The sequence below is a fragment of the Aureispira sp. CCB-QB1 genome, from assembly GCF_000724545.1.
Taxonomy (GTDB): domain Bacteria; phylum Bacteroidota; class Bacteroidia; order Chitinophagales; family Saprospiraceae; genus Aureispira.
In genome coordinates this window covers 1-45,925 of record NZ_JHBV01000142.1, presented here as the reverse complement: position 1 = coordinate 45,925, position 45,925 = coordinate 1, and the positions used below count along the sequence as shown (strand labels likewise).

The window sequence follows — 45,925 nt, the reverse complement described above, 5'->3', positions numbered from 1 at the left end:
TTGTATAGATATTGAACACATCTTACAAATATAGTCTTCATTGTCTTTTTTTCTAACTTATCATACAATCTACATCACTACCGACAAGTAGCCTCTAAAAATAGGAATAAAATTTAATAGGATAAACATCCTATTGATTCCAAACAAAAAAAAAATTGAGTGACAAATTATAGTATTTAAAAGTATTTTTTGTAAAAAACTCAAAATAAAATTTAGGCTGTTTTTCTGATTTTAGTTAGCAAATTATTAGTAGTCAGTAGGTTGTGGTGGTGTGTTGCTAAAAGAACGCTCAAAATAAAATAGAGTATGAAGAGATTATTTATACTTACCATCTTATCTATTATATCTTTCTTGCCTACCACTCAAGCACAAGAAGACTCTTATGCGCAAGATGCTGTTCAACTGGCTGCTCGATTAGTAGCCAACCAATCTACAGGGGAAATATCTGAGCATTTAGTTTATTCTATTGAGGACGCTTTGGTTGCTATTGCGCAAAGTCCTTATGTTGCGGCAACCGCGGTTGCGCATCAATATCGTATTCACACGAGCCCAACAGCTAATGTTTCGAATATTCGAATTATTTTGGGCAGAGAAGCAGAATGGAGTGAAGCTATTTCTGAAAACCCTATTCAAAAAATCTTTCCTAACTATGAATTTTCACTAAGTGTGGTTGAAACTACGGATGCTTACGTGGTTTTAGACCTTTCTAGTGTGAGAGCAATTAATATGAAATTTATTGCTAGTCAAATTTCTTATTTGGATCATGTTTGGATGGTTGAACTCCCTAGTGCAGATTTGAATAAAGACGATATCCGACTAAAAGAAATAGAGGGTGGCTATGTGATTACTTACATTTATCACACGGGAAGTTGTGAGGGAGCCTGTGGCGATACGCATTATTGGGATTTTGAAGTCGAACACAATGGAACTGTGACTTTTTTAGGAGAACACGGAGCAGATTTGTCTATTAATTCTTTAGAAACAGAGGAAAACTTTTATTCATTACTAAAAGAATTAAGACCTTAGAAGGTTGCTTATTTAGGTGGTTCATCTTTGTGGCTGTTTTGTTGCAATTAAAATCACAAGCAAGCTCAGAAACGTTTTTATTTCAAACTCAAAAGAATGAATGGATATATCCACACTTAAATTACTTCAATTTTTAACTCATTACGGATTACATTTTATAGCTCCTAGTATTCTTGCTTATATTTTTTTTAGAGACAAATGGCGAAAAGCATGGTTGTTAATGGCGTTGACAATTGTAGTTGATGCAGACCATTTGTTGGCTAATCCTATCTTTGATCCCAATCGATGTAGCATAGGTTTCCATCCCTTGCATACTTGGCCAGCGATGTTATTGTATTGTTTTCTGTGTTTTTTTCCAAAAACGAGAATAATAGGTTTGGGATTATTATTTCATATGTTGACCGATTATCAAGATTGTATGTGGAGTACTTATATTCAATCCTTGGATAGAACAATGCACTAATGAACGGTTGTTAATTAGGTAGTTAAGCTATGAAAAAGAAAAAAAACGGTCGTCTAACTTTTTAAAGTTTGGCAAGAATTGGCAACTTCTTGGCACAAATGAGCTGTCATCCTGATACAAAATTCTACATCTTTACCCTCGGAAATCAAAATGATTTCTAATAGTAAAAGGGGACCCAAAGGTCTAATTATTAGGATACACGAAGGGGGTTTGTGTATCCTATTTTTTTATTAAAAAAACTCCCTCTAAAAAATAGAGCGAGTTAGTATTTAGTATTATTGACTATCCTTTAAGAACGGCCAAAGGAGTTAATTGAACCATAATTTCAGCCAAATCTTTTTGATTCTCCATGACGATATCAATATCCTTATAAGCCCCCGTTGCCTCATCCAAATCCGAGGTATGTCGAATGGCATGAATGACGCCTTTTTGGTTTAATAATTCAATTTCATGTGCTAAATTTAGTTCACGTTGCGCCTGTTTTCTTCCTAGTTTTCGCCCTGCTCCATGCGAACAAGACATAAAAGATTCAGGGTTGCCAAGACCTTTGACAATATAAGAGCTAGTCCCTTGTGATCCTGGAATCATTCCTAATTCGTCTTTGAAGGCACGTGTAGCTCCTTTTCGATGAACCAAAACATTTTCTCCGTAATGCTTTTCCCAAGCAGCAAAGTTGTGTGATTTATTAATAATTTCATCACAATCAAATGTCCCTATAACTTCTGTAAGTGCTTCAACCATTCGTGTCATCATCAATTTTCGATTCGCCAAAGCATAAGCAATACAGTAATTCATTTCAGCGATATAATCCTTTGCTTCTTGTGTCTCAATAGGCAAAAATGCTAGCTCCATTTTTTTGGTGACCACAGAGTGGTAACGCTCATTCATTTGAATTGCTAAATTGTTGTAATGTTGTGCAACGGTATGCCCTAAAGCACGGCTACCAGAGTGGATCATTATCCAAATATAACCATCAGAACCTTGTTGGATTTCAATGAAATGATTGCCACCACCTAGTGTGCCAATTTGCTTAGTCCCTTTGGGGTATGCACGAGAGACAATTTGCAAATCTTCATATCCTTGTGGCATTAATGTTTCATCTTGAGGTTCAGCATGCCAGTTGAAACCTAGAGGAATCAATGTGCGGGCAATAGTTAATGTCTTTTTTAAGCTTTCTTTAGAAACGTGCGTTAAACTTGTACGCATGGCACACATTCCACAGCCAATATCAACCCCCACAGCATTAGGTATGACAACTCCTTTGGTTGCCAAAATAGAGCCGATAGGCATGCCATAACCTTGATGACTATCTGGCATAATAGGAATGTGTTTAAATGTGAATGGTAGGTTTGCCAAATTTTTAGCTTGTTCCAATGCGCCATCTTCTAAATCTGTCAACCATAATTTAATAGGCTTTTTCTCTGTTGAAATTACTTTTTTCATAAGTTTTGTATCGTTGTGCTGCTGATTTTATGAAACTAGTCAAAATATCAAACCAGCGGGTTATTTAATGATGATAGTACAAAACTAAAATAGTAGTGCGCAGCCTTGTTGCGTAGTTCTGGAAAAAGAATTTTTTAATAAAAAAAAGCAATCAATAACTAGATTGATTGCCATTCTAAAAACTATTAAACTTAGAAATAATGCGACTACTTAGAACTTACACCCTATTGTTGCTCCAAATAGTAATATATTAACATCATAATTATAGGTCGATTGAGTGCCATCGCTTGAATAGATTGAACCTGGAAACATATGTATGTATTGAATATCAAGACCTATGGAAAAACGTTTTAGTCTGAATTTAACGGATGGATTTACAGAGAGACCAAACTGTACCAAAGCAGCCGAATTAGAATTAAGGTTATTGCCTAGGCGCTGGGCAAAACTAGTGGTTAGTCCTGCATTCAAGTTTAACTCAAGACCATTTTTTTCGGATAACTGTATAAAGTTAGTAGAACCAATGTTGAGTGGATTCATTTTATAAGTAATCGGGAAAAAAGAGCTTTGATTGTTTGTTCCAAGGGGAATAAGTGAACCTATTCTAGCCCAAATAATTTGAATGCCAGATTGGATTTTCTTATTATTTTTAAAATACCATTTATTGCCTAGTCTAAATGAGTTTTCAGTAACAATATCTGTAGAACTAACAATATAAGCATTGGGCTCTGGTAGATTGGTATGGTAATTATAAGCACTGATAGCTGCTCCAGCACTAATAATACCATCTACAAAGAAACCATTCCCAAAAACATTGCTTTTGGGCTCCAAAAATTGGTCAGATAGGCTAGAAGGATTAAAATCAGCAGAAAACATATCTTTGGGCGCATATTTCATGAATTCCAAAGAACTATTGGCTGATTGAGCGTAGATAAAATTGGAGATACTTAAATAAAAAAGTATGGAATAGATAGATTTCATAGCTAAAATGTAAGGAAAGAATGGATTGTTATAAATAAAAACAGGCAAAATGGATTACTACTAGTTCGCATTTTTGTTGAAAAATCTAATACAAGATATTTTTAATTTATTTACCTGTGTGGTGTTTCTATCTATTCAACCGCTTGGCAAAAGAACCTCCCTACCTTTTGATAAAAAAATGGTAATTAAAGTTATTATTTTAATCTGGTGCTCTACCAACTGAGCTACTCAATGAGAAAGGATTTGAACCTTTGACCTCCAGATCCGTGATTTTTAGAAGGAAATAACTTTTAGTCCATTATTTTTTGCACAACACCTTGGCTGTGTTTCTATAAAAAAATAAGCTTGTATTATAAGTAATCCAAAAAATTATATACTGTTCTACCAGTTGAACTACTTTGTTTGCCCGAAGGAAAACAAAGGGTGGACTCGAACCACCACCTGTAGCGTGGAAGGCAAAGAAGGAAATTTTCTCTAGTCCTACACACAAGCTATCTATTCTTAGTAACGTTCAAAAAATAAGTTTTCAAAAATCTTGCTGTAAATCGAAAGACTATTTTTATCGTTACTTAACACATTACTCTGTTGATTTTTTGCTTTTTCATAAAAAAATCAACAGAGTATTATTAACAAAAACGGCAAAGAAACACACTGTCAGTTTGGAAGTGGTAGAAGGAAGTGTGTTATAGTCCGTTATAATTTTTAAAAGAGGGAAGGGATGTTATTGTATAACCAAAACGAGTTAGGAGTCGAACCTAAAGAAGGAAATAACATCTAAGCCTCTTGTTAGTATAATAATTGTATTGGTGTAACTTTAGTTCCTACTGTGCTATTATTTTGAAGCACTAAGGATTTTTTTATTATTAGTGGAAACTAAAATAGCTATGTTGATTAAAAGTCAAGGTGTTAGAAGGAAGCTATTTTTAAGCCACTAGTTTAAATTGATTCTATCTCGTAGAAAATTGATAAACCTATTTGTTAGAAAAACAATTTCTATGTAGTAGAAGGAAGCTTTATCATATGCCATAGATAATGCTTGAGCATGGGCTTCCTAACCCAAACCTAGTTCGAGTTAGAAAGCGAGCTGCTCATGGGAGCAGTTTGACGAACTCAACCAAAGTAAAATAAATTACTTAAATCAATTCTGTTAAAATCTGTTCTACATCCGTTGCGTTATACGTACAGTCTTTTACACCAAACGTAATGCTAGCATTTTCCTTGTAGGTTGTCAATTGCGCATTTCGAGCAGCAGCATGTGCCTGTGCTAACGTGCCAATAACTGGTCGTGTTTTGGTAAAGTTTGCCAATTGTGCACACAAAAGAGCCACATCATTGACAGACCCTTCTACATTATTATGAAATTGAACGCTAGAAACATACAAATCTGTTGAAATGATTTCTTGAGCTGCAATATCGACCATTAAGGGTACGGCATATCCTCCGACACCATTCAAGTCAAATTTGTTGGCAACTGTTTTTATATCAAAAGTTTTTATATCAGAAGTTGCCTTGTCTCTCAACATCCAACCTGCGTGGCAATCCATATCTCGGAAGTGTTCTCCTGAATATTTGTGCACTTGAACCGCTAAGTAACGTACCTTCTTTTTTAATTTAGACATCGTAATGTCTATAAATTCTGCAGCCCCGTATGGTGCTGACTGAACATCACCAGAATGTACAATACCATTGCTAAAAAGTTGGGTATAAGACACATGCCCTAAATAGTTGAAGTATTCATCAAATTGGATACAAGACAAATCTAAATCGGTTCGCACAGCGGTTTGTTTCCAATAAATAAACAAGCGCAATACTTTAGAAAAATCTGTTTTAATACGACTTCCTTTACCAACGGTTAAGATGCCATCTGAACTTTTTCGTTGTTGCAACGGAATCGTATAATTCATTAATTCAGGATCAATCCAGACAGTTTCTTCGTTCCAAGGTTCTTTGTCAGTCAAGGCAGTTTTAATTGCTTTTTGAATGCAAAGCATAACTTTATCAATCTGAAGCTCCGAAAGGGCAGCAAAAGCATTGTTAGTTAGAACCTTCATCTTTCCTTTTTTGTTAACAACCGTGCGATAGGCAGCCTCATTAATTTCTGAAAAATAGGCTTGCATTACCAATAAGTTTTTCAAAGCTACCTTGGCGATATTTTTTTCAAAAGAAGCCAAAATTTTATCCAACTCTTTAGGAAAACGTCGAAGTACCTCGTGCAATTTTCGGGCATAGACACCTGGTTTGTTTTCCAAATGTTTTAACAATGCATCTACTTCTGCCAAGGCTAATAATTGCTCTGTTTTAGAATGGTAGGTTTCAATTTTTCCATTGCGCAAAGCATCAAAGACCTCAGCCGTACGTGGGTATTGCTTGCTGTATTCAAAAGGGTGCAAATAGCGTCCAATTTCTAGCCAAAGTCCTTTGTATTTATTCAAGTCCTCTGCTAAGCCAGATGATTTTTCTAAAATAGCCAAAACAACTTTTCGAGCTTTTCTTGGTAATTTAGGAAACTTGATTTTTTGATTTAGACTAACATCAGAACCAGTAAGAGCTGCGAATAAACGCAAGACATCTGTTGCTGTTTTTGCCAATTGAGCGACCGCTTGGTACTCCTCTTTTTTCCAAAAATATTGCATCAGCAAAGCTTTCGTTTCTTTAAAAACGATTAAATCACTATCTAAGTCATTGGCACCAAAAAAATCTAGCAATTCGTATAGATCCTCGTGCAAAGCTTCTTTGATCGAAGATTTAGAATAAACCAAACGAGCCAAGTAAGCCTTCAGTTCATCCGCCAAATCTTCATCGTGTACAATACGCAAATTAATCCATTCGACATGGGCATCACCATTCTTAGAAATATTTTCAGCAGCCGCTAAATCAAACAACTCTTTAGATTGCATTTGAGAGATAGGGTCTGCGCCAAACTCTTTGAGATTAAATAGCCATTTAGGTACTTTAATACCATTTTCTAATGCCACAGTATCGGGAAAGAGGTCAAGGATATTTCCAATATAGCCAATGATTCGTTTACTAAAATACACAGCATCGTTGGGAACTTGCTCTGGAAATTTTTTAAACAAAGGGACATACGTCACATCGCCACCTCGTTTTTTGGTCAAGGTGCTCATCAAGTGTTTGTAATCCATTAAAAAAGTACTAGAAACTTCTTGTAGTATCTCTGGGTTGGTAATACGATAACCTAATTGAGCCAACTCTGCCAAAAAGGTAAGTTGATGCGCTTGGCTAAGACCATTTCCCTTTGCAATTCCTAAAATATTCAATCTATTTAATGCGATTGTTTTCATGGTAACTAGTGTTTAATGGTATTAAAATAGAGGCTGTGGAAGGAATCAAACCTTCTTATCTTGGGTTGCAACCAAGCACCTAAATCAGTCGGACACACAGCCGTTTTATAGTCAAATGTATGTTTATCGTAACATCACTCTATTGAAAAATCAACCAAGTATTATAGTAATGCTGCTATGTCTAAATACCCATAGTATCGAGCTTCTTCTCTAGCAGTTGCATAGTTATCTATGCAAGTTCTTAACGTTGTATTGGCTCCGTTTTTTAACAGTAATCGAACTGCTTGTATATCTTTTCTAGCTACTGCCATATGCAAGGGAGACCAACCATTCACAGCCAGTTGATGTTCTTTTGTTCCAATGTCAATAGGAGCGTTGTAGTCAATTAATAATTGCATGATAGTGTATTTGCTCGGCAAATATCTGTCGATGCAAGAATGTAAAACAGAGTACCCTTCTTCGTCTACAAAATTCAAATCAACTTCTTGAGAAAGCATCCAAACAATCGATTGGAAAGAACCACAATCAATAGCATTGGTAATCCATCTTCGACCAATGAATGCATCGCAACCATTTGGAAAGTCATGGATTTTTTTGGCTAACTTGATCCAATCAATTGTTGAACCTTGCCTCAATGCATGGATGACCAAATTATAAGATGTCAGGTTAGAAGCCATTGTTAGGTAATATTTTATTGTTGCACCCTGCTCCGTTTTGAGCAGGGGCGAATGATCTATCTAGTTCTATTTATTCTCTTAGTGTTTGTTGATAAAACAAAGATGAAATACTTGTGCGCAATCTTTTTGCGTAGTTAATAATTTTGTCTATTTTTATTTTTCATTACTCCGTTGAAAAATCGTATCAGTTTGATTATCAGTAAGATGTATTTCTATTGACTTTTGTAGTAAAAGGCTGATAATCAAACTGATACAAGATGCTTTTTTATGTTTTTTATAGAAAAACTAAAAAATCAACGGAGTATTAATTTTTAGTAGTAAAAAATATATTCTTTGTTTTTTTTGTTGTAAATTATTGTTAGTTAGTGCTTTGTGTTTTTTTTGTTTTTTGTGTGGAGTATGTTTTTTTAGCACTATTTTATTAAAATATTCCCAATGCCAGTTAACAGAAATGCGCTTATTCGTTATAAAACAATTGATAAATGCCTCCAAAATCGCTATAGAAAGTGGACATTGGATGATTTGATAGAGGCTTGCTCGGATGCTTTGTACGAATACGAAGGAATTGACAAAGGGGTTAGTAAGAGAACTGTTCAAGGAGATATTCAAATAATGCGCAGCGACAAACTAGGGTATAATGCTCCTATTATTGTTGTTGATAAGCGTTATTACACCTATGAAGAACCCACTTATAGTATCACCAACATTCCGTTAACAGATCAAGATTTAAGTATGCTGACAGATGCCGTGGCATTTATGAAGCAATTCAAAGGGTTCTCTCATTTTAAAGAGTTGGATGGTATGGTTCAGAAGCTAGAAGACCACATCTATTCTCAAAAAACAGCGACCAAACCTGTTATTGATTTTGAAAAAAATGACAACCTAAAAGGTTTGGAGTATTTGGATACCTTGTATCAAGCTATTATCAAAAAACAAGTGCTCAAAATAACGTATCAATCGTTTAAAGCTAGAAAAGCAAATCGGTTTGAGTTCCATCCTTATTTGCTAAAAGAGTTTAGAAATCGTTGGTTTTTGATCGGTGTTAGAGAAGGAACAGTAGGAATTATGAATTTGGCTTTGGATAGAATAGAGGGGATTGAACCAAGTGAATTGTGGTTTAAGGAGGAAGAAGGGTTTGATGCAGAAATTTATTTTAAAAATGCAATTGGGGTTTCTGTTAGCCCGACGGCCAAAGTAGAGGAAGTGCTTTTGTATGTTAATTATCAGCATGCTCCTTATGTGTTGACAAAGCCCTTGCATCATTCTCAAGAATTGATAGAAAAAGACCACTATGGAATTACGATTGCATTACAAGTGCAGCATAATTTTGAACTAGAAAAAGCTATTCTAGGTTTTGGAGAAGGTGTAAAAGTTTTAGCTCCCGAAAAGTTGCGACGAAAAATAAAAGAGCGCATCAATGCCAATATTGATCTGTATAATACAGAAATTACAGAGCGTGGTTTGCGAGCAGCAGGGCAAAAATTAAAACACAAAGGATACGCTGTTTTAAATCATTTGTATAGCCAACGAGAAATTAAGCAATTGGGGAGTTTACTGCATAAAAAAATAGGAGAAGATTTAAAAAATGGAAGCGGCGTTTTTCGGCAATTGCTTCTAGAGCACCCCACTTTAATTAAGGTGATTATGAATCGAAATCTAACTCGGTTAATCAAGCACATAGACCCCAATGCTTTCTTGGTAAAAGCCACTTTCTTTAGCAAAGCACCTAACCAATTACCGCATCAAGCGTGGCATCAAATGAACAATTTAAGTATTGATACTTTGTCAAAGTCCATTGATGTCTCAAAGACCATTTCTGATGATTGGGTTGGTCGTGTGTTTTGTGTGCGGATTCATTTGGATGATGTTAAGGAAGACAATGCACAGCAACTGGTTTTGGCAGGTTCTCATAAGAAACGGTTCACAAAAGAAGAGATTGATTTGTTGAGCAACAACAGCAACCCTTATACCTTAGATTTGTATAGTGGAACAGCCTTGGTAACAAGTGCTTTGTTGTTGACGCGTTTTTCAATAGCTTCGGCTCCCAAACGACGTCGAGTCTTACATTTAGAATTTAGCTCAAAGCACTTGCCCAAAGAGTTGCAATGGACGGAACAAATGAAGTTTTGATAGCCTTCTTTGTTAGCTTCTTTCTCTGCGAACTTTTATTGTTTTGTTTTGTCTACGCAATTCTGAAATTTGTGCTTGGATACGTTTTATTTGAACATCTAATTCTCGAATTTCTAATTTTGTAGCAATACGACCTCTTTCTTTTTGAGTTCGAAGAAGATTACTTCTTTGTATCTTTATAGCAGTCAATTCATTATTGAGTTCCAAATAACGATTTACTTTTTCCTCACTCAGATAAGGCACTTCAGCTTTTAAAGCTGCTTCAGATTTTTTTATAACGGTTTTTTTTGCCAATCTTTTTTTCTCGGTAAGCATATAGATAAGGAATATTATCAAAAATACTAAGAAACATCCCAAGGCAATCAACATACTAAATAAAGCAATAGCTTTTTCTATTCCTGTGAGCACTAAAGCTAGAATTAAAAAGAAAGTCAATGTACTAGAAGTAGCAATTAGATTAAACAATAAACCAACTTTAATCCAATCTCGATTGGGATTTTTTTTCGTTTTGTTTGGCTTTTTGAATCGTTTTTTGACTTGTTGCTTTTTTTTCTTTTTGGCTTTTCTTTTTTCGACAGGGGGAGCTGTTGTAGCGTTGTTTATTTCTACATACTCAACAGAAGCTAAAAGGGTAGGTTGAGCAGGTATTATGCTTGTATAGAATGATAGGGTGAAAATTAGAATTAAATATCTCATGTTGATGGATAAAAATTTTGTGGGAAATTGGTTCTTGTTTGCTATTTTATTTAAAATGTTTGCAAGTTCAAATATAAAAGTTCCTTATAAATGAAACAATGTAAAAAAAAAGATTTGTGATAAAAAAAAGATAAGTTAGTGAATCGTGTTTGTTTTTTGTGTGTTTATATGTGTTTGTAAAATAGCTAAATGTATTGGTTTGCTGCCATTTTAACCATAAAAAAAGGCTACCTAAAAAGGCAGCCTTTTAAAACAAAAGTATCTCGTTAGTTCCTATTTTTGTTGGATGAATTCTACCTTTATGTTTAACTCCACTTCTTCTCCAACAGTCCAGCCACCATGCTCTGTTTTGGCATTCCAAGCAACTCCATATTGGATTCTATTAACGGTCGCTTTGGCAGAAAAACCAGCTCTTGTGTTGCCATAAGCATCTTTGATAACACCCCCATGTTTCACCTCAAAAGTAACGTCTTTGGTGACACCACGCATGGTTAATTTTCCTTTTAGTTCATATTTCCCATTTCCTTTTTTCTTAAAAGAAGTACTTTCAAACGTTATTTTAGGATGCTTTTCAGCATAGAAAAAATCTTCTGCATTCAGATGTTGATCTCTTGATGTATTGCCTGTATTAATACTACTTACATTGGCTGAAAAACTAATTTGGGCATCCAAAAAATCTTCTTTAGAGCTTTTTAAGGTACCGTCAAATTTTGTGAATTCTCCATCTACTTCTGAAATAGTTAAATGACTAACAGAAAAACCTAATTTGGAATGGCTAGGATCGACTTTCCAAGTAGTTTGTGCTTGGATAGAAAAGCTTAGAACAAGGAAAAGAACTAGATTGATTGCATTTTTCATGATTGTTTATTTTACGTGTTTTTAATCTTTAGTAGCTCGTTGCTTTTGATTTTTTACAAAAAAATCCTAAAGCTTGTTGATGAGCTGTTGTATTTAATACCACAAAGAAACACGATCTCAAATTTCTATGCATTCACCTATGTTAACAAACGTAAATTTACTTAAAAATTCGCTCTAAAGGAATACCTACTTTTTTAGTAGCGATTGAAATGGTTGTCACTTTACCCACTCATTCACCCCAATAGTTAAGGCTTCTGTTATCGTTATGGTATTGTTTTCTTGCATTGCCTTCAACGCCCATGTGACCACTTCTACTTCAAGTTGGTATTCCATCGCAATTTGAAGTGCTTGTTGTACGGCAGCCATTTGTGTTTCCAAATTTTCTTCCATCATGGTTTATTCTTTTAATAAGTTTTTACGAATTCTACTCAAAGACTGTGGCTTAATTCCCAAATAAGAGGCAATATAATACTGAGGCACTTGTTGAATAAGGTTTGGGTGTGTTTGAATTAGTTTTAGATACCGTTCCTCGGCAGTATCTCTATTAATTTGCGCCACTCGTTGTAACAAATGAACATAAGCATTCTGTACCAATAAGCGAAAGAAACGTTCGATATGAGGGAATTGATTACAAGCTTTGTCGTGATTTTCTTTGCTGATTAACAATACATTTGTTTCAAATAACGCCTGAACAGTATGCAAAGCGCCTTGTTGAGAAAAAAAGCTATAAGGATCGGTTATCCAGTGTTCTTTTAAGGCAATTTGTAGGACGTGTTTTTCTCCTTTATCATCGATACTATAAGAATACAAACCACCAGAAAGCACAAAAGCTAAATACTTGGCAGTATCTCCTTCTTGAACAAAAAAATCATTCTTGGCTAAAGTTTTGGGTTGCAATAGCTGTTCAAATTGTTCTACTTCTTGTTGAGAAATAGCAACACTTCTTCTGATATTTTGATAAAGTAAATCAATCATAACAAAACGTCCTTAGATATTGTCTAGTAAAATAAGGTGCGAAAAGATCGATAAGATAACTTGTTTTTAGGATATTTTCAATTCCATCTTTTGATAAATTACTAATGGAGTACTTAGTTTTACTTTTATAGACAGTGCTTAGAAATTAACTTGAATAATGTCCAATAGTCTGACTAAAAAAGTATTACTTTTGCAAAAAAACATTGCACCTTGAAGACAAAAGTACTACTCATAACACCACCTTTTACACAGTTAAATACGCCCTATCCAGCAACGGCCTATTTAAAAGGATTCTTAAACACCCAAAACATTGTTTCCAATCAAGCCGATTTGGGAATAGAGACTATATTACAGCTATTTACGCCTCAAGGTCTAACCACAATTTTTGAAATTATAGAAGAAAACTTTGAGTGGGCAGATTTATCGGCCAATGGTCAACGTATTGTCCACTTACAAGAAAGTTATATAGAGACTATTGCCCCAACTGTTGCGTTTTTGCAACATCAAAACCCTACCTTAGCACATCATATTTGTAGCCGAACCTTCTTGCCAGAAGCCAGTCGCTTTCAAAGTTTAAATGACTTAGAATGGGCATTTGGAACAATGGGGATACAAGATAAAGCACGTCATTTTGCGACCTTATACTTAGAAGATATAGGAGATTTAATCAAAGAGTGCATTGATCCTTACTTTGGATTTAGCCGCTATGCAGAGCGTTTGGGACGAACGGCAACTCATTTTGACCCGTTGCACGAAGCACTGCAAGAGGAAAATAGCCTTATTTCAGATATTTTAATTCAATTGCTAGAGCATAAGATAGAAGATTACAACCCTTCTGTCGTTTGTTTGTCGGTACCTTTTCCTGGAAATCTTTTTGCAGCACTAAAATGTGGTCAGTATTTAAAAGCGAATCACCCTAATATTACCGTAGTTTTAGGAGGAGGATATGCCAACACCGAATTGCGTTCTTTGTCAGATGAGCGTTTGTTTGACTACTTGGATTATGTGTCTTTAGATGATGGAGAGGCTCCCTTGTTGTTTTTATTAGAACACTTGGATGGTCAGCGTCCTGCTAGTGAACTTAAACGTGTTTTTGCTAGGGTAGGAGGTGTTGTTTCTTATTATAATAATGCCATAGAGAAAGATGTTGCTCAGCGAGAAGTTGGCACTCCAGATTATAGTGACTTGCTGTTGGATGAGTATTTATCGGTTATAGAAATTGTCAATCCAATGCATCGTTTGTGGAGTGATGGTCGTTGGAATAAATTGACATTGGCTCATGGTTGTTATTGGGGGAAGTGCTCCTTTTGCGATATTTCTTTAGATTACATTCAACGTTACGAGCCTGTTAATGCGACTATCCTTTGTGATCGAATTGAAACTATTATAGAGCAAACAGGGCAAAATGGCTTTCATTTTGTAGACGAAGCGGCTCCTCCTGCCTTGATGCGAGACTTAGCTCTAGAAATTATTAGAAGAAAGTTGACGGTTGTTTGGTGGACGAACATTCGTTTTGAGAAGAGTTTTACCTACGATTTGTGCCAGTTGTTAAAAGCATCGGGATGTATTGCTGTATCAGGAGGGTTAGAAGTCGCCTCTGATCGCTTATTGGCATTGATGGAAAAAGGGGTAACAGTTGCACAAGTAGCTCGTGTTTGTGATGCTTTTACACAGGCAGGGATTATGGTACACGCCTACTTGATGTATGGATTTCCGACCCAAACAGAGCAAGAAACAATCGATGCTTTGGAAATGGTTCGCCAATTGTTTGAGCAAGGTGTGGTACAATCTGGTTTTTGGCACCGATTTGCAATGACCGCACACAGTCCAGTTGGATTGGTACCCGATAAATATATGGTGACACGGATGGGACCAGATTTTGGAGGCTTTGCGGATAATGATTTGTATCATGAAGACTTGACAGGAGCAGAGCACGAATTGTTTTCGCAAGGATTAAAAACGGCTTTGTTTAATTATATGCACGGCAATGCCTTTGATGTTGATTTAGCTGATTGGTTTGATTTTGAAACTCCCGCTACAAGTATTGTGTCAGACTATATTTACAAGGCATTAGATCAACCCTTAAAAATGCCTCGTTCAAATGCTATGATATTTTGGTTAGGCGGGCGTCCTATTTTTTCTTTCTTTGAAGAGGAAACAGAAGACGGAGTGGAGGAACTGGCAGCATTGCATTTTCATAACAAACAGAACGATTGGGTGATGGAGCTATCCGTAGAAATGGCAGAGTGGTTGTCTGAAATGTTGGTAGCACTAGAAATCGATAACACGTCTACTTGGACATTTAAACAGATAAAAGAAAATTTTGAAGCAACAGGAATGGGAACAATGCAGGAGCTAATAAATTCAGATATTTGGGAGCAGTTGAGTTTAAACGGATTGTTAATTTGTTAGGTATATTATTAATAATACTCCGTTGTTTTTTTTTGGCTTACAGTATGAGTGCTTCGCAGTTGATTATCAGACTTTTTTAGTATGAAGGTTGATGAGTTAGTTACTTCTAATTGGTAGCTATTTCTGAGCGATTACTTAGTTTTTGCCGAAAAAAAAGAATTAAAAAACATACACTTAAAAACAAAATTATGAAAATTCAAGATTTACAGCCCAAGGCACTTTGGAAAAATTTTGCAAACTTAAATGCGGTTCCTCGTCCTTCTAAAAAAGAGGAACGTGTCATTGCTTTTGCAAAAAAGTTTGGGGAAGATTTGGGATTACCAACGCATGTTGATGAAGTAGGGAATGTTATTATCAAGAAACCAGCTACGGAGGGAATGGAAAATCGAACGACTGTTGTCCTTCAAAGCCATTTAGATATGGTACATCAAAAAAATGCCGATACGGATTTTGATTTTGATAAAGAGGGAATTAAGATGTTGATAGATGGTGATTGGGTAAAAGCAGACGGAACAACATTAGGTGCTGATAATGGTATTGGAGTGGCTGCAATTATGGCTTTGCTAGAATCGACAGACATTGCACACCCACCACTAGAAGCATTGTTTACAATTGATGAAGAAACAGGGATGACAGGAGCAATGGGCTTAGTTGGAGGTTTGTTGGATGCTAAAATTATGTTGAATTTAGATACAGAAGACGACGATGAGTTGACAATTGGCTGTGCTGGTGGAGTGGATGTAACAGCTAAAGGGACATATGAAGTAGAAAAAACACCTGAAAATTATAAAGGCTATAAGCTAGCAATTAAGGGCTTGTCAGGAGGACATTCGGGGATGGATATACACAGAGGTTTAGGAAATGCGAACAAATTGATGAATCGTTTGTTGTATAATTTAAATAAGGTTGCGAACATAAGAATTGCTTCTATAGACGGAGGTAGTTTGCGCAATGCTATCCCTCGAGAATCTTTTGCTGCCATTGCTGTTGAAACTACTGATAGTCAGCATTTGTCTACTTTTGTAGAAAAATGGCAAGCAATTCTTGAAAATGAATATAAGGCAACAGATCCTGACCTAAAACTTATCTTAGAACCTTGTGATGTTCCTAGTGTTGTATGTTCTAAAACATTTCAGAAACAATTTTTAGCAGCCGTTTATGCCTGCCCTTGTGGAATTTATAGAATGAGTCCAGAAATTTCAGATCTAGTACAAACTTCTAATAATCTTGCTCGTGTATTGCTAAAAGACGGTGCGTATCAAGTACTTTGCTTGACGAGAGGTTCGGTAGATACGGAGAAACAAGACGAAGCAGATGCAATTGTGAACACGTTTGAATTAATTGGTGCAGTGGTAACATTAAGTGGAGCTTATCCAGGATGGGCACCCAATCCCAATGCAGATATTATCAAAATTATGAGCAATTTGTATCAAGAAATGTATCAAGAAACACCACATGTATACGCTTGTCATGCTGGTTTGGAATGTGGTATTTTGGGAACGAATTATCCTGATATGGAAATGATTTCATTTGGCCCTAATATTCGTGGGGCGCATTCACCAGATGAAAAAGTACAAATTAGCTCTGTACAAAAGTTTTGGGATTATTTGTTGGCAACCTTAAAAAGAATACCTGAAGCCTCTTAAGAATTACTATTATTTGCTGCAATTTGGAAATAATTGTAATGGTTTATTTTTAAAAATTCAGATTGCAACTCAATAATAAAATTAATGCTACATTCTAATACAAATTTATTAATAAACTATTTAAAAACAGATGCACCTGCCTATGCAATAGTATCTAGTTATGTATACACCATACGCAGATTAGGAACACAAGAAGATGTTTCCACTTTAATGGAATATTACCATCAAAACCCAACAACGAATCATGTGGGGTATATTCTAACCTTATTATATGATTTTGGGACATTGTCTGATGCAAAAGAACTGTGGAAACACTCCTTCAAAAATGGGGTGCTAAAATCAGGTCATCCAGAGGAAGTGTTACATATTTTAGGATACCTTGGCTTGGAAGAAAGTCGAGATGTTTTGCTTCGCTACGCTTTAAATTCAAATGACCATAGTTTGAACCAAAATGCGGTTCTCGGTCTTATTCATTTAGATTGTAGCAACCACCAAAGCGAGTTAAACAAAGAAATAGAAGGTTGTTATGGCAAAAGTCTTTTTTCTGAATTTTCTCCTTCGTTAGTTTGTAAGGTGAGCGACCAGTACGACATCTTATCTCATTTTTATAAACTGGGAAGTAGCATCGTTTCTACAGATTGTAATGGTGGTATTGTATTGGCTTTTTCTTTGTGTGGAGATACAGGAAAAGATTTCTTTTGGAGGGTGCTATGGGATGAAAACTGGGAATGCTTGGGAGGTGGAACAGGGACAGATTATTGGACGTATATTGCCATGCAAAATTTGGGGATTAGCTTCTTAGATTTGTATAATATTATTCGAGAAACGAAAACTAAAGGTGCTTTGGAATATCGTTTAAAAGTCTTCAAGAGTTTGATACGATATCGCATCATAGATGCCCCTCATCCAATACAGTTTATAAAAACGAGTCGAGTTTCTTTTTTAGATCTGTATAAGATTTTGTATGGCTGGGTTGATAAGTATATTTCTGATAATATTATGGATTTGGCGAGAAAAGTAAACTTAGACAGCGATTTTTATCAGCTAAAAATTTTGTTAGAATTTAAAGTACGAGAAGAGATGTTTTACTCTTAAAGATATGCTGGAAGACACTGTTAGAAAAAAAGCATTGCTATAAAAAATGCAGAATGCTCTATCGTTTGGATAGAGCATTCTGTGTTTTAGGAAGTTAGTATGTCAAGCGTGCTTCTAATATTTTGGCTTGCTGAATCCAATCTTTGACTTGCGGTAAGGAAGGAACAGCTCGAGTTAATTTTTTTGTTTCGTTCGTCTTTTCTAAAGCCTCGCAAAGGTTTTCTGGACGGCGCATTTTTAGTTCTTTAACCGTATCAACACCTGTTACTTTTAGCAATTCAGCAAATTGTTTACCAACCCCATTGATACGGTATAAGTCCGCCATGCCAATCCAGTCTAGAATACGTTTTTTGTCAATGCCCGTGCTTTGTTCTAGGTCTTGTCTTCCAGAAGGAGTACTTCCTTTATCTAGCAATTCGTCAATTGTAGTAATGCCTACAGCATTTAGTTTTTCGGCATATTTAGGTCCGATGCCTTCGATGTCAATAATGTGTTTATTCATAGTTGCATTTTATTTTAATACTCCATTGCTTTTTTAGTATTTAGACTTAAGATAGAAAAAGGCATATCCTTTTGATAATTAAGTTGATATGGATTTGCAGTGGAGTGGTGTTATTTCTTATTAGAGTTTTTATCTTTCTTAGCAAAAATTCCTCTTTGAAAAAAGCCTTTCTTGTCCTTTTCCGCTTTAGCATCCTCTGATAACGCTACCTTTTGGAACGTTACGGTTTGATCTAATTTGTGTTGAAAAGCATCAATATAAGCATTTTTAAAGGCATTTATAATGGTCAACCAAATATTTGCTTTGACATTACCTAAATTTCCTTTAATGGGAACACGAGTAGCAAATTGTTCCTTTTTTTGATTCTCAAAAATTTCTTTGGTTCCCTCAGAAAAGAACTCTTTGATCCACTGTCCAAAGTCTCGATTTTCTTCCTTCCAATCAAAAATTCGCAAATCTTCTAATAAGGGTTTGAAATAGCCTTCAAAATGACCATCTTTCATAGCCATCTCACTATATAGGCTAAGGACACCTTCCTCTACATTCATATCAGCATAGTGCTCAATGAGTGGGTTGAATTCGACAAGCTTAGCATGCTCAAATTTTAGGTTATAATCAAAATCAGGAATTTCTTTCAAAAACATAGTTTTGGCTGTTAATTCCAACTGACCACCATATCCTGGAGTATGGGCACTGGCATTGAGTGAAGTAGGCAAGGGAACAGAATAATCAGTTACATTTTGTATGTTCAGAATTTCTAGATTAATTTGATCTAAATTTAAGTCATTGGCTTTTTCCAACTCTGCAAAAAGATTGACCAGTTTTACCGTACCATTATCAATGGCAAATCGGTTAATTCGAATAGGAATTAAGTCGGTAACAATCTTAATCCAGTCTTGTTCTTTACCCGTTTGAGATTTATCTTCATCTTTGCTAAATGCAAAGTTTATCGTTGGGTCGGTTGCAACAATCTCTCCCACAATAGCACCTTTGAACAAGGCATTCCATTGTACCGACAAATCAATTGTTTTGACGTAAACAAAAGGCTCTTCTATCTCTGTTCCTATTTTGACAATATCCAAGTCGTCAATCATATAAGCACCTCGCCACAATGCCAAATCGACATCTTCGATGTGACCCCGATAATCTTTCATTTGATTGAGAACTCTATTGTTGAGGTACCATTTGATAACGTGTGGTAAGGCGATGCGAATGGCAATTAATACAAGGACAATTCCAATGACCCATTTGGCTACTCTCTTTCTTTTTGTATGTTTTTTTTCTGTGCTAGGCATGTTTTTTTATTTGAAATGTAATTTTCTAGTTTAGATAGGTTGCTCGAACGAAATAAAATAAATCTACAGAGTGGTGTGTTTTATAGGGAGAGTATAAACGTAGATTTGGGGATGAACGTCAGAACTTATTTCTATCACAGTACTTCGTAGGTTTTGTGTTTTGCGAAATAAGATTAAAAATCCATGAAGCATTGTTAGGACTATCTACAACTAAAAAAATCTATAATTTGGGAAATAATTTTATAAACATACAACAACTAAAAGCAGCTTTTTGATGCGAAAAAGGACATTTTTTAGGAAAAAGCATTAAGGTAATCTATATTTTTAATTGAAAATATATGAGATCTTTAGGTTTGAGCTGTGCTACTTTATCCAAATCTTCACTGCAAATAGTAGCGATGCGATAATAGCCACCAGTTGTTGGAGCGTCGTTCATTAATAGAATAGGTTGACCAGCACTAGAAACTTGAATAGTACCAGGGATAATTCCTGAAGAAATTAACTCTTCATCCAAGTTGCAATCAGGAAGTATGGTTTCCAAACGATACCCCATTCGATTGGAATGATTGGACACTCTATGTTGGAGGCTAAAAAAGGCAGCAATGCTTGTTCTTGAAAAAGTCTCAAATTCAGGACCTCTCAAAACTCTAAGCGGCACTAAATTAGTATAGGAAGGTCGCTGTTCTTTAGTGATGTGTCGCTTAGAAATAAATGTTCTTGGCTGAATGGAAATAATCTGTTGAGCTTGAATGTTGCTTTGAGGGAGGAGCGGCGTTGTGCCTGATAGAATAGAACTACTACTCGATAGCCACTTGGCAACTTGCCAATCGCCACCAATTGCCAAATAAGCTCGACAACCTGTTTGTAACGCACCAAAAGATAGGATAGAAGATGGTTTTAGATTGATGGTTTGATACATAGGAGCTTTTTTCTTGTTGATAACAGGCGAAATATCAGCCCCTGTAATAGCAATTTGAGCCGCCCCTTTAAATTCTATAACAGGACCCAACATCGTTATCTCAAGGACAGGGGCAGTGGCTTTATTGCCAACTAACCAATTTGCTTTTCGGGCGGCAGCTTTATCCATTGCGCCTCCAACAGGGATACCCAAGTGTTGGTAGCCCCAACGTCCCGAATCCTGTATTGTGGTTTGCAAGCCTGCTTTGTGAAAAAGTATTTGTACGAGTGATGACATAAGGTATTGTTATGAGGTGTGGAATTGCCAACGTTGAGGATTGTTTTTAATGGCTTCAAATTCAGATTTGTCAATGGCTTTGAATTGAACTTGGTTGCCTACTTCAAATAAAAAAGGCTGTTCAAGTTGGATGTCAAAAACAGAAATGGGGGTTTGACCGATAATTTGCCAACCACCAGGAGAAGCAGAAGGATAAATACCTGTCTGATAACCAGCTAATCCTACAGCTCCTTTAGGAACTTTTAATCGAGGGTGTGATTTTCTGGGGCAAAAGAGTTGTTCTGGAACCCGTCCCAAATAGGCAAATCCAGGTAAAAAACCTAATAAATAAACTTGGTAGATTGTTTGAGTGTGCCATTGAATCAACGCTTTTTTAGAAAGTTGGGTTTGTTGCAAAACGAACTCCATGTCTAGTGCAAAAGGTGCTTCGTAGCAAACTGGAATGGATAAGGTAGAGGTGGGGTGATCAATAGAAGTACTTTCTTTAAAAAGGAAGTGGATAAGGTCGGTTAATTTTTTCTTAGGAATCAGTGTGGGAGCATAACAAACGGTTAGAGAATGATAGGCTGGTATACAACTTCTAATTCCAGTATGTTTTTGGCTTGTCAAGGCTTTGTGAAGTTGAGAGACTTGTTGGTGTATGGCAGGATCTATAATGGCCTCAAATTCTATTAAAATAGCTTGATCCCCATAATCTTTAATGGTCATCATAAAAAACTGTTTTTTAAAGCTTTTAGAATTTCTAAGGCAGCAGGATTGTCGCCATGAATGCAAACGCTCTGTACTTGAAGATGGAGTAGTCCATCGTTTGTCACAACGTTTCCTTGGGTGAGCATTTGTTGAACTTGACTCACGGCTTCTTGTGGGTGGGTAATAACAGCGCCACTGGCAGATCGAGGCATTAATTGCCCATTAGAACAATATCGCCGATCAGCAAAACCTTCTGCAATAAATGCAATTCCTCGCTCCGTTGCCCAATCTTTTAAGGGGCTATTGGCTAAGCCCATTAGTGCTAAGTTGGGATCTAATGCTTGAATTGCTTCTAGAACAGGAAGGGCTTCAGAGAGCTTATGTGCCATGGTGTTGTAAAGGGCTCCATGTGGTTTGACATAGCTTAGACGACCGCCAAGGCTTTCAACCATTCCTTTTAGTGCCGCAACTTGATACAAGATGCTTGCATAAAGTGATGCTTTAGACATTGCGATAGTACGCCTACCAAAGCCTACCAAATCGGGGTAGGAGGGATGAGCGCCTATACGTAATTTATAACGAATGGCAGCTTCAATAGTTTGTTGCAATGTCAACGGGTCACCACCGTGAAAACCACAAGCAATATTACAAGACGATAAATAGGGAAATAAAGCGTTATCTTGACCAATTTTGAAATGCCCATAACTTTCTCCCATATCGCAGTTGATGTCCATGTTTACTTGTTTTTTTGAAGAACTATTTGGCTTGTTAATTTTTATAATTGTGAATACTCAAAACCAAATTTTTGCAGCATAAATGCCTTTCATTCCTAGTAATAATGTTATGATAATAATAAGTCCTCCCATCCAATTATGTTTGGCAGAATTTACTTGCAAGCCCATAATTTTTACATCATTCATAATCCAAAGCAAAAACGTTGCAATAATTGGCAATAAAAGCCCATTAGCAATCTGTGCAAAAGTAATGACTTGGATGGGTTGGAAGCCCCAGCAAGAAAACAGGAGACCTGTTGTTAAGACAAGCATCCAAACAATTCTAAATTTAAAGCTTTGCAAATCTTTTTTCCAGCCTAGTATTTCGGATGTGGCAAAGGCAGCTGCCAAGGGGGCTGTAATTGCAGAGGACAAACCTGCGGTAAAGAATCCAAGAGTTAGAAACCATGTGGACCAATTGCCCAACAGAGGTGCCAAGCCACTAGCTAAATCATTGGTATTTTGGATGTTCTTTCCTTGTGTAGTAGCCGCAGCAGTAGTTAAAATAGCCATTGTAATCAAACCGCCCAAAAGAATGGAAAAAAATAAATCCCAACGAGCATGGGGGAGTTGACTAGGATGGTTCCAACGTTCTTGAACAGATGCAGCGTGCAAGAATAAATTATAAGGAACGACTGTTGTACCAATCAATCCAACGACCATTAGCAAGCTGTTGTCAGGCAATTTAGGAAGGAACAAGCCACTAATGATGGCCATTAAATTAGGACGAACAGCAATAGCAGCAATTAAAAAAACAAGCCCCATCCAGCTAACCAATAAGATTAGAAAACGTTCAATAAGAACATATTTCCCTAGAAACAAAATGCCAAAGGTAAGCCCACCTATAACTAAAATCAAAGGGTTGAAAGGCAGCCCAACTGCAAAATGATCAATCCCTAAAACAGCTCCTGTTATATTGCCTGCTTCGTAGGCTGCATTACCGATCAAAATAGCACTAAGCACTAAAAAGATAGCAAAGTATCGAAGGATTGGATGTTGTATTTTGTGCCGAATTGCTTCTCCTAGCCCCATACCTCCGATGAGCCCTAGCCGTGCCGTCATTTCCTGCAAAATATAGGTGGCAATAATTGAAAATAGAATCGCCCAAAGCAAGGTATACCCATAACTGCTGCCTGCAATCGTTGCAGTTGTAACAGTTCCAGGTCCTATAAAAGCCGCCGCGACTAAGGCACCTGGTCCGATTTCTTTGAGTTTGGCTAACATACGATGATAATTATGGGGGAGTGTATTTTTACTTCGTGGATTTGGCTAAAAATTAGAAAAAACTAGCCTCTATTCTATCTTAAAGGCATCATTTCGTTCTAAACGGAGTGGATCACCCAATAAATCTTTTTGATGATCAAAGACAATTTGATTGCCATCTAATTGCCCTGTTCCTAATTCAGAAGTAAAGGTTTGGGTTGTTAAATCAACATCTAAAACGAGAGACGTAATCATTGCATTGTCTGTGGTTGTTGCATCTGCTGTAAAATCTGCTGGGGGAGGAAGCATGCCTTCAAATTCAAATAAAGTGGCTTCTAGACGATCTTGAACAAAAAGAAGTTTTACCAACCAAGCATTATCGTGCCTACTCTTAGTATACACACCTACATAGTCCTCTAAAGGAGAGTTGGTTTTAGTTGCTAAAGAATTTGTTTCTGTTGTATTGGGCGCTGCTGTTTTTGAAGTAGATTCATCTACTTCAAGGTTGTTGGCTGTATTTTTTTCTGATGTGGAAGCCGTTTCGTTGCTACAAGCTGCCAAGAGAAAGAAAAGAGATAGTATGGATAAAATATGTTTCATACAAGCTGAGTTATACCATGGTTTTATTGCAATAAGTTGCTTTTTCAAAATCACGAATGTTGATAGAAAGAATTGGAATAGTGGGAAATAAAGGCTTAAGAGCTAGAATAATTTGTTTAGAAAGATGCGCCTTTTGTTGCTTGTTTCGACCTTCCATGATATTTCCAAAGACATGGATGAAATCTTTTTGTTGATTGCCAACGGTGTAATATTGAAACGGATTGATTCTAACTTTAATATCTTCAGGGGCAAACAATCCTGTTGCATTGGCAGCCTCATAAACTATTTGCATAATTTTTTCAGGAGGCTGTTGTTGGATAATATTCGAAGAACAATCTAATACGAAATGCGGCATAAGTTAAATGTTGATTGTGAACGATTAAAGAATTACTAACTTACAAAATATGTGCAGAAAATCATCCTTCTGTTAAGACAATTTTTTCTTATCTATTTTTCCCAAACTAGTAACAGGAATTTGTTCTAAAAATACAATTTCTTTGGGTGTTTGGGGACCAGAAATTTTTCCTTTTAACCAAATTCGAAGCTCTGAAGCACTTAATATACTTTTGGTTTGCAAGCTTACAAAGGCTTTTAACCGCTGTCCATACTCTGCATCAGGAATACCAATAACTGCAGCTTGCCAAACAGCAGGATGTTGTAGTAAAATATGTTCTAATTCGATAGGATAGACGTTTACTCCACCAGAAATGACCAAATCATCGACACGCCCACACAAGAAACAATATCCAGAGGAATTGATATAAGCTAAATCGCCTGTTTCAATCCATTGAGTTGTTTTATTGGACATGGTCCAATTACTTTTGACACAAAGCATCCCAACGGTTCCAAAGGGTAGTTCTTGTTGCTTGTTATCTTGTATTTTAATGCTGACCCCTTTAATTTTTTTGCCAATGCTAGTTGGAAATTTTACCAAATCGTTACTAGTAGCCATTACACAAAATCCAGCCTCGGAAGTGCCATATAAATTAGCCAATTGATTAGGAACTAAGGAAGAGGCTTTTTGAACAAGTGTTGGATTCAAAACAGCTCCCCCCGATAAAATGACTTTGTTGTATTCAAATAAGTTGGGATCTTCTTGTAATTCTTGTAATAACCGCTGAAGGATGATAGGAACCAAAACAAGTACTTCTACTTGATGCATTCGCATTTTCTGCCCCGCTGAGATTGCTTTAAAATGTTGGCTCAATATAATTTTAACTCCTAAAATAATAGAAATTAATAATGCAGCAACCCCAAAGCCATGGTAAAGGGGTGTTAAGATATAAACAGAGCGATAGTTGCCCAAGTTAAGTTGATTGAGGAGTGCAAAAAAAGGATTTAAAAAATTAAAAACAGAGGGCTTTCTTACAGCAGTTTTGAAATTCCCTGTTGTGCCACCTGTTAAAATAATTAATTTTCCCGCACTGCTTTTTTTTAAGTGATAACGATTGGGGAATTCTTGTTTTGCCAATTGGCGAATGCTGTAACCTGTTGTAGAAGAATGAGTGGGAATACAAGTTGCTTTAAAATTGGATGTTAGAATCAGTTTTTCTCCATTACGATCATGAATGATGGCATTAAAAGCGTGTTTTTTTATCAAAAAATCAAATTGATCCGTATTCATAGCAACATTGAGTAAGTAAACATCTATTCCCAACATAGAAAGAGCAAAAAGGCTTTGCACAAAAGGAATGTGATTTTTGCAAAGCAAGGCAACTTTTTGACCAGCTAAAAATTGGTATTCTTTCTGTAATTGAGCGGCTAGTTGCTGGGTTTCTTGGTATAATGTTTTGTAGGAAATTTGTTCGGTTCCTTCGACAATCGCTATTCTATCAGGATAAGTACGGGCTGCAAATTCTAACAAGACCATCAAGTTTGTTTTTGAATGGAGGATAGAAGCGAACAACCGATAGAATCCTATTGGAGTAGTTAAGTTTGCTTGGTATAGCTTTTTAAATGTTTGGAACATCCTTAGCTGAAATTAAAATAAACCAATCTGAGAATTAGTATCAACAAGAATGATAAAGATAATAAAATTTGGCAATACACTCAGAATGAATCTTTTTTCAAAAAATAGGGAACACTCCATTCCCAAAGCCCTCTAAATAAAAAAGACCCTAGTCGAGCAAAAAAGCCCCACCAAGGCATCCAAGTTCGTTTATTTTGATACAAGTGCTTAACAATGATTAAAGCAACCTGTTGTGGAGACATAGCAGGAGCTTTTTGGTAGGCTTCTGTTGGCGCAATCATACGGGTTCTAACCAATGGCAAATAGAGACTACTAGAGGAAATGCCAGTAGCTTTTATTTCAAGAGCAACAGAACGAAACCATTGATCAAAAGCTGTTTTGGAGGCTTGGTAAGCCGCCCAATGTGGAGCAGGCAACAAAAGAACGTTGAGCGCCGAAACATTAATTATTTTCCCTTGCCGTTTTTGTAACAAAGGAAGTAAACCTAAGAGCAAACGAACAGGAGCAAAGTAGTTAATGCCCATCGTACGTTCAAAATCATGAAATCGTTCTAGAGATTGTCGAATTGGTCGTCGAATGGAGTGTCCTGCATTACTAATAATAAAATCCAAGCCATTGGGGAGTGTATGGATGGTTTCTATTAATCGCTCTACAGCTGCTGTCTGTGTTAAATCAGTAGGATAAATACTAATAGTAGCTTTGTGTTGACTCAAACTTTCTTTTAAAGCCATCAATTTAGAAGCTGTGCGGGCTACTAAAACAAGATGTACATCGTAGGTGGCTAAGAATTGAGTTGTTGCTTCCCCAATACCAAAACTAGCTCCAGTAATCAGTATGGTTCTGTGTTGAACAGCTTGCTTTAGCTTGGATCGATTTATCCAATTAGGGGGAAAGAGCAAGTATTCTAAGAAGTGATAAGACACAGGCATTTTATAGGTTTTCAGGAAGGTACTTGACCTCTAAATTCTTATAATCTCTAGAAAAATACTCTCTTAGAATAGCCGTGTAGTAATTGTATGGTTTATGTTGATAAAAGTTAGGTTCTGTTTTGTAATAATTGCCATCTTCAGCAGGTTTTAATTTTGCGAGTTGTTCTTCTGTCAAAGTATTGGAATCCAATTGTATTTTGGGATAGGGAAACTGCTGTAATTCTCTAATATTGCCTACTTGATAATAATTAATATCTCGGATATAGTCGGGCATGTCAACCGATCCATAAGAAGTAGAAACCATTTTCTCAATCAATCGGTTGGAAGAATTCACATAGTCTTTTAAGCTTTTTTCAAATTTTCTAATCACCATTTCCAAACCAATTTTTCGAATATCAAAAGACTCTTGACCAAAAATCCATGCTTTTAGGCGTTCTTTAGACAAGATTTTTCCTTGTTCTTGATAATGCATGGGCATAGATGGCACCAAGTCAGCAGGATTGATAATGGTGTAACTCATATTATTTTCGCAATAGCGAGCATAGTATTCTTCCGCAAAATTTTTATTACCACACATAGGGTTGGCAAAAGCATATGTTTTATAAACATTTTTAGAAGATAAGGTACCTTTGGGCAAATTTTCTAAGTAGGCGCGTGTCATATTGGCTAAGGCACCACCTTGACTGTGTCCTGTGATTAAGATGTCGTAAATGCCTTTTTGGTTGAGTTGACTAATTTGTTCCAAAATAGTTGGAGATAACAAAACGACTGCTAGGGCATATCCAGAATGTACGGCTGCACCTGTATCTTGGGCGAAGCAATAGGGGTGTTCTACTTTATCCAAGGTGATCACGCCTTTGGCTGGAATCATAGCAGAGTACATATTTTCTACCCAACTAACAATTTGATTGGTTGAGCCTCTAAAATTAATAACCCCAACGGTGCCCTTAGTATATACTTGGAATTTATTATCCATTCCAATTGTTGGAGAGGTGAATACTTTTTGATAATTTTTAGGTGTAATTTGGGCATCAGAACCATACAAATCTTGAAATGTGTAACTATTACACATGGCAATCAACGCTTTGACTTCATCGGGGTCAAAACCTTCACGTAGTTGGGCAAAAGAGGTACTACCAGCTAAAAGTAGTAGTCCAAAAAGTAAACATCTCATTATAGTGCATTTTGATAATGCTTGTCAATTCCTTGACAAGTCAGCGTCTTTGATTGGATAAATTATTATTTGATGTTTAGTAGTATCCTAAAATCTTGCCAAATTTAATAAAAAAATAGCGCAGTTGCCTATTGTGAAAAGCTTAAAAAGCTGATTTTGATGAAGTTTAAGGCTGATAGTAACTCAATTCGCAATGGGATAACGCTGCTTCTTGTAATAAGGAAAGCAAGGAACCAACATCTTGGACAGAGAACCAAAGTTGCAAGCCATCTACTTGGGTATTGAAGAATAAATATTTCTGATTTTTAGGAATATTATGACGCCTATTTTCTTGATAACAATTGGTCAAACTACTTTTGAAAGATTCTAAACCTTTGCAATCAAGAACCATTACAATCGAGCTAAAATGTACTCTATAAACCGAACATTCATTGCACCATAAGATGAATCCGTCTGAGTTTTGAGCTAAAGTGGTGTGTTGGCACATATTTTTGTTGTTTTTATTTAGATTAAATCTAAACAAATGTAGGCTTTTTAAATGAAATTTAAAAAATGTTCTCTACAAAATGTAAGACTGATATCTTCCATCTTTTAAGACGAAACTCTATATTGCTTATTCTTTTTTAGAGAAAGAAAATGAGAAGGAATAGGAACCCAATTGATACAGGATTACGGTTTCCGTCTTTATAATTCCGCTATTGCTAAGTTCTTGAGCGTTGATTCGCTTGTGTAGATTTTTTTGAATTCTCCCATATCAACTTGCTTCCAACACATCTATTATAGCAATTGATATGAATCGTTATGTTAAGGAAAATGTTAAAGATAAAATGAATGTAAAATAGGTGCCTTATGGTAGAGCTTTTTTACACCTAGGAGAATTTTTAGTTGATATTTGTTGGAAATTCAGTGGGCATAAAACAAAGAGTAGTCTCCCTTTAGTGGCAACACTTTTTATGACTTTTTTACTGCTTATGCTGTTCTGTTATAGATAGAAATTTATTTGCCCTTGTGGTTTCTTCTTGTTTTTTGTTAGTAAGAATGGCTATATTTATTTTATATGATAAAAAAGAAAAAAGGGAAGATATTTTAGATAATTAGAAAATGTATTCCACCTAAAAAGCCAATAGAATCATATCATACGAGTAGTTTTTGTACTACATGTACAAGCCCATTTAGAATCATTGCTTATATACTTTTTAATTTATAAACAAAACTTTTTACCTATGAACCGAATCATATTAATTGCAGGAACTAGTTGCGCCTTTTAATCCAATGATCCTTCAAAACGAAGGAACTTCATTGTCGATTGATGAAATAATTAATTTATCGGCTTATTCTAGGGGTGATTATTTTTCATTTAGTGTGAATGTGTGTGAAAATGAGAAATGCTTGATTAATAATCGGAAAGAAAGTATCTTTGATTTGTAAGAAAGAAAGTATTTCACAAAGAAAATTGACAAATACTGGTATAAGAAAAGCCCCTTGGAGCAAATCCGAGAGGCTTTTTTTATTGTACCAGTTAAATTTCTATAAACACTAATCAAAATGTCCATCTTGAATATCGACGGTCACACTAGTTTGGCTTTTTAGCGTTTTGAGTAAGCCCCTAGTTTTGGGGAGTTCATACTCAAAGAAATATTCCATGGTATATAACTTACCTTGGTAAAATGCATCCTCATTCGCATCAAGTTTTTGAGTAGCAACCAATCCTTGTTTGAGCCATTGCCAGCCAATGACAACGGTGCCAAAAGTTTCTAGGTAAAGCGTTGCATCGGAAAGAAAGGCTTCTAGTTGTCCCTGCATCCCAAGCATGCTCAAATTCATAGTTGTATCGACTAATTTCTCCAAAGTAGTTTTTAAGTCATTCGCATATTTTTGCAGGGATTCAACTGCAAACGCTTTTTCGATTGTGGTAGTCACTTCAGCGATTAGAAGTCGTAGGGTAGCACCCTGATCTTTTGCAATTTTTCGACCCAACAAATCCATGCCATGAATAGCCGTTGTTCCTTCGTGTATTGGATGAATTCTAGCCTCTCTATAAAAATGTTCTGGCAAAAAGTCCTCTGTAAAACCATAGCCCCCCAAACACTGAATTGCAGCACTTGTGCTCAAACAACCCATTTCAGAAGGATAGGATTTGGCGACAGGAGTTAACAAACCCAATAAGGCATCATACTTCTGTTGTTCTTCACCTTTTGTCACTCGAACCAAGTCAGCATACCGAGAACACTCCATTAATAAACTTAAACTACCTTCTACAACGGAACGTTGAAAGAGTAACATTCGTTTTACATCAGCATGCTCAATGATCAAAGATTGTTGAGTAGATTTGCTCCCAATCCGTCTTCCTTGACTGCGTTCACGACAATATTGGAGAGCCGCGTAGTATGCGGCTGAAGCAATTGATGCGGCATTAAAACCAACGGCAATTCGAGCTTCGTTCATCATTTGAAACATACAGAACAACCCCTTATTAGCCTCGCCAACCAAGTACCCTCTACAGTCGTCTTGTTCTCCTGTAATAATATGCGCAATAGGAGCACCTTTGTAACCCATTTTGTGAAAAATACCACCTGTTGTAACGTCATTAAATTCTAAATGACCATCGGCATCAGGACGCATTCTAGGAACAATAAATAAGGAAATACCTTTCGAACCCTTGGGGGCACCTTTGATTCTTGCTAGCATCAGGTGAACAATATTTTCTACTCCATCATGATCGCCACAGGAAATGAATATTTTTTGTCCTTTTATTTTGTAATACCCATGATCAGTAGGTTCAGCAGATGTTGTAATGTCTCCTAGGGAACTTCCTGCTTCAGGTTCTGTCAGGGCCATCGTTCCCTGCCAAGTGCCGTTGTACATTTTTTCTAGGTAAGTGGCTTTTTGTATTGGTGTACCAAAGCTTCGGATAAGGTTCGCTGCCCCAGCAGACAAAAAAGGATAGACCGTCGCAGAGTAGTTGGCTGCTCCCATAATGAATAAAGTAGCATTAAAAATCATATAAGGCATCTGCTGACCGCCTTCTTCGTAGGATAGAGGAGAGTTGATCCAGCCACCACTTCCAAACGCCTGCATTAATTCTTTCATAGCAGGATGCACTTTGATGCGTCCATCCGTAAATTCAGGGGCGTTGCGATCCATTTCAGTTAAAATAGGGCGAAGTTTTTGGGTAGATAAATCTGTGCAAGCGTCCAAAACCATGGTGTAAGTCTCTATATTGTGATCTTTAAAAAAAGGATATTGAGATAGAGACTCAATTTGAAAAACATCGTTTAGAAGGAAATGTAGATTTTTTTTGCTGTAGAATTTCATAGAAGATTAATTGAGTGTTTTGTAGATTCGTGATGACTCAATATAATCATTTTTATGATTTATTACTCCACTTCTTGAAAGGTAATAATGTAGTGACAACCTTTTTTAGAGCTATCTTTTTGAATATCTCCAGAGAGCTGACGAACTAATTTTTGCACCAAATTCAGTCCAAGCGTGCTAATTTTAGCTAACGTTAAATCTTTGGGACAACCAACTCCATTGTCACCAATATATAAAATAAAGGAAGGTATCTCCAATTCTTTTATACGAATGTATAACTTGCCATTTTCTCCTTTAGGGATACCATGGATCAACGCATTGGTAATAATTTCATTGCAGAGGAGTCCGAGAGGAATAGCAGTATCTAGACCCAAGTGAATGATTTCAGGAATTTCAATTTGAGCTACAATAGTTTGCTGTTCGTCTTTGATGGAGCCAATTAGAGAATAAGTTAGTTCTTCGAGGTATGCTTTCAACTGAATTTTAGAAAGGTTGTCGGATTGATAGAGCATTTCATGAACCATTGCCATTGTATTGATTCGATATTGGCTTTGTTTGAATAGATTCTGAATGCTATGATCACTATTTTGATTGGCTTGGAGATGCAAAAGGCTTGTAATAACTTGGAGGTTATTTTTTACTCGATGATGGATTTCTTTGAGTAGTACTTCTCGTTCTTTATTTTGAACTTCAATTTTTTTCAATTGATTGCTGAGTAAACTATTTTTTTTGTTTCGAATTCTTAGCATAGAGAGTCCCAAAATTAATAAAATTAGCAAACCAAGGATAGAACTAATCAGCACCATAAACTGAAACTGATTGTCACTCTCTTTGATTCGAGCACTTTTTTTTAAGTGTTCATTTTCCTTTTGAGTCAGCTCCATTTCGTACTTTATCTCCAAGTCGTGCAACTGTTCCTCTTGTCGTTGATTGTAGATGACGGCATTTAATTGTGCAATGGTATCTGACAATTCTAGTGCCCTCTTATAGTTTTTTTGATATTTGTAATATTCCAATAAAGCCGAATAATATAACAAGCGATATTGATCAATATCACAAGAATCGCTGATATAAAAAGATTTTTGTAGAGCTGCTTGCGCAAGATCAAGTTTACCTTGTTCCCAGTATATGGCAGCGATTCGGTTGTAACATAGAGGAAACTCGCAGATGTCTCCCGATAATTTATATTGCTTAATGGCTTCTTGGTAAGAATAAAGGGCTTGGGAATAGTTTTTTTCTTTGTAGTTACTATATCCTAAAATAAGATTGTTAACCGCATGACCACTTCCTCGGAGGCTTTTATTAGGACTAGTTTCGATGGATCGAAGTGCATACTCTTTTGCTTTGATATGATTGTGTAAGTTAAAATAGCACTCACTAACATTTCCATAAATCAAAGACTCAAAAATAGCTTTGTCCTTGATTGGTTCGAGGTATTCTTTAGATTCTAACAGTAGTCGAATCGCTTCCTTTGATTTTCCTGCCGATTTTCGGATGTCTGCTCGTAAAAAATAGCCATAAAAAATTTCGACAGGTTTTAGATCATCCTGCTTTAGATATTCTAGGACTAATATCTGTGCATCTTTGAATTGATGTTCGTAAGTCAGTTTCGTAATATCTTTCTTTAACTGCTCAATTCTTGGTGTAAGGGGGTGTGTAGATGCTTTGCATAAGCATCCAAGAACCAAAAAAAATACCAATAGAAATCTCTGTATAAACATCTCCAAAAATGAATGGTTATACTAATGTTATAAAACATCAGTTAATCGATTCTATTTGGTTTTTTAAAAGGGAGGGGGAGGTGAAAATTACCTTCAGTAAAGTAAGATAGGAATAATTAAATATAGTTAAAGTATTTTAGAATGTAAAGAAGGCTAAATGTTTTTTGTGTAAAAAAAGGGTAAAACAATTGTAATTTAAACTTTTTAATATTTAAGCTATTAGTAATGAAAAGTATAGCTTTGTTGTCAGTGAAGGTCTTTTTTGTAAAAATAGTTAAGGAAACTTTTTTTTATCTTAAAAAGTGTATATTTAAAGATAGAAAATTAGTACAAAAGAAGATTGAGAGTAGGACAAATGACGGCTGTTTATATTGTTGAAGGATATGCGTCAATTTGTGGTAATTTCTATCGGTTGCTTACAATGAACACTTTACGTTAACACTAAATACAAAAATAGAATGGGATTTTTTGATAAGATGAAAAAAATGGTCGGAAAGACAGGGGTTGAGTTAGATTACCGATGGATTGAAAATCCATTTCCTTTTAATGACCCAATGATTAAAGCTACGTTGAGAATCAAAGCTGACAGTGCAATTACGGTGGTAGGAGCTACGGGGACTTTTTATGCCAAGCGAGAAGATGATGATGGAATGGAAGAAGAGATTATTTTGGGAGAGGAGGAGTGTACAGATATTGCAAATGGAGATGATTACAATAAATTTCCAGAAAGCATAGAGTCTGGTGGAGTACGCACTTGTGCGTTTTTTGTCGATGACATGGATTTGGTAGAGTCTCTCAAAGAATGGGGAGTAGATAGCCCTGAAAGTGCGAAGATAAAAGGGGTGAGGTTCTTTTTTAAAGGAGAAGTGGATGTAAAAGAAACAGTTGGTTTATTTGATCCTACTTTAGAGCAAGAGATTACAGTTAAATAAGATGAATACTACAACAAACGATGCAAATTATAGATCTTTTAAGGTCGATAATTTGCATTTTAATATAGCTTCATTAGTCATTTAAGTAGAAGGGCAAAATTAGTAGTTTAAAAATACCCCAATTGATGATTAATTTATTTTGTTCTCACTTACTTTCGTTTAAAAGAAAACATGCAAGAAATATTAGATGAACTCCCTGTTGAGGAAAATGAGATTTCGATTAAACACAAACGCATCGTTATAGGAGGAATGCTTGTCCTTGGGGGATTTGGGGCACTCGCTACTGTATTGGCTATAGATGATATTGAAACAATTATAGGAACAGGACCTATTGGTTCTTTGATTGGTTTGGTAGTCTATATTGTGGCTCGTAAGTTGCATTTCCCAGAACAACAAAAGATAGGTTTGTCTGCTCCTATCTTTTCAGCAGTATGTTTTCTTATCATCTTTTGTTTGGATTGGTCTCCAGGAGAAGCTCAAACCCCTATTTCGATTTTAATAGCTCTGTATACGTTTATGCTAGGAGTTGCTATCTTAGTAGAGATCGTGAGAATTAGGAGGAGATTTGTTCGACATTAAGCGATTATCTCAATGTTTTCATATTAAAAAAAACATTTTATACTTAAAAAATAATCCGCTAAATACCTCGTGGCATAGCGGATTATTATACAAGCATTTTTTATTCGTCGTCATCTAAGGTAACATATTTCCAATCGATACCTTTTTCAATTTTGCGGAGTTGTTCTACGGTAATACCAAAGCTCTTAGCTAAGATTTTTTTCTTTGTTTTACCTTCTTTTAAGCGTCTTTTTAACAATCGAACACGATCAGGATTCATTTTGCAATGAGAAGGGCGTTTTCGATTTTCTGGTTTGTAAACACCGTTCTCGATTTGAAAATCCGTCATTTCTCGTTGTGTTAACCATTTCAAGTTTTCGTAATGATTGTTGAGATTATCACGGTCCAAGTGAACAACAAATTTAGCTTCTTCGCTTTTTCGCACACAAAATTCTTGAGCGACTAATTTGTGAATGTAAAAACCTTGCCTAAGATTATCTTGGAGTTTCATATTTACTTGGCGATAGCCTTGTATGGTAATTGACCCTTTCAGCAAGGTTTCTTTTTCTGTTAATTTATCAACGCTTTTGATGCGCCCATAATCAGAAAAATAGTAATCTTTTTGCTTTGTAGGAGCTTTGCATTGGATTTTAACCCAACGCTCGTTCCAAAAGCTTTTAACTTCTGTTCCCATTTAATATTAGTATGTTATCATAGCAAAGTCCTTTTGTGGTAGGGAATTAAATTGGATGTGTGTATAATTAAAAAAAGGACTCTAAATAGTATTTATCTATGTGCAATATACAAATACTATTGAAGTTTTACTATTTTTAAATAAGGTTTTAAAGCGATCTATATAAGTAGTTTTTTTTCTTATCTATTGCGACAAGCTGATTTATACCTGATAAAATGCCCTTAATTGGCTTTCCAAAAATAAGGTGTGAAGATGACTAGAATCGTAAATAATTCTAAGCGACCTAATAACATTAAGAACGTCAAAAAGCATTTTCCAGAAGCAGGAACCGCCGCAAAATTATCTACAGGGCTTAAATCAGCCAAAGCTGGTCCTACGTTTCCTAAGGATGTCGCTACCGAACTAATGGCAGACAACAAAGGACGGTCAAAATCATTCAAAATGATCACCATTACTAAGGAACCAAAGAAGAACAACATCAAGTAAAGCAATAAAAACACCAAGATATGTGTCATCACGGTAGAGGGTACAATTCGACCATCTATTTTGGTTCTAATAATGGCGTTAGGATGCAGTAGGCGTTTGAATTCTAAAAAAGAATTCTTAAAAAAGACTAGGTGTCGAATTAGTTTTATTCCGCCACTAGTAGATCCTGCGCAAGCACCAACAAACAACAAAAAGAAAAACAATAAGCTGAGTCCTGGTGTCCAAGAGGTATAATCTGCGGAGGCAAAACCTGTTGTTGTTATGATAGAAATAATTTGGAAAGTAGCATCTCGAAACGATTGCTCAAAGCTATAGTTGGTGGAGCAATAAATAGTAGACGTTACTCCAACAATAAGAATAGAAACTAAAATAATATAGGTCTTGAATTCATCGCTTCCCCAAACCTTTTTGAACTTTCCAACCAAGCCATAATACAGAACCGTATAATTGATTCCTGCGAGGAACATAAAAATTAGAATAGTATACTGTATGGCAGGACTCGTAAAGTGCGCTACGCTAGCATTTTTGGTAGAAAAACCTCCTGTTGCCATTGTTGTCAGCGCATGATTGATAGCATCAAAGAAGGTCATGCCCAAAGCCCACAAGATAAAGGTAAGTAGTGTTGTTAAGCCTGCGTAGATATACCACAGGCGTTTGGCAATTTCTTTGATCCGAGGGTGTATTTTTTCTAAGGAACTACCTGGGGCTTCTGCTACAAATAACTCGACGCCACCAATACCTAATAGAGGAAAAATAGCGACCATCAAGACAATAATTCCCATACCGCCAATCCATTGGGTTAAACTCCGCCAAAATAGAATCCCATAAGGAACCGCTTCAATATCGTTCAGAACAGAGGCTCCCGTTGTGGTGAGCCCAGAAACACTCTCAAAAAAAGCATCGCTAAAGGTATTAAATACGCCACTAAACAAGTAAGGGAACATACTGAATAAGGACATACAGAGCCATCCTATCACAACAATTAAATATCCTTCTCGTTTGCCAACATTTTCTTTTGTTTTGAATTTATACAACCAAGACAAACCGCCAACGACAATGGTCAGTCCTGCTGCACTCAATATGGCTAGAGCATCCCCACTAGCAAAATACCAAGAAAAGGGGAGCGCTGTTAGCATAAAACAGCCTAAGCTGATTAATAAAACACCAACTACATTTGAAATTGTACCGAAATCAATCATTACTTAAATAATTCTTCTACTTGATGAATAGCTTCTGGTTGTGCAAAAACAATTACTTTATCATTAATCTGAAACATAAAATCTCCGTCAGGAATATGACTTTCATTGCCTCGAACAACTCCTGCAATAATTGACTTTTGAGGCAGGTGCAAATCTTTGATAGGGTGTTTTAACAGTCGATTCTTTTTGTGCACCTCAAATTCTATAATTTCAGCATTAACACCATTCAAGCTGATGATTTCCTTGATTTTTCCTTTTCGTATGAATCGGAATATTTTGTTGGCAGCAATAAGTTTTTTATTAATAATGGTATCTACCCCAATGTTTTTGGAAATGTGAGTATAGTTCACATCTTCTACTAGAGCAATTGTTTTATAAATGCCTAATTCTTCTGCCATTAAGCTTGTAATAATATTTGTCTCTGAGTTTGGTGTCAAAGCAACAAAAGCATCCATTCTAGCAAGCCCTTCTTCTTTCAGAACGTCAATATTGCTAGCATCTGCATGAATAACCAAGGTGTGGTGCAATTTCTCTACAAAACGTTTTCCTATTTCTTTGTCAGGAACAATAACAGATACCTCATATTGATTTTCAAGCAATCGTGCGGTTTGCAAAGCCAAAGGGGTTCCTCCGATGATCATAACCCGTTTAATCGGTTTTAGTTGCTTACCAGCAAAATTAAGAGCTTTGTCTATATTTTTGTGTTCTGCCGCAATGTACAAATGATCTCCTTTTTCTAGAATCGTACTACCATGAGGAATAATAGTTTGGTAACCTCTTAAGATAGAAACCCCTCTAAAATTGAAATCAGAATTGGCTTGGTCTATTTCGTATATGGTCTTGTTAATCAATGGACAGGTATTGTCTAAGGTAAACCCAACAACAGAAATTTTACCATTCTCAAAGTCAAATACATCCGTACAAGAACCTTGATTTAGCAAGCGTTCAACCTCTTGAGCGGCGAGTAGCTGCGGAGAAATAAGCGAATCAATACCTAGAGATTGAAAGCTTTCCAATTGAGCAGCTTCAAAATATTCAGGATTATTGACACGAGCAATAGTTTTTTGCGCTCCTGCTTGTTTGGCCAAAATTGCCAATAATAAGTTGGTTGATTCAGAGGTCGTAACCGCAATAAAAAGATTGGCTGTGCTTGCTTGAGCTTCTTTTAAGACACTCGTAGAGGTAGCATCTCCTTTTAGGGTCATTACATCTAGGTGAGTAGCAGCATGTTCTAATACTCTACTGTTATAATCAATTAGAGTAATATCTTGGTTTTCTTTAGATAACAACTCCGCTAGGTGAAATCCAACTGCACCTGCACCTGCAATAATAATTTTCATATTTGATGATAAAAATTCAACAGTATTTGAATTCAAATACTTTGATCTTGTACAAAAACCTTTGACAAAAATCAAGGATTTAGGTACTTAAAAATATTTTAGAGCTACAAAAGTCGATAAAAAAATATGAAATACATATTCTATCCTATCGTTTTAGCAAAAAATAAAACAATTATATTGGATTATTGTTGAAATGAAAAAGTTTAAAGTGTTGATTAACAGTGTTAAGTGTTTTTATCTTTTTTATTAAATTCGTTGCTATTAAAGTGGAAAAAGAAGTAGAAAGTTTATTTTTTTGACTTTTTTATTTACCTTAATAAATAGTGATTGTCATTGATAACCTTAGAGTTATTTAAAGTAACATTTTTAACTTATTATCAACTCATTTCTAATAATCATTGACAGTGATCCCCAAACGCCAAACTCATGTCTATGATTTTTAGATTCTTGCTGCTTGTTTTTACGATTATACGAAATAAAAATATTTGTATAATGTCCCTTGATCGTCTTAAAAAGCAAGAGAGTAAGGTTTTATAAGTTAGGATAAAAAGAAGTTCATAAACCCTCCAATTGAAACATCAAAAATAAAAGCCATACTATACTATTTAGACGTTATCAATTATGAAGAACACCAATAAAATCTTATTATTATTAATCCTTATACCCCTGTTTTTAGTAAGCTGTCAAGAGAATGATACCATTGATGCTTATTTTTATGAAGGGGTTAATTACAATAAGTTGAATGGTCTAAATGCCGAATCAACTTGGATGTACGATGTCAGAGACAATGAAGTGTATCCCATTGTAGAGTTAGGTGGAAAGTATTGGATGGGGGAAAATTTACGCTATGATGTCGAATCGACTCAATTGAATCCCAACAACCCCAGTAAAGAATATGGGCGTTTGTATGATTGGAACACTGCAAAAACAGCTTGTCCCAAAGGATGGCATTTGTCTAGTGATTCTGACTGGAAAGCCTTGGAAGAGGCAATGGGAATGGATCCTTCTGATCTTTCTGTTTTAGGCGCAAGAACTTTGTTAAAATTATCGGGATTAAAATCGCAAATGGGCTGGAAAAATGGAGATAATGGGTCTAATACGGCCTCATTTTCTATCTTTCCTTCTGGTCGTTACGAATCCAATGCTTTTCAAAATTTAGGAGATCATGCGTTTTTCTGGACATCGACCCTAAATTCGACTACAGAAGCAATTAGTCGGTATCTTTTTCATCGTTCCGATCAAATTAATCGAGCACACATTAATAAAACCATTCACCAATCCTGTCGTTGTGTTTTAAATTAAGGTTTTGTATGGGGAATGAATGACTAGAAGCACATGTTACAAGTTTTTTTGCAATGTATCAAATTCTTGTTTTGTCAAGTCGCGCCATAATCCAGGCTTTAAATTGCCCAAATGAATATTCATGATGCGAACTCGTTTTAGAGTAACAACCTTGTATCCTAAATATTCGCACATTCTCCTAATTTGACGATTTAAACCTTGCGTAAGCACAATAGAGAATGTTTTTTTTCCTTTTTTGGTAACCGTACATTTTTTCGTGGTGGTATTCAAAATAGGAATACCATTGCTCATTTTTTCTATAAAATCACTTGTAATCAAACGATTGGTGGTAACGATGTATTCTTTTTCATGGTTATTCTCTTCACGTAGAATTTTATTAACAATATCGCCATCATTTGTCAATAAAATTAAACCAGAAGAGGGTTTGTCTAAGCGCCCAATAGGGAAGATGCGGAGCGGATGGTTAACAAAATCAATGATATTATCTTTGTCCTTTAAATCAGTAGTACACGTAATGCCAGGCGGTTTATTCAACGCAATATAAACCAACTTGGGTTTGCTCTTTAGTGCTTTGTTGTCAATACTCACAGAGTCACCTTCGTATACTCGATTTCCTTTTTGGGCTACTTGACCATTTATTTTTACACGTCCTGCCTCAATCCATTTGTCGGCTTCACGTCGAGAGCAAATTCCCGTACTACTAATATATTTGTTTAAACTTATAGATTGATCAGACATTGTTATAAAGATTAAATCAGTTATTCTCGGTTTGTAAAAAAGTTTAATATGAGAGCTGAAAATGCTATTTTTTTGTTCTTTTACTGCGTGAGCCTTCGGGTTCATTGATAAAAGAACCAAAATCTAGGGTTTATATTCCAATTTGCATGACATTTACTGACTAATTTTCTATTTTTTATAATGCCAGAGGTCCTTCGGATTGCTTCCCTTCGGTCGCAACTATAAAAAATCACGAAAACTTAGCCAGATGTCATAACAAATTTCCATAATACCCAACAAGTAAAGCAAATATAAATCAATGATAGTTAACTTGTTATCAATTCTATTGCAGAAAACATATTAAAAAATAAACAAACCAAGAATTGTTGAGATTAAATAGAAGATAAGTAAGCGGCAAAGATACCAAAATTTGAATAAAATTATTGAGAACAACGACCAATGATTGGTAGGTAATGTAGTTCTAAAGTAATATCCGAGAGAGGAGTGGTGGTGGCTTTAAGAATAAAAAAGCCTATCAAGTACTTGATAGGCTTTTTTGACAATTTTATGTTAGGCAGTAACAACCTAAGCTACTCGTACATTTACAGCATTAGGACCTTTGCGACCATCCTCGATATCATAGCTAACTTTGTCACCTTGTGCTATCTCGTCAATTAATCCATTTGCATGGACAAATACATCTCTACCTCCATCATCAGGAGTAATGAATCCATATCCTTTAGAATCATTGAAGAATTTTACTGTTCCGTTGTTCATTAGTAATAAAAATTTTAAATAAAAAGAGATTAGATTGGTTTAAAATTGTATTCTGATGCACTAACAATTAGTTTTCTACGCAAATGAGTAACATCGGTAATACAAGCCAACTATTGATGCGGATAGAATCCATTTTTAAAATGTTCCATTACAAATATAATAGTATATTCAGTAAAATATAATTTTGCTTAACTTTTTTACGCTTAGCTAAGGCAAAAGGGTACTGAGTATAAAATAATAAGGACAGTTTACACAGATAACAAACCGTAGTTTAACCTTTTTTTCTGCTAGGAGATGAACGATGTTTTTTGTAGTTATTTCTTTTTTTGTGTTTAAAGTTCTTATTAGATCCAGAACGTTTGTTTCGATTGGATCGGGCACCTTGAGGTTTGTGTGTTTTTTTAGGACTAGCATCCGTGACCACTTCTACATAAGGGTGCTCTTCAATAACGTTAATATCTTGCTTAATTAATTTTTCAATATCTCTTAAATACGTGCGTTCGTCCTTATCACAAAAAGAGAGCGCAATACCACTAGCACTAGCGCGTCCTGTCCGACCAATTCTATGCACATAAGTTTCCGACACATTAGGCAAATCGTAATTAATGACCAAAGACAACTCATCTACATCAATACCACGGGCAGCGATATCGGTTGCCACCAAAACATCGATTTTACCATTTTTGAACTCTTTGAGTGTCCGTTGTCTTGCCCCTTGCGACTTATTGCCGTGAATGGCTGCTGATTTAATATCCGATTTTTTGAGCCAGCGAACAATTTTGTCTGCTCCAAACTTAGTTCTAGAAAACACCAAAACCGATTGAGCGGGTTCTGATTGAAGTAGATGAAGTAGCAATTTTCGTTTGTCAGATTTACTAACAAAATAAACCGCCTGTTCTACTCGTTCTGCTGTGGCTTGCTCAGGTTTGATGGTAACACTGTCGTAATCTCCGAGTATTTTTTGAGAGAGATTGACAATGGCAGGAGGCATGGTTGCTGAGAAGAAAAGAGATTGACGTTTTTCAGGGATTTTGGCAATAATTTTTCGAATATCGTGTATAAACCCCATATCTAGCATATGATCTGCTTCATCAAGAACAAAATACTCAATGTGCTTTAGGCTAATAAACCCCTGTTGCATCAAATCCAAAAGACGTCCAGGTGTTGCGACTAAAACATCAACCCCTTTTTTTAAAGCCTGTGTTTGATTGCCTTGCTTTACACCACCAAAAATAACCGTATTCTTAATATGGGTGTAACGAGCATAAGCTGTAAAGTTCTCGCCAATTTGAATCGCCAATTCTCTGGTAGGAGTGACGATTAGTGCTTTTATTTTTCTAAATCCTTTTTTTCGAGGGGGATTTTGTTGATCAAGGTAGATGTTTTGCAAAACGGGAATTGAAAAAGCTGCTGTTTTTCCTGTCCCTGTTTGAGCACAGCCTAGCAAGTCCTTGCCTCGTAATAAAATAGGGATAGATTGAGCTTGAATTGGGGTTGGAGAAGTATAACCTTGGGCTTTTAGTGCTTTTAGTATGGGAGGAACTATTCTTAAATCTTCAAATGTCATTCGTTGTATAAAGTTAGTGTATAGGTTTTCATAAAATACGCAAAAATTACTTGGCAATTGGTCGCCTTTGACCTAAACACACTTTGTCAAATCTTAGTATAATGAACGTTGATTATCAGTAAACGTTCACTAAAAATCTTGTATAAAAAACAACGTCACTTAATCGTTGGTGTATCAGTGAGATTTAAGATTTAGTGGTTTTACGAAAAACCTAATAAAGTTACAAAGGTAGTGTAATTGTTGGTATAATTTGCTTTTTGTTGTAATTATCGTTCAATTAATCCTTTGTGTAGATGAATAGAGGTGTTTAAAAAATGATAATGCCTACTGTTATACTAGATATTTAAAGAGCGTTTTTGAGTAGGGCAAGCAACGTATTGAGAGGTGTTATCGTTTTGTTAATAGATCATTGTATATGTTCTATTTTTATAACAAAAAGAAACAAACGACCCACTGAGGAAAGTGTAATGCTTTCCGAGCAAGTTTCAGCAAACTATTTTTTTACGCACTAAAATAACTACCCTATGATTCATTCTTTGAAAAGATGTCTACTCCTGTGGACAAGCATTCTTCTATGCACTATATCAACTTCTTTAGAATTAAATGCGACACATATTAGAGGCTGGAATATAACGTACACTTGCCTAGGACCAAGTGTTGGAGGGATGCATTATGCAGTTAGCATAAATGTATTTCGAGACTGTAATGGAATTAGTCTGCCAGCAAGTCAAGTTGTAAGTTGGGTATCTAGTTCTTGTAATTTGACAGGGGCTGCATCTCTGTCGAGAATAGCTATACAAGATATTACGCCGTCTTGTTCTGGACAATCTGCTTGTAGAGGAAGAGGTCCCTACGGAGTAGAGCAACATTTGTACTCAGGAACTGTTATAATACCGAATATTTGTACAGATGTCGTTTTCTCTTTGAGTTATTGTTGTAGAAGTACATTAGGTTCAGGTAATGGAGCTTATGTAGAAGCTTATGCGAACATTAATCCAATACTGTGTAACACTAGCCCTACGTTTGAGAATCCTCCATTGCTTACAGCCTGTTTGAATGAGACAATGGTTTACAACGTTGGAGGGATTGACTATGAGGGGGATTCTTTGAGCTATGCTTTGGTTGACTGTGAAGACGCTCCAAATCACTCGAAGGTATATAGGTCGGGCTATTCGGGTACAGCACCATTAGGTGCTTCTGTACCAGTTACTATTGATGCTCAGACAGGAGAAATTCGATTTACGCCAACAAGTTTGGATCATGGATGGCTTTGTGTAGAAGTACAAGAATATAGGAATGGGGTACTTATTGGCTCTGTCCTTCAAGATGTTGTTTTTTTAGTATCGAACTGCAATAACGCACTCCCTTCATTGTCGGGAGTATCGGGAAGTTCTAGTTATGATATTACTGCTTGTGCTGGAAGGCAATTCTGTTTTGATGTTGTAGCATCTGATACCAATCTCAATAACACATTGTCTTTTCGACGTGCAATGGGAGTCGTTAATAGCAGCTTTACATCCTCAGCGACAGGAGGTTCTTCTAGCAACCAAATTACGGGAACCTTTTGTTGGACACCAACGATACACGATATTGGGACACATCATTTTTGGGTAACGGTTGAAGATGATGCTTGTCCTTACAAAGGGAGTAATTCTTATGTTTATACCATCCATATTAATAATAACCAAAATCCTGTTAACGCAGGACCCAATGTTGCTATTTGTCAAGGAGATAGTACCAATTTGTCGGCAACAACAACCTCTGCGAATATAGTGGGATATCGATGGACGCCAAGTACTGGATTGTCCGATCCCAATATTCCGAATCCGATAGCAAGTCCCAATACGAACACTACTTATACGGTTCATGCAACAGATAATAATGGTTGTATCTCAACCGATCAGGTCGTTGTGACTGTTCTACCATTGCCAGAGATTTATCTATCTAGGGATACTTTTCATGTATGTGGTGGAAGCAGTTTGACCCTTTCGGTAGGAACCAATAGTACAGGCATGAATTTTACCTTTACAGAACTATTTGGTAGTATGGCTTCCTTACCTACAACTGTCAATGGCACAACAGGCAGCACTCTTGTTACGGTTCCAATGCAAGCAGGAACTTACCCCGTTCTCTGTGAGGTAACCAATCCTAGTACAGGTTGTTCGGATACAAAAATTATATCTATCATTGTTGGACTTTCCTTATCTAATTCTTGTAATATCATCTATGCTTCTACAACTGGTAGCTCGACGGGACAGGGAACGGCAATAGACCCCGTCACCTTAGAGGAAGCACTTTATCGAGGAAAATGCAATACTAGTATTATTAAAATGGCAACAGGAATATATTATATTGATAACCCTTTGACAATTACTACAAACCTAACCCTAGAAGGAGGATTTATGGAGCAACAAGGTTGGATTAAAACCTCAGAAGTTGGTGCAACGACCATTCATCGAACCCATAATAATGCTCAAGGAATACTTAATTATGATCGAAACTTGACGGCTTTGGAGGTGATAGGAAGTAGCAATTTTAGGTTGCAAGACTTTACGATTACAACCGATGATGCTGTTGTTGAAGGAACATCTACCTATGGTATTTATATGAATAACGCGTCTGATTATCATATTACTAGGATAAATATAGAACTTGGCGATGCTTCTAAAGGGGGAGATGGGGTAGTAGGCTGCTCAGGAATGGACGGTTTTGCAGGTGTCAATGGACAAGATGGTTTGCCGAATGGTCAAAATGATAATGTTCTTGGAGGAAATGGCGGTTTTGGGGGAACCAGTTGTGGATCGTTTGCCTTGCTCTTTGGTGGTGGTGGTGGTCGTAATGCTGATCTTGGAAATGGAATTGGTGTTGGAGCAAGTGGAGCAAGCGCTTTTGCTGGTGTTGTCGATGGTGGCGCTGGTGGTGGTGGTGGACGAGGTGGTAATGCAGATGATGGCGCTGCTGGTGGTTCATCTGGACGTGGAGGAACTCCATTCAGCCCACCGTCAGGATGTTCTGCAACATTGGCAGGTTTAGGGGCTTCTGTTTCTGGGGGACTAGGAGGGGGAAGAAATACCTTAGGAGATAGTCTGGCTTTTAATAACGGTATACCAAATGTTGGTCAATCTGGTACTTCTGGTATTGCTGGAATTTCGGGGTGTGCAGGGAATGATGGTGCTGTTGGTTTGCACCTTGCTTGTCGTTACACTATAGGAACGCAAGGTACTACTGGTATGTCTGGATCTGGTGGATCTGGTGGCGGTGGTGGCGGAGGAGGCGGTGGTCAAGG

Annotated in this window: 37 protein-coding genes and 1 pseudogene; 10 read left to right on the top strand and 28 right to left on the bottom strand. The window is 36.3% G+C overall.

What is annotated here, in order from left to right:
* The first annotated feature begins 306 nt into the window (after positions 1-306).
* Together CG11_RS27630 and CG11_RS27625 are read left to right on the top strand one after the other, a co-directional pair.
* On the top strand, positions 307-1,026 hold the full coding sequence (locus CG11_RS27630; protein WP_052600148.1) for a hypothetical protein: 720 nt from the start codon (positions 307-309) through the stop codon (positions 1,024-1,026).
* 100 nt (positions 1,027-1,126) lie between these two features.
* The gene (locus tag CG11_RS27625; RefSeq protein ID WP_052600147.1) at positions 1,127-1,489 is read left to right on the top strand and encodes a DUF6122 family protein; all 363 of its coding nucleotides are present in this window, start codon (positions 1,127-1,129) and stop codon (positions 1,487-1,489) included.
* 282 nt (positions 1,490-1,771) lie between these two features.
* On the opposite strand, the gene CG11_RS27620 is transcribed toward CG11_RS27625, so the two are convergent.
* The 4 genes from CG11_RS27620 to CG11_RS27600 form a co-directional block, all read right to left on the bottom strand.
* Complete coding sequence (locus CG11_RS27620; RefSeq protein WP_052600146.1) at positions 1,772-2,932, bottom strand: RtcB family protein; 1,161 nt, start codon at positions 2,930-2,932, stop codon at positions 1,772-1,774.
* 210 nt (positions 2,933-3,142) lie between these two features.
* A complete protein-coding gene (locus CG11_RS27615; protein ID WP_156039948.1) occupies positions 3,143-3,910 on the bottom strand; it encodes a hypothetical protein in 768 nt (255 codons plus the stop codon).
* 1,133 nt (positions 3,911-5,043) lie between these two features.
* Positions 5,044-7,212, bottom strand: a complete 2,169-nt coding sequence (locus tag CG11_RS27605; protein WP_052600143.1) for a TerD family protein — start codon at positions 7,210-7,212, stop codon at positions 5,044-5,046.
* Positions 7,213-7,373: 161 nt separating this feature from the next.
* The gene (locus CG11_RS27600) at positions 7,374-7,889 is read right to left on the bottom strand and encodes an ankyrin repeat domain-containing protein (RefSeq protein WP_052600142.1); all 516 of its coding nucleotides are present in this window, start codon (positions 7,887-7,889) and stop codon (positions 7,374-7,376) included.
* Positions 7,890-8,324: 435 nt separating this feature from the next.
* Here CG11_RS27600 and CG11_RS27595 point away from each other — a divergent pair, with 435 nt between their 5' ends.
* Positions 8,325-10,019, top strand: a complete 1,695-nt coding sequence (locus CG11_RS27595) for a WYL domain-containing protein (RefSeq protein WP_052600141.1) — start codon at positions 8,325-8,327, stop codon at positions 10,017-10,019.
* A gap of 12 nt (positions 10,020-10,031) precedes the next feature.
* Here the strand turns inward: CG11_RS27595 and CG11_RS27590 are convergent, their stop codons facing one another.
* From CG11_RS27590 to CG11_RS27580, 4 genes are all read right to left on the bottom strand, one after another.
* On the bottom strand, positions 10,032-10,715 hold the full coding sequence (locus CG11_RS27590) for a hypothetical protein (protein ID WP_052600140.1): 684 nt from the start codon (positions 10,713-10,715) through the stop codon (positions 10,032-10,034).
* Positions 10,716-10,988: 273 nt separating this feature from the next.
* Positions 10,989-11,573: a YceI family protein gene (locus tag CG11_RS27585; protein ID WP_063833232.1), complete on the bottom strand. Its 585-nt coding sequence runs from the start codon at positions 11,571-11,573 to the stop codon at positions 10,989-10,991.
* 216 nt (positions 11,574-11,789) lie between these two features.
* The gene (locus tag CG11_RS30300) at positions 11,790-11,966 is read right to left on the bottom strand and encodes a hypothetical protein (protein WP_156039947.1); all 177 of its coding nucleotides are present in this window, start codon (positions 11,964-11,966) and stop codon (positions 11,790-11,792) included.
* A gap of 3 nt (positions 11,967-11,969) precedes the next feature.
* Positions 11,970-12,548 carry a Crp/Fnr family transcriptional regulator gene (locus CG11_RS27580; protein ID WP_052600139.1) on the bottom strand — a complete coding sequence of 193 codons (579 nt, stop codon included), beginning with the start codon at positions 12,546-12,548 and terminating at the stop codon, positions 11,970-11,972.
* A gap of 210 nt (positions 12,549-12,758) precedes the next feature.
* Here CG11_RS27580 and CG11_RS27575 point away from each other — a divergent pair, with 210 nt between their 5' ends.
* From CG11_RS27575 to CG11_RS27565, 3 genes are all read left to right on the top strand, one after another.
* Positions 12,759-14,960: a radical SAM protein gene (locus CG11_RS27575; RefSeq protein ID WP_052600138.1), complete on the top strand. Its 2,202-nt coding sequence runs from the start codon at positions 12,759-12,761 to the stop codon at positions 14,958-14,960.
* A gap of 188 nt (positions 14,961-15,148) precedes the next feature.
* A complete protein-coding gene (locus CG11_RS27570) occupies positions 15,149-16,606 on the top strand; it encodes an aminoacyl-histidine dipeptidase (RefSeq protein ID WP_052600137.1) in 1,458 nt (485 codons plus the stop codon).
* A gap of 84 nt (positions 16,607-16,690) precedes the next feature.
* On the top strand, positions 16,691-17,701 hold the full coding sequence (locus CG11_RS27565) for a hypothetical protein (protein ID WP_052600136.1): 1,011 nt from the start codon (positions 16,691-16,693) through the stop codon (positions 17,699-17,701).
* Positions 17,702-17,795: 94 nt separating this feature from the next.
* Here CG11_RS27565 and CG11_RS27560 read toward each other — a convergent pair whose 3' ends face one another.
* From CG11_RS27560 to CG11_RS27495, 14 genes are all read right to left on the bottom strand, one after another.
* Positions 17,796-18,203 carry a DUF4332 domain-containing protein gene (locus CG11_RS27560; protein ID WP_052600135.1) on the bottom strand — a complete coding sequence of 136 codons (408 nt, stop codon included), beginning with the start codon at positions 18,201-18,203 and terminating at the stop codon, positions 17,796-17,798.
* Between the two features lie 110 nt (positions 18,204-18,313).
* A complete protein-coding gene (locus CG11_RS27555) occupies positions 18,314-19,498 on the bottom strand; it encodes a DUF748 domain-containing protein (protein WP_052600134.1) in 1,185 nt (394 codons plus the stop codon).
* A gap of 316 nt (positions 19,499-19,814) precedes the next feature.
* Positions 19,815-20,693, bottom strand: a complete 879-nt coding sequence (locus tag CG11_RS27550; protein WP_052600133.1) for a biotin-dependent carboxyltransferase family protein — start codon at positions 20,691-20,693, stop codon at positions 19,815-19,817.
* Positions 20,694-20,702: 9 nt separating this feature from the next.
* Positions 20,703-21,404 carry a 5-oxoprolinase subunit PxpB gene (gene pxpB / locus CG11_RS27545; protein ID WP_052600132.1) on the bottom strand — a complete coding sequence of 234 codons (702 nt, stop codon included), beginning with the start codon at positions 21,402-21,404 and terminating at the stop codon, positions 20,703-20,705.
* On the bottom strand, positions 21,401-22,117 hold the full coding sequence (locus tag CG11_RS27540; RefSeq protein ID WP_052600131.1) for a 5-oxoprolinase subunit PxpA: 717 nt from the start codon (positions 22,115-22,117) through the stop codon (positions 21,401-21,403). The genes pxpB and CG11_RS27540 overlap by 4 nt, the downstream gene beginning before the upstream one ends.
* Before the next feature lie 57 nt (positions 22,118-22,174).
* Positions 22,175-23,380, bottom strand: a complete 1,206-nt coding sequence (locus tag CG11_RS27535; protein WP_052600130.1) for an Nramp family divalent metal transporter — start codon at positions 23,378-23,380, stop codon at positions 22,175-22,177.
* Between the two features lie 69 nt (positions 23,381-23,449).
* Positions 23,450-23,959, bottom strand: a complete 510-nt coding sequence (locus tag CG11_RS27530) for a hypothetical protein (RefSeq protein WP_052600129.1) — start codon at positions 23,957-23,959, stop codon at positions 23,450-23,452.
* 10 nt (positions 23,960-23,969) lie between these two features.
* On the bottom strand, positions 23,970-24,314 hold the full coding sequence (locus tag CG11_RS27525; protein ID WP_052600128.1) for a 5-carboxymethyl-2-hydroxymuconate Delta-isomerase: 345 nt from the start codon (positions 24,312-24,314) through the stop codon (positions 23,970-23,972).
* Positions 24,315-24,386: 72 nt separating this feature from the next.
* Entirely contained in the window at positions 24,387-25,928 is a 1,542-nt protein-coding gene (locus tag CG11_RS27520; protein ID WP_052600127.1) for a class I adenylate-forming enzyme family protein, read from the bottom strand.
* 80 nt (positions 25,929-26,008) lie between these two features.
* Positions 26,009-26,857: an SDR family NAD(P)-dependent oxidoreductase gene (locus CG11_RS27515; protein WP_052600126.1), complete on the bottom strand. Its 849-nt coding sequence runs from the start codon at positions 26,855-26,857 to the stop codon at positions 26,009-26,011.
* Between the two features lies 1 nt (position 26,858).
* Positions 26,859-28,031: a lipase family protein gene (locus tag CG11_RS27510; protein WP_052600125.1), complete on the bottom strand. Its 1,173-nt coding sequence runs from the start codon at positions 28,029-28,031 to the stop codon at positions 26,859-26,861.
* A gap of 166 nt (positions 28,032-28,197) precedes the next feature.
* Positions 28,198-28,518 carry a DUF6686 family protein gene (locus CG11_RS27505; protein WP_052600124.1) on the bottom strand — a complete coding sequence of 107 codons (321 nt, stop codon included), beginning with the start codon at positions 28,516-28,518 and terminating at the stop codon, positions 28,198-28,200.
* A 1,049-nt stretch (positions 28,519-29,567) separates the two neighbouring features.
* Positions 29,568-31,346, bottom strand: a complete 1,779-nt coding sequence (locus CG11_RS27500; RefSeq protein ID WP_052600123.1) for an acyl-CoA dehydrogenase — start codon at positions 31,344-31,346, stop codon at positions 29,568-29,570.
* Between the two features lie 62 nt (positions 31,347-31,408).
* Entirely contained in the window at positions 31,409-33,067 is a 1,659-nt protein-coding gene (locus CG11_RS27495) for a histidine kinase dimerization/phosphoacceptor domain -containing protein (protein WP_052600122.1), read from the bottom strand.
* Positions 33,068-33,525: 458 nt separating this feature from the next.
* Between CG11_RS27495 and CG11_RS27490 the strand changes: the two genes are divergently transcribed.
* Positions 33,526-33,999 (top strand): hypothetical protein, encoded by a 474-nt coding sequence (locus tag CG11_RS27490; RefSeq protein ID WP_052600121.1) that lies wholly within the window; start codon positions 33,526-33,528, stop codon positions 33,997-33,999.
* 171 nt (positions 34,000-34,170) lie between these two features.
* Positions 34,171-34,578 carry a hypothetical protein gene (locus CG11_RS27485; RefSeq protein WP_052600120.1) on the top strand — a complete coding sequence of 136 codons (408 nt, stop codon included), beginning with the start codon at positions 34,171-34,173 and terminating at the stop codon, positions 34,576-34,578.
* Positions 34,579-34,678: 100 nt separating this feature from the next.
* Here CG11_RS27485 and CG11_RS27480 read toward each other — a convergent pair whose 3' ends face one another.
* The 3 genes from CG11_RS27480 to trkA all read right to left on the bottom strand — a co-directional run bounded on the left by CG11_RS27480 (position 34,679) and on the right by trkA (position 38,276).
* Positions 34,679-35,251, bottom strand: a complete 573-nt coding sequence (locus tag CG11_RS27480) for an NUMOD4 domain-containing protein (protein ID WP_052600119.1) — start codon at positions 35,249-35,251, stop codon at positions 34,679-34,681.
* A 221-nt stretch (positions 35,252-35,472) separates the two neighbouring features.
* Positions 35,473-36,936 carry a TrkH family potassium uptake protein gene (locus CG11_RS27475; protein ID WP_052600118.1) on the bottom strand — a complete coding sequence of 488 codons (1,464 nt, stop codon included), beginning with the start codon at positions 36,934-36,936 and terminating at the stop codon, positions 35,473-35,475.
* Positions 36,936-38,276 (bottom strand): Trk system potassium transporter TrkA, encoded by a 1,341-nt coding sequence (gene trkA, locus CG11_RS27470; RefSeq protein WP_052600117.1) that lies wholly within the window; start codon positions 38,274-38,276, stop codon positions 36,936-36,938. Before trkA ends, CG11_RS27475 begins: the two co-directional genes overlap by 1 nt.
* 621 nt (positions 38,277-38,897) lie before the next feature.
* On the opposite strand from trkA, the gene CG11_RS27465 reads away from it, so the two are divergent.
* On the top strand, positions 38,898-39,578 hold the full coding sequence (locus CG11_RS27465; RefSeq protein WP_052600116.1) for an FISUMP domain-containing protein: 681 nt from the start codon (positions 38,898-38,900) through the stop codon (positions 39,576-39,578).
* Positions 39,579-39,614: 36 nt separating this feature from the next.
* Here CG11_RS27465 and rluF read toward each other — a convergent pair whose 3' ends face one another.
* From rluF to CG11_RS27450, 3 genes are all read right to left on the bottom strand, one after another.
* The gene (gene rluF, locus CG11_RS27460; RefSeq protein WP_076784557.1) at positions 39,615-40,316 is read right to left on the bottom strand and encodes a 23S rRNA pseudouridine(2604) synthase RluF; all 702 of its coding nucleotides are present in this window, start codon (positions 40,314-40,316) and stop codon (positions 39,615-39,617) included.
* 564 nt (positions 40,317-40,880) lie between these two features.
* On the bottom strand, positions 40,881-41,072 hold the full coding sequence (locus CG11_RS27455) for a cold-shock protein (protein ID WP_052600115.1): 192 nt from the start codon (positions 41,070-41,072) through the stop codon (positions 40,881-40,883).
* 271 nt (positions 41,073-41,343) lie between these two features.
* Entirely contained in the window at positions 41,344-42,639 is a 1,296-nt protein-coding gene (locus CG11_RS27450) for a DEAD/DEAH box helicase (RefSeq protein WP_052600114.1), read from the bottom strand.
* A gap of 524 nt (positions 42,640-43,163) precedes the next feature.
* Between CG11_RS27450 and CG11_RS27445 the strand changes: the two are divergent.
* Positions 43,164-45,925 (top strand): annotated as a pseudogene (locus CG11_RS27445) (hypothetical protein); the annotation flags it as partial.

Excerpts from the sequence above, each read along its gene's own strand:
- CG11_RS27615 (WP_156039948.1), bottom strand. The coding sequence starts at position 3,910 with ATGAAATCTATCTATTCCATACTTTTTTATTTAAGTATCTCCAATTTT.
- CG11_RS27475 (WP_052600118.1), bottom strand. The coding sequence starts at position 36,936 with ATGATTGATTTCGGTACAATTTCAAATGTAGTTGGTGTTTTATTAATC.
- CG11_RS27480 (WP_052600119.1), bottom strand. The coding sequence starts at position 35,251 with ATGGGAACAGAAGTTAAAAGCTTTTGGAACGAGCGTTGGGTTAAAATC.
- rluF (WP_076784557.1), bottom strand. The coding sequence starts at position 40,316 with ATGTCTGATCAATCTATAAGTTTAAACAAATATATTAGTAGTACGGGA.
- CG11_RS27550 (WP_052600133.1), bottom strand. The coding sequence starts at position 20,693 with ATGTCATCACTCGTACAAATACTTTTTCACAAAGCAGGCTTGCAAACC.
- CG11_RS27530 (WP_052600129.1), bottom strand. The coding sequence starts at position 23,959 with ATGAAACATATTTTATCCATACTATCTCTTTTCTTTCTCTTGGCAGCT.
- CG11_RS27455 (WP_052600115.1), bottom strand. The coding sequence starts at position 41,072 with ATGAACAACGGAACAGTAAAATTCTTCAATGATTCTAAAGGATATGGA.
- CG11_RS27625 (WP_052600147.1), top strand. The coding sequence starts at position 1,127 with ATGGATATATCCACACTTAAATTACTTCAATTTTTAACTCATTACGGA.
- CG11_RS27510 (WP_052600125.1), bottom strand. The coding sequence starts at position 28,031 with ATGAGATGTTTACTTTTTGGACTACTACTTTTAGCTGGTAGTACCTCT.
- CG11_RS27535 (WP_052600130.1), bottom strand. The coding sequence starts at position 23,380 with ATGTTAGCCAAACTCAAAGAAATCGGACCAGGTGCCTTAGTCGCGGCG.
- CG11_RS27595 (WP_052600141.1), top strand. The coding sequence starts at position 8,325 with ATGCCAGTTAACAGAAATGCGCTTATTCGTTATAAAACAATTGATAAA.
- CG11_RS27600 (WP_052600142.1), bottom strand. The coding sequence starts at position 7,889 with ATGGCTTCTAACCTGACATCTTATAATTTGGTCATCCATGCATTGAGG.
- CG11_RS27490 (WP_052600121.1), top strand. The coding sequence starts at position 33,526 with ATGGGATTTTTTGATAAGATGAAAAAAATGGTCGGAAAGACAGGGGTT.
- CG11_RS27495 (WP_052600122.1), bottom strand. The coding sequence starts at position 33,067 with ATGTTTATACAGAGATTTCTATTGGTATTTTTTTTGGTTCTTGGATGC.
- CG11_RS27620 (WP_052600146.1), bottom strand. The coding sequence starts at position 2,932 with ATGAAAAAAGTAATTTCAACAGAGAAAAAGCCTATTAAATTATGGTTG.
- CG11_RS27555 (WP_052600134.1), bottom strand. The coding sequence starts at position 19,498 with ATGCCTAGCACAGAAAAAAAACATACAAAAAGAAAGAGAGTAGCCAAA.
- CG11_RS27515 (WP_052600126.1), bottom strand. The coding sequence starts at position 26,857 with ATGCCTGTGTCTTATCACTTCTTAGAATACTTGCTCTTTCCCCCTAAT.
- CG11_RS27500 (WP_052600123.1), bottom strand. The coding sequence starts at position 31,346 with ATGAAATTCTACAGCAAAAAAAATCTACATTTCCTTCTAAACGATGTT.
- CG11_RS27560 (WP_052600135.1), bottom strand. The coding sequence starts at position 18,203 with ATGAATAAACACATTATTGACATCGAAGGCATCGGACCTAAATATGCC.
- trkA (WP_052600117.1), bottom strand. The coding sequence starts at position 38,276 with ATGAAAATTATTATTGCAGGTGCAGGTGCAGTTGGATTTCACCTAGCG.
- CG11_RS27585 (WP_063833232.1), bottom strand. The coding sequence starts at position 11,573 with ATGAAAAATGCAATCAATCTAGTTCTTTTCCTTGTTCTAAGCTTTTCT.
- CG11_RS27630 (WP_052600148.1), top strand. The coding sequence starts at position 307 with ATGAAGAGATTATTTATACTTACCATCTTATCTATTATATCTTTCTTG.
- CG11_RS27505 (WP_052600124.1), bottom strand. The coding sequence starts at position 28,518 with ATGTGCCAACACACCACTTTAGCTCAAAACTCAGACGGATTCATCTTA.
- CG11_RS27520 (WP_052600127.1), bottom strand. The coding sequence starts at position 25,928 with ATGTTCCAAACATTTAAAAAGCTATACCAAGCAAACTTAACTACTCCA.
- pxpB (WP_052600132.1), bottom strand. The coding sequence starts at position 21,404 with ATGATGACCATTAAAGATTATGGGGATCAAGCTATTTTAATAGAATTT.
- CG11_RS27590 (WP_052600140.1), bottom strand. The coding sequence starts at position 10,715 with ATGAGATATTTAATTCTAATTTTCACCCTATCATTCTATACAAGCATA.
- CG11_RS30300 (WP_156039947.1), bottom strand. The coding sequence starts at position 11,966 with ATGATGGAAGAAAATTTGGAAACACAAATGGCTGCCGTACAACAAGCA.
- CG11_RS27605 (WP_052600143.1), bottom strand. The coding sequence starts at position 7,212 with ATGAAAACAATCGCATTAAATAGATTGAATATTTTAGGAATTGCAAAG.
- CG11_RS27580 (WP_052600139.1), bottom strand. The coding sequence starts at position 12,548 with ATGATTGATTTACTTTATCAAAATATCAGAAGAAGTGTTGCTATTTCT.
- CG11_RS27525 (WP_052600128.1), bottom strand. The coding sequence starts at position 24,314 with ATGCCGCATTTCGTATTAGATTGTTCTTCGAATATTATCCAACAACAG.
- CG11_RS27485 (WP_052600120.1), top strand. The coding sequence starts at position 34,171 with ATGCAAGAAATATTAGATGAACTCCCTGTTGAGGAAAATGAGATTTCG.
- CG11_RS27565 (WP_052600136.1), top strand. The coding sequence starts at position 16,691 with ATGCTACATTCTAATACAAATTTATTAATAAACTATTTAAAAACAGAT.
- CG11_RS27570 (WP_052600137.1), top strand. The coding sequence starts at position 15,149 with ATGAAAATTCAAGATTTACAGCCCAAGGCACTTTGGAAAAATTTTGCA.
- CG11_RS27465 (WP_052600116.1), top strand. The coding sequence starts at position 38,898 with ATGAAGAACACCAATAAAATCTTATTATTATTAATCCTTATACCCCTG.
- CG11_RS27450 (WP_052600114.1), bottom strand. The coding sequence starts at position 42,639 with ATGACATTTGAAGATTTAAGAATAGTTCCTCCCATACTAAAAGCACTA.
- CG11_RS27540 (WP_052600131.1), bottom strand. The coding sequence starts at position 22,117 with ATGGACATCAACTGCGATATGGGAGAAAGTTATGGGCATTTCAAAATT.